Below are 46,501 nucleotides of genomic sequence, written 5' to 3'. Positions count from 1 at the left end.
TCAACTTCAAATGATTGTCAATAATCTTACAAGTTCAATTTTTGAGAACTTTAATAACCCTTCTTTCTATTTTTCCTCTGCCTAGAGTGACAAAAGAGGGTTATCTACAAGATCAGGTTGCACTTTCTGACAATCTCAAACTGCTGGCAGGTTTGCGTTATGACACCGTAAAACAAACACAGAAAACAAGCCAACCGATTTCGATTTAACTCGTTCGGAAACGACTCAAAACGATGATGCAGTCACCCCACGTATCGGCATCGTTTATCAGCCGATTCCAGAAGTTTCGCTTTATGCTAGTTATTCGCGATCGTTTACACCCAATACAGCCACTACTGTTAATGGCGATCCTTTAGAACCCGAACGCGGTGAGGGTTATGAAGTTGGAGTCAAAGCCGAACTACTTAGAGGCAGACTTTCTACAACGTTGGCTTACTTCGACATTACCAAACAAAATGTTGCCTCAACAGACCCTAACTCTCTGTTAGATTCAGTCGCAACGGGTGAGCAACAAAGTCGAGGCATTGAACTCGATGTTAGGGGGCAAATTTTACCAGGATGGAATATTATCGCTGCTTACGCTTACACGGATGCCGAAGTCACCGAAGATAACGTCATCGAGATTGGCAACCGATTACCAGGCACTCCTAAACACAGCGCCAGTTTATGGACAACTTATGAGTTTCAACAAAACAGTTTGCAAGGATTAGGCTTTGGCATTGGCTTCAATTACGTTGGAGAACGCCAAGGCGATTTGGACAACAGCTTTCGGGTAGACAGCTACTTCCTCACTAATACTGCCATATATTATCGGCGCAACAATTGGCGGGCAGCCCTCAATTTCAAAAATCTCTTCGACATCAACTATATCCAAGCTGCTTCCAATAGATTGTTTGAAATCGAACCTGGTGAACCCTTCACGGTGATTGGTTCTGTTTCCGTGCAGTTTTGATTGTGGCTGTACGATTTCGTATCGAGAAAGAAAATCAAAGGTGAAACATGAAATTCCGCAATCTAGTGTTAAAACTGCATGGGTCTATTGGCATTCTGATGGGGTTGCTGCTGGTAGTGATTAGCCTGTCAGGTGCGAGTATTGTTTTTCATGAAGAGCTCGCGCACTCAATCGATCGCTTTTATCAGTCACTCCCCAGGCAGAACAAGTATCCATTGACACTACCCTTGCACCCGTTCAGGCAGCCCATCCAAACTTGCCTGTGCAATATATTCGCGTTCCCCAGAAATCAAAAGAAACTTATCTCGTTGCCATGCAAGCAACTAATGGGCAGCGTCTAGAAACATTTGTCAATCCATATACAGGTGAAGTACTCGGTTCAAGAATTTGGGAGCGATCGCTTATTGGTTTTCTATATACCCTGCATCACGATTTGTTTGCAGGCAAAGTCGGGCAAATTATCGTGGGTATTACAGGCTTTTTACTTTAGAGCGATAAATCGCTCACTACGAACTTATATTTAATTATGTAAATCTACTTAAAAATTGTTTAATTTTTATCGCTTGGGTGCAGCATCGCCAAACTTAATCAAAAGCGCGATCGCAACACTAACAACTAAAATTATCGTCATACTCAAAGCTGAACCAAAGCCCCAATTTTGCGTAGAGCCGAGAAACTGGTTATAAATCAATCTTGCGGCTGTCATACTCGAAGCACCACCAAGTAATTCTGGGTCAACAAAATCACCCAATCCGGTAATGAATACTAACATTGAACCAGCAGCAATTCCTGGCAAAGTTTGCGGTACAGTCACTTGCCAAAAAGCTTGCACTGGATTTGCGCCTAAATCTGCTGCGGCTTCTAACAAGCGCTTGTCTAGTTTTTCTAAAGAGGCGTATAAAATTAAAACCATGTATGGCAGCAATCCATAACTCATGCCAATTAATACTGCTGAATCCTGGTTTAATAAATCTAAAGTAGGCAAGCCGAAATTGCTGAGTAAACTATTAAGTAAACCAGTAGGACGCAAAATTGTAATCCAAGCATAAGAACGAAGTAAAGAAGAAGTCCATAAAGGTAAGACAAAACCCAATAAAAGTAGATTTCGCCAGCGCTTCGGTACTATCTGAGCAATCCAATAAGCGACGGGTAAAGCGAAAATTAAACAAATTATTGTCGTGGCGATCGCCAAAAAAAGCGATCGCTTAATTACTTGCAGATAAAGTGGGTCAAATATCCGAATATAATTATCAAATCCACTCGGATTTACCAAATCTCCCGGTCGAATATCCGGTACTAAACTTAATTCAAAAATTATCAGTGTGGGTAACACCAGCAAAAGTAACAACCAAACGCCAGATGGCGCAAGTAATGCCAACGGTTGCAGCCAGTTAAAATTTGAGCGATGCAGTTTTGGCAATTGAGCGATATCGCTTGACGAATTTAGTTGAGAACGATGAGTTTGATTAGACACAAAATTGAGGAGCGTTGTTAGTTGTTAGTTGTTAGTTGTTAGTTGTTAGTTGTTAGTTGTTAGTTGGTGGTGGTTGGAGCGTTGTTAATTGCTGGTTGTTCCATTAACTCCTAACTACTAACTCCTAACTACTAACTCCTAACTATTCTAGCCGCTGGTTAATTGTGTCCAGTAGCGTTCGTAAACTTCTTCAAATTGTCCCAAAGGAGTTGCGCGTTCGCACTTCTCTAAAACCGACTCTGAGGGAAATAAAGTTGCATTGTTCTGTAAACTTTTTGGTAATTGCTCAAATCCAGCGCGATTGGGGGTGGAAATGCTTAAACGTTCACTGATTTGTGCGGCTACTTTTGGTTGTAAGAGAAAGTTAATCCAAGCATAAGCTCCATCGATATTCGGGGCGGTTTTGGGAATTACAATTGTATCAGTCCATAACGAAGAACCACTGCGGGGAGTTACATATTTAAGTTTAGGATTTTCTTGATTCATTTTTACCCCATCTGCTGAGTAACACATTGCCAATATTAAATCTCCTGCCAAAATTTGATTGCGCCATGCATCAGTATCAAAAGCAGCGATCGCCGATTTGAGAGATTTCAATTTTTCATAAGCTTGTTTGATTTCACTTTCGTTTTTTGAGTTGAAGGAATAACCCAGCATTTTCAAAGCTGATCCCATTACCTCTCGCACATCATTTAGTAATGTCATCCGCTTTGATAATTGCTTTTGATTTTGCCAAAGATAGTCCCAATCTTCTGGTGGGGGGTTGAGTATTTCTGAATTATAAAGTAAGCCGGTTGTCCCCCAATTGAAGGGGATACTGTAACGGTTGTTGGGATCGTAACTGGGATTTTGAAATTGGGGAAATAAATTATCAAAACCAGTCAGGCGATCGCGTTTTATTTCTGCTAACAACCCCAAGTCAACCATCTTCTGCACCATGTAGTCAGATGGGTAAATCGCGCTGTAAGTACCACCTCCACCAGCTTGCAGTTTAGCTAACATCACATCGTTGGAATCATACACATCTGCAAGCACTTTTACACCAAATTGGTTAGTAAAACTTTGTAGCAATTCTGGATCGGTATATTGTGCCCAGGTGTAAATATACAGTTGGTCACGGGAACCTTTGTTGGTAGAATTAGCTCGCACTTTTGCAAGTCTCCAGCCACAACCAGACAAAGACAAACCAGAAAGTGCTGTTACTCCTTTTAAAAATTTTCTTCTTTTAGTCATTTGACTCTTGACTATGGACTAATAGCTAAACAGTCAGTTTCTGCCCACCAAACGTAAATCGGTTTGTCACGGTCTGGTAAGCTGCCAAAGGTATTGGGTTGCAAAACAGTGATAGTAATACCGTTTGTTAATTCGACAACGTAATTAACGTGGGTTCCCAAATACATTACATTACCAAGTCGTCCTTCAAAGCAGTTAGTCGGCAAATTTGGCGGATAAATTGAGAGTTGAATTTTTTCTGGACGCACACTCACCATCACTGCTTGCGATAATTGAGTTGGTGTATCTTCAAAGCGGTTGACAACAATTGAAAGTCCCGATTTTGTGACAATTCGCACAGCAACAGGGTCTACTGCCGCGATTTCACCGCTGAATAAATTAGTATCGCCAATAAAATCAGCGACAAACGGTGTCCGTGGATGTTCGTAAATTTGACTGGGAGTGCCAATTTGTTCAATTTTGCCTTGATTCATCACTGCAATGCGATCGCTCAAAGATAGCGCTTCTTCTTGGTCATGTGTCACCATGATGAAGGTCAACCCCAAATCTTTGTGTAAATTCGACAGTTCAACCTGCATTTCTTTACGCAGTTTTAAATCTAAGGCTCCCAAAGGTTCATCCAGCAACAGCACTGCGGGACGATTGACTAATGCCCGCGCTAATGCTACCCTCTGTTGTTGACCACCTGATAATTGACTGGGAAAGCGCGATCGCAAACTTTCCATTTTCACTAGCTTTAAAGCATCTTTAACTCTACTTTCAATTTCTGAAAAGCGCAATTTCCGCAAACGCAGACCGAAGGCGATGTTATCCCATACATTCAAGTGGTTGAATAGAGCGTAGCTTTGAAATACAGTATTTACAGGTCGGCGGTAAGCAGGGACATTAGTCATATGCTGACCCCGAATCAATAGCTTGCCAGCATCCACCCTTTCAAATCCAGCAATTAAACGGAGTGTAGTTGTTTTGCCGCAACCGGATGGACCGAGAATACTAAAGAATTCTCCCTGTTTCACATCCAAATTTATTCCGTGTACCGCTGCTTCTTTGTTAAAAAACTTATAAACATCATGCAGTTCCACATCAAGCGGCTCAAAAGCCGCCATCCCCCCCTGATTCTGCGTTAAAGTTTGAGCCATAATTATCAGTAGACTACCGTGATAATACTAAATGAGAGTAAATTAATGTAGTCTATTAACCAGACTACACATAACACTTTGGTTTTTGGGGCATAGGGCATAGAAAATGGGGAATGGGTAATGGGTAATGGGAATTGGGCAATGGGAATTGGGCAATGGGCATTGGGAATAAAAAGAAGCGATCGCGTATTTCATGCCTCCCACATAGACCATGCCCAATGCCCGATGCCCCATGCCCAATGCCCAATTACCAATTACCAATTCCCAGTCTTCAAATTTGCACTAAAGTCCTGCTTGGTATTTAGGGCAATTGTATAAAGTTAATACTAATCTCGAAATCCTTATTTGTCTTATGTCTATTTTACAATCCTTTAAACTTGGCGGTAAAAAAGATACACGTACAGTCGGACGAAGTTTTCAGTCGATATTTTTCATCATATTTACCGCCGTCATGATGACGGGTGTTGCCGCTCGTTTGGCATATTTAGAAATTGTTCAAGGACCGCAACTCCGGAAACGAGCAGAGGCGAACCGAATTAGAATTATTTCCAAACAGCCAGAAAGAGGTAACATTTTTGACCGCAATGGGAAACTTTTAGCTAGTACTCGCTATCCTCGCTCTGTCTACTTGTGGCCTATGGCTTACACAAAACCAGAGTGGTCAATTGTTGCCCCGCGTTTATCTCAAATTCTGGAAATTCCTATTGAAGATATGGAAGAGAAACTTATACAGGCAGGTCCCAACTCTTCCTCACTTGTACGGATTGCTCGCGATTTGAACGACGCACAAATTACGGCACTCAAAGAGTATGAAACCGAACTGAAAAACGTAGAAATTCATACAGAAGCAGTGCGTTATTATCCCCACGGTCAAGCCTTGGGTCATGTACTGGGTTATACGCGAGAACTAACCCCCGACCAGTTGAAAGAAAGAAAGAACGATGGCTACCGACTGGGAGATGTCATAGGTCAGATGGGGGTAGAAAAGGCGTATGAAAAAACACTTCGGGGTGAATGGGGCGGTCAGCAGGTAGAAGTAGATGGCAGAGGTCGTCCGTTGCGGGTGTTGGGAGAGAAAGAGGCAAAAGCTGGTAACGATTTGCACTTGACTATAGATTTAAAAGTGCAACAGGCAGCAGAAAAAGCTTTAGGAACTACCAAAGGTGGGATTGTGGCAATCGATCCGAGGAATGGTGCTGTTTTGGCAATGGTGTCTTATCCTACCTTTGACCCAAATATCTTTTCTAAGCAAAAACTTTCTCAGAAAGACTGGCAAAGCGTACAAGGTAAACAGCATCCGTTGGTTAATCGCACCCTTAGTGCCTTTCCACCTGCGAGTACGTACAAAATTATCACTACGACAGCGGGATTGGAATCGGGTAAATTTACTCCGGACACGGTGTTGCAAACTTTCGGTTCGCTAACTGTTGGTGGGGTGACTTTTGGTGAATGGAACCACGCTGGATTTGGTCCATTGGGATTTCCGAGAGCGATCGCTATGAGTAGTGATACCTTTTTCTATCAAGTTGGTAGAAGAGTCGGTGGTCCAACTTTAATTGAATGGAGTCGCAAATATGGCTTTGGTCAAAGAACCGGCATTGAGTTTGCTTCGGAAGAATCAAAAGGCTTGGTTCCAGATGAGTCATGGAAACAGAAAGCTTGGAAGATACCCTGGACTGTCGGTGATACCATAAATATGTCAATTGGTCAAGGTGCTTTGCAAGTCACACCACTGCAATCTGCGATTATGTTTTCTGTTCCTGCTAATGGTGGCTACCGAGTTAAGCCGCATTTGCTTAAAGACCATGAAGAAGCAAAAAACTGGCGCACATCCTTAAACATGAAACCGACAACCATCAAAGTTCTGCGCGATGGTCTGCGAAAGGTGATAACTGAAGGGACAGGTAAGAGTTTGGACGTACCGACAATTGCCCCAACATCTGGAAAAAGTGGCACTGCTGAAGCTGGTGTTGGTCGTCCAAATCACACTTGGTTTGGTGCCTACTCCCCTAGCGATAAGCCGGAAATTGCGGTTGTAGCGTTTGGTGAAAACTCCGGGGGACATGGCGGTACCGATTGCGGTCCAATGGTCTTAAAAGTACTAGAAGCCTATTTTCAATCGAAGTACCCAGGCAAGTATCAAAAACCTGTAGTTGAGGGCGAAGCTAAAACTCAGGGTTCCGGAGGTAGGACTGGAGACTAGTAGTGAGCACTTTAGTGCTCTCCTTAAGCACTAAAGTACTCACTACTGATAGAAAATTCTGATACTTACCCTATTGTTTTTTCAATATATCCTGTGTGCGAGTTTAGCTGACATAGTGACAATTTTGTTGAATTATATACAAAGAATTATCTAAATATTACTCTTTGTTTTATGATCCCATTACAGTTATCGCCCTTGCTGAAAAAAGATACACTTACAGTCGGACGGGGTTTTCAGTCAATATTCTTCATCGTATTTACTTTACTAATGACGGGTGGAATGAGCGCTCGTTTGGCATATTTGCAACTTGTTGAAGGAACGCAGCACCGCAAGCAAGCAGAGTCCAACCGGATTCGCATTATTCCCAAACAACCGGAACGAGGCAACATTTTTGATTGCAATGGCAAACTTTTAGCTAGTACTCGCTATCCTCGGTCTGTGTATTTGTGGCCTATGGCTCACACTAAACAAGAATGGCATAAAGTTGCACCGCGTTTATCGCAAATTCTCGATATTCCGCAAGAGGAAATTGAAAAGAAATTACAAGAGGCTGGTTATAGGTCTTCTTCGCTAGTGCGGATTGCTCGTGATTTGAATGAAGCGCAAGTTACTGCATTGAAGGAATATGAAAATGAACTTCACGATGTAGAAATACATACCGAAGCAGTTCGCTACTACCCGCACGGTAAAGCCTTGGCTCACGTACTCGGTTATACGCGGGAGCTGACCGCCGAACAGTTGCAAGAAAAGCGGAAAGATGGCTACCGATTGGGAGATGCGATCGGTCAGATGGGGGTAGAAAAAGCGTATGAGAAAACGCTACGGGGCGAATGGGGCGGTCAGCAGTTAGAAGTAGATGGTAGAGGTCGTCCGCTGCGGGTTTTGGGCGAGAAAGAGGCAAAAGCTGGGCAAGATTTGCACTTGACTATAGATGTGGATCTGCAAAAAGCAGCAGAAAAAGCTTTAGGAGGTCGCAACGGTACGATTATCGCACTTGACCCAAACAACGGTGCGGTTTTAGCAATGGTGTCTCACCCTACTTTTGACCCAAATATCTTTTCTAAACAAAAAGTAACTAAAAAAGATTGGGAGACGGTACAAGGTGAAGATTATCCTTTGCTAAATCGCGCTTTGCGAGCTTATCCCCCTGCTAGTACTTTTAAAATAGTTACTGCGGCTGCTGGGTTGGAATCGGGTAAATTTTCTCCTAATACAATATTGCAAACTTACGGTTCGCTGACTTTCGGGGGTACGACATTTGGTGAATGGAACCATGCAGGGTTTGGTCCGTTAGGATTTACGGGAGCGATCGCTAACAGTAGTGATACCTTTTTCTACCAAATTGGTCAGAAGGTCGGTGGTCCAACTTTAATTGAATGGACTCGTAAGTTTGGATTTGGTGAAAAAACTAAGTTTGAGTTCGTTTCTGAAGAATCGAAAGGCTTTGTTCCAGACGAGTCTTGGAAACAGAAAACTTGGAAAATGCCTTGGACTGTTGGCGACAGCATTAATATGTCAATTGGTCAAGGAGCATTATTAAGCACACCGTTGCAAGTCGCCGGCATGTTTGCCGTACCTGCTAATGGTGGCTATAGAGTTCAGCCGCATTTGCTTAAAGACAATCAAGAAGCAAAAACCTGGCGCGAACCTGTAAATATGAAACCATCAACCGTGAAAATTCTTCGTTCTGGATTGCGTCAGGTAGTCACAGAAGGTACGGGTAAGGCTTTGAATGTGGCAACACTTCCGCCAATAGCTGGTAAAACTGGCACTGCCGAAGCATGGAAGCGTCAAGGTGTCAAAGCAAATCATGCTTGGTTTGGTGGTTATGCGCCAGCTGATAAGCCGCAAATTTTAATTGTAGCATTTGCCGAACATTCCGGCGGTGGCGGTGGTAGCATTGCTGCACCGATGGCGTTAAAAGTTATGGAAGAGTATTTTCAAAAGAAGTAATCACTAGGGGGAGGAGTGGGAGAGGGGGGAAGGGGGAGATGGGGAGATGGGGGGAGGGGGAGATGGGGAGAGGGGGGGATGGGGAGAAAGAATTATTCTCCTTGTCCCCTTGTCCCCTTGTCCCCTTGTCCCCTTGTCCCCCTGCCCCCCTGTCTCCTTGTCCCCCTGTCCCCTACTGCGGTATTTTCGCGGGTTTGATATTCTTGGCTTTGTAGAAGGTTTCTAAACTATCGCGATCGCCTACAAAACGCCAGTGCCAAGGCTCATAACTCACACCTTGCGGATTATCCTTGGGAAAGGACATTTCAAAGCTGTAACGCGCTGCATTTGCTTCTAACCACTGATAAGCTTTTGTCTTGTCGAAAGTTGTTTGCAGATTAGTTGCTGGTGTTGCCCCGTCGCCAATATCTACAGCGTAACCTGTATGATGTTCGCTATGACCGGGAGGAGCGCTCAAAGCAGCTCGTTGCGCTGGGGTTTGATTGCGCTGGGCACCTACTTCAAAAAATAACTGTTCTTGGTCTTTCACAGAGCGAAAGCCGGAAATTGGCACTAATATTACACCCGCACTCCGCGCTGCTTGTACCATCGCTTGATACTTTTGGGCGGCAGCTTTTCTCATTTTGATGCGTCCATCTCTAGAAATCGATGCTAGTTCTGATTCCGGCGCTTCTGCGTATGGTAGATGGCTTAAAACAGTATCAGCATTATCTTGGGGGTTGACAGAAGTGCCGCTTTGTGCATTACCAGGAGTGGAGCTAGTTGGGGAAGGTTGAATAGCAGCTTTTTTCGGTGCAGTGAGGAAAAATAAAAAACCACTAATAACAGCCAGCATAATAAATCCTACCACGCCGCCAATTACCAAAACCATAGGTTGCAAGTGACGCACCTGGTTAGGTGTTGCTTCCGGAGTATCGCGTAAAGCTGGCGGAATTTCGTCACCAGACTCAGCAGATGAGTTTTGCGGTTTTTCAGAAAACCCAGGATTATTCAAGGGTCAACTCCTGATGATTGTTGAATCGCCATAACAGATTGTAGACTGGATAAAAATAAACGCGATCGCGAAAATTTATACATTTTAATTTCTAGGCGCAATTTTGACAAATATCCTAGAACTATACGTCAAGCTGGTGGGATTAGTCCTGGTAGGATTTCTCTTGGGACGCAAGCTACCTGGCTCAGTTCCCACCCGTTTAGCTCAGTTTCTTTTCTGGGTGGGTGTACCGATAGGGATTGTAGCTTTTTTACGAAAAGCTGATTTATCGGGACAGATTTGGATTGCACCAGCGATCGCCTACCTAGCTATTTTACTTGGAGCATTTTTAGCTTGGATAGGCATCAAAGGTCAAGCCTATTTTACAAATACTATGCCTCAACAACCAACTCAGGGTAGTTTTATTCTGGCATCAATGGTGGGTAACACAGGTTATCTTGGTTATCCCATCGCTTTAGCAATGGTAGGACAAAAATACTTTGCCTGGGCGTTATTTTACGATCTGCTGGGGTCACTTTTCGGTGCTTATGCTTTTGGTGTAGCGATCGCGGTTCGTTTTGGGGGTGGAGTTCAGAATTACTGGCAAATTACTAAAGCAATTTTCATCAACCCAGCGCTGTGGAGTTTCGGGTTTGGTTTGCTGTTTCGACAGGTGACGATTCCCCCAGCAGTTGAATTTTTCTTGGATAAATTTGCTTGGAGTACAGTTGCTTTATCTTTAATGTTAATTGGGATGCGATTGAGCAATCTCAATTCTTGGCGGAGTTTACCACGAGCGGGGATGAGCTTAGGAATCAAAATGTTGATAGTTCCGCTGATTTTGGGTAGTATTTTACCACTTTTTGGTTTAACTGGGGCAACGGCACAAGTGATAGTCTTACAAATGGGGATGCCACCAGCTTTCTCTACATTGGTAATTGCGGAAACCTTCAATCTCGATCGCGATCTGGCAGTTACAGCATTGGCAGCAGGGTCTATGGTATTGTTAATTACTCTGCCAATTTGGTTGTGGCTGTTTTGACAAACCTCTCCCTCCCAACCTCCCTCTCCTAAAAGGCGAGGGAGGAGTAAGAAAGAATGGGTTTTTAAGCCTTTCCCCGCGTCGGGGAGAGGAATGGAAGTGGGGTCAGCCAATTTGGTTGTGGCTGTTTTGATTGATAAGTTACGGGAAATGCACGTTAGAAATGAAGAAGAAAATGAAAAGGCTTTAGCTATTGTCGAAGAACTAATGCATCGCTCAAATCGCACACCTGAAGAAAATGAGCTTTATGAGTTGCTAATTATTTTAATTGAAAAATTTGAACAGAAACATTATTCTCCAGGTGAAGCATCTACACCTCATTCTATGTTACTTTTTCTGATGGAACAAAAAGAGATTAAGCAGTCAGATTTAGTAGGTGTGATTGGTTCTAAAAGAATTGTTTCCGAAATTGTAAATGGTAAACGAGAAATTAGCAAAGTTCAAGCCAAGGCTTTAGGAGATTTTTTTCAGGTTGATTTCAGTTTGTTTACTTGATTGCGAAGGTGATAAGTAACAATACCTTAGCTTCACCAAACGCCCACAGGCTATAAGCCTGGGGCTACAGGAACAAAGCCCACCTGCGTGGGCTAAAATCAAATGCAGGCTGCGGAGGCACACGAGTGTTCGTATAGCCGCACCCTTCTAGGGTGTGGGGATTTTTTGACCTATTTCTTCACCGCACTCCAATCACCAGAAGGAACAAAACTTGCCCAATAATAAGGATGCTCATATCCGGGTGTTTTCAACAACTGCATCTGCGCTTCTCGTAAAGCTTCATGTCTACCCTTACCCGCTTTCAAATTTTGGTAATACTTCACCATTAAATCTTTTGTCCCAGCATCGTCTACAATCCATAAACTCAAGACTTGACTTTGAGAACCTGCAATTACCAAAGCACGACGCAAACCGTAAAGTCCATCTCCCACCTTCACATCACCCAACCCAGTTTCACAAGCGGAAAGTACTACTAACTGCGTTCCCCGTAAATTCAAACCTGCAACTTCCAAAGCTGTGAGAACACCATCATTGTTATTTGATAAAGCTTTGGTGCGATTGTTAATACCAGCTAAAGCTAAACCCGAACGCAACAAGGGATTTTCGAGACGTAGTGACGCGATTAATCGCGTCTCCATATTATCTTCTTGGTCGGGAACAAAGAAACCGTGAGTCGCTAAATGTAATATACTCGGAGCTGGAAGTTGTTTAATAACAGCTTCCGTCGCTTGCTTACCAGAAATGATTTTTGTATTTGGAAAAATCCCTTTTATTTTATTTGCTTCTTCTAAAGTGTTATCAAGTGAAGGAAATTGCAAGGAAGCTAAATCAGCAGAACGTCGATTTTCTGAACCACGTACAGCAGATGCTGTGGCTATTTCCTGTTGGTCGTAGTCGATATTTGCAAATACTACAGGAGTAGAACGGCTATTAGCTGGTAATTGAAAGCGTAATAAATCCCGTCCGCTGGTAAGATAAGAAAAAGCGTAAGGTTGAATTAAATATTTATTTTGCTCGTCTTTCAGCGCTTCAAAAGGAATTAGTGTTAATTGTCCATCTGGTGATAATAACAAATGACGTGCATCGCCTAACAATGGACGAATCGGAGCCATAACTTGCCGATCTAATTTGCGAGCAAGTTGCTCAGGTGATTCGGTAGGCTTGTTTACAATAGTAGGAGCAACATTGACACCTTTGTTAGGATTTTTTGCTAAAACTTTTCGCAAACTCGCAATAGAGTTATCAATAGTTGCAGCATCTCCCAAATCAACCCACTTTGGTTCACCTGATGAACGCAGCACCGCAGCAGCATAACGCGGTTTACCATATCGTTCAGCCAATTTAGCTTTAGGATTAAATGGCTGATACCGCACGATTTCTACTAAAGCTGCATCTTTGGGTATCGTAGTTTGGATCGCTGCTAACTCTACTGGTTGAGTAGCGGTGCGGAATTCTGCGCTTTTGCTGCTGATAGCTTCTTCTAAGCGTTCTTTTTGTGTTTCTAGTTGCTGAAATTGTGCTTTATATTCAGTCGGACTCTGCTTTCCTTGTCCCTTGTATACTAATGTCGATAGCTGTTGATTAACATTCAACCATTCATCAAATAATTTTTTGGTTTCTGGTTGATTTGCTAGTTGACTGCGTAGCGTTTGTATGTTATCAGCAACGGCATCTAGAACAAGTCCTTTACGGCGTAGTACTGTGGTGAGTGCTAATCTTGCGACTGTGGGGTTGTTGGCAGCTTGTTGAAGGGATAGGGAAATGATAGCATCGGTAGTCCCTGTAAAAGTTCTGGTGTAGTCCTGTTTTCTTTGCTCTGATCCTACAGCAAAAATGAGGTCAAGATTACGTTCTTCAACTGCTAGACCACGACGAAAGAAATCAGTGGCACGCGTAATGTCATTTTGTGCATAGTATAATATAGCCAAATTGTTCAGGCTATTTGCAACAGAGGGATGTTCTTTGCCCAGTGCTTTCTCTCTAATTGCTAGCGATCGCACTAATAAAGGTTCAGCTTTTTGATAACTCCCCTGTGCTTGGTACAATATAGCTAAATTGTTCAGGCTAGTAGCGACATCCGGATGTTCTTTGCCGAGTACTTTCTCTGTAATTTCCAGCGATCGCAGATACAGCGGTTCAGCTTTTTGATAGTTCCCCTGTTCTCGGTATAGTTCTGCCAAATTGTTTAGGCTATTTGCAACAGAGGGATGTTCTTTGCCCAGTACTTTCTCTCTAATTGCCAGCGTTCGCAGATACAGAGGTTCAGCTTTTTCATAGCTTCCCTGTGCTTGGTACAATATAGCTAAATTGTTCAGGCTAGTTGCGACAAGAGGATGTTCTTTGCCCAGTACTTTCTCGACAATTGCTAGCGATCGCAGATACAGAGGTTCAGCTTTTTCATAGCTTCCCTGTGCTTGGTACAATAGAGCTAAATTGTTCAGGCTAGTTGCGACAAGAGGATGTTCTTTGCCCAGTATTTTCTCGTAAATTGCTAGCGATCGCAGATACAGAGGTTCAGCTTTTTGATAACTCCCCTGTTCTCGGTATAGTTCTGCCAAATTGTTCAGGCTAGTTGCGACAAGACGATGTTCTTTGCCGAATATTTTCTCGTAAATTGCCAGCGATCGCACAAACAAAGGTTCTGCTTTTTGATAGCTCCCTTGTTCTTGGTACAATACAGCCAAATTGTTTAGGCTTTCTGCGACATCAGGATGTTCTTTGCCGAGTACTTTCTCTGTAATTTCTAGTGCGCGTTCTGCTAAGGGGATGGCTTGAGTGTATTTGCCTTCCTTGTACAACTGCTCGACTTGTTGATTTAGTCGCTTGGCTTCCTCCAACTCTGCTGACTGTTGTACTGACGGCGGCTGAGATTGTCCTGTCACTTCTTTTGGTATACTTACTAGCAGCCCTAATGCCAGTGCTGCTGTAATTGACCAGGATACCAACTTGATGGAACCTTGGGTTTTGGCTTTTTTCCGGGAGAATCTAGACACGTATTTGTGCTTGCTGGCTGGGTTGGGGGTGTGAGACAAATAATACCGAATTTATAAAAAATCTCAGTAAATAATTTAAAAATATTTAGATTTCCCAGATTTCTCCTTTGACTTGATTGTTTTGCAGTATTCTCAATTAGCTTTCTAACCTACCTGGGAATTAATTCCCAGGCTAATAGCTGAAGTCCACTTAAGTGGACTGAAACCAAATCACCCTGTAATACTGATTCAATTAATGATTGCGATACATGAATTTTGATAAATGGCAGGGTTTCCGCACCCCTACAATTGTTTTTTTAAAACAGCATTTCATTAATTCGTAGCAAATTAAATTTGGCAATACCCTGCAATGCCATTGTCACCCGATGCAATGCCATTGTCACCCGATGCAATGCCATTGTCACCCGATGCAATGCCATTGTCACCCGATGCAATGCCATTGTCACCCGATGCAATGCCATTGTTACTCGATGCAATGCCATTGTCACTCGATGCAATGCCATTGTCACTCGATGCAATGCCATTGTCACTCGATGCAATGCCATTGTCACTCGATGCAATGCCATTGCATCCCCTTGCATTTAAAAACGCTACGCTTTTACGCAAAACTGTATTAAGAAGTCGGGGCAAATCGTTTTTCGATTAAGCGATCGCGCTCCATAACACCTAACTCCCGTACAGACGTTCCAGCGGAACGTCTCTACCTTTCACCTTCGCTGCTAAATCCGCCGGCTTGATGTCTTCGTAATGCTCAAAGGGTTGGTGAATCCAAGGGTTATCTGCTAAGTAATCAACGTAGTAATCAGGAACCATCACGGAACACGCTTTATACCAAAGTACAGCGGTGCGGATTTCCTCAATGGGAAACTTATTATTTTCCTTTAACCAAGGAATAGTTTCTTGCAGCGTCACTCCTGAATCTACCAAATCATCTACTAAGAGAATCCGCGAACCTAACTTTTCAGCAGTCATCGTCAGGTGGTGCGAGAAAATTAAATTACCTCTTTCTTGCTTGCCAGAACCACTGTAAGATGATGTGGCTAATATTGCTAATGGCTGCTCGTATATACGGGAAATTATATCTCCTACCCGCAGTCCGCCTCTAGCAAGGCAGACAATTTGGTTAAATTCCCAACCAGATTGATAAATCTGAGCAGCCAGTTGTTCAATTTTCTGGTGATAATCTGACCAAGAAACGTAAAGGTCTGGCATAAGCAATATAATTTATAGCTAAAACACAGATAGCAAACTTTTTATTTTAATATGAGTGCAACATATTATGAAAGATTCTGATTATCAACCAGAAACGGAAAAGCTAGATGTAAGTACGAAACTCGCTTTTGGTGCGGGGGATTTGGGGACAGCGATCGCAGCGATGATTGGCATTTCTTATTTATCGCCTTTTTTAACGGATGTAGCTGGTTTAAACCCCAATTTAGCCGGACAAACTCAGCTAGTCGGTAAAGTGTGGGATGCTGTCAACGATCCGATGGTGGGAGTGTTGAGCGATCGCACTCAAAGCAAGCAGGGAAGACGTTATCCTTGGATGATTTGGGGAGCAATTCCCTTTGGGATTTTCTTCTTTTTGCAGTGGATTGTACCACACTTTAGTAATAACGAAAATGTCAATCAGTGGGGTTTATTTTGGTATTACACTGCGATTTCGATTTTATTTAATGCCTTTTTTACAGTTGTTAATTTACCATATACCGCGCTCACAGCAGAACTAACTCAAGATTATGACGAACGCACCAGTTTGAACAGCTATCGCTTTTCCTTTTCGATTGGCGGTAGTATTCTTGCTTTAATTATCGGTTTAATTATTTCTTTACTAGTTCCAAGCGATCGCCGCCAACAGTATCTTTTACTAGGAGCAATCTGTGCAATTATCTCAGTTTTGCCCGTATACTGGTGTGTTTGGGGAACCAAAAAACGCGCTCAAGCTGTTGCCAAACTACACCCAGAAACTGAGCAAACTGTTTCTATCCCCATATTGCAGCAACTGAAAATTGCTTTTACCAATCGTCCTTTCTTATTCGTAGTCGGTATTTATTTATGTTCTTGGTTAGCAGTACAACTAACTGCCGGCATTATACCCTATTATGTCACCAGTTGGATGCGTCTTCCCCAATGGCACATTAGCTTAGTACTTTTGGCGGTGCAAGGAACCGCTATGGCTATGCTATTCGTTTGGAATGCTGTCAGTCGGCGCTACGGCAAACAAGTTGTATACTTTATGGGAATGAGTTTGTGGCTTATCGCCCAAGTTGGACTATTTTTCGTACAGCCCGGTCAAATTGCCTTGATGTACGTTTTAGCAGTCATGGCAGGTTTTGGAGTATCTACAGCTTATCTTGTTCCTTGGTCGATGTTACCTGATGTAATTGAACTCGATGAATTAAACACAGGACAGCGACGCGAAGGCATTTTTTATAGTTTCATCGTCTTTGTACAAAAAATCTGTTTGGGGATTGCCGTTAACATCGTTTTACAAAGACTGGGGACAGCAGGATATATTAAACCCACAACTCAAATTGCGATACCAATCCAACCAAACTCAGTATTAGACGTTATTCGCTTTTCCATTGGTCCCATACCAGCGATCGCTTTAATTTGTGGCTTGGTTTTAGCTTATTTTTACCCACTTACCCGCGAAGTACACGCAGAAATTTTACTCAAACTCAAACAACGTAAGAATAAATAGAAAAAATGTAGTAAGCGCTGAAGCGCTTATTTCCCAGTTCAAATAAGCGCTGAAGCGCTTATTACTTAAATATCAATGACTAACTCATCCATTACCAATCCAGAATATTGGGAACAACGCTATCAAGAGAAAAGCGATCGCTGGGATATCAAACAAGCTGCACCACCCTTCGCGACTCTATTACAATCGACAACAGCACCTCCTCCCGGTCGAATTGCAGTGTTAGGCTGCGGTCGAGGTTATGATGCATTGCTATTTGCCGCACATAAATTTGAAGTTATCGGATTTGACTTTGCACAATCAGCAATTACCGAAGCGATCGCCTTAGCTAAAACTAGCCAAAGTTCCGCTAAATTCCTACAGCGAAACATCTTTGATTTACCAGCCGAGTATGAAAATTATTTCGATTACGTACTAGAACACACTTGCTTTTGTGCTATAGATCCAGCACAGCGTCAAGCTTACGTGCAACTGACCAAATCAATTTTAAAACCGCAAGGACAACTAATTGGGTTATTTTTCACACATAATCGCCCCGGTGGTCCTCCCTTTGGAATGACTCCAGAGGAAATTCGCCACTACTTTCAGACAGATTTTCAAATTCATTCTTTGATACCAGCAACAAATTCTATACGCGATCGCCAGGGAGAAGAACATTTAGGACGATTTACCGTTGTAAAAAATTAAACATAACTCTAAGATATATTTCCCAACAGGTACGGAAAAACCTACCATCTGACTTATGCATTAATAGAGCCGTAATGTTACTTATAAAGTAAAGATAAGTAAAGAAGCTTAAATTAGATGACAAATCTAAGTTTACAAGAAATTTCCAGTCGGTTAGAAAGTGAGAACTTAGGCGATCGCATGGTAGCGCTTGCCAATTTGCGCCATGTATCTAACGAGGAAGCAGTACCTTTAATTAAAAAGGTTTTAGATGACGAATCTCTGCAACTGCGATCAATGGCAGTATTTGCCTTGGGAGTTAAAGCGACAGAAGAATGTTACCCCATTTTAGTAAAAATTTTAGAATCTGACCCAGATTATGGTATACGTGCTGATGCTGCCGGCGCGTTAGGATACTTAGGTGATGTTAGAGCTTTTGAACCACTATCACGAGCATTTTACGAGGATACCGATTGGCTAGTGCGCTTTAGTGCGGCAGTTTCCTTAGGTAATATTAAAGACCCCCGCGCCCATGATGTACTAATTCAAGCTTTGAAGAGTGAAGAAGTAGTAATACAACAAGCAGCGATCGCCGCATTCGGAGAAATCAAAGACATTAACTCTGTAGATCATATCCTGCGCTTTGCCCAATCAGAAGATTGGTTAGTACGTCAACGTCTCGCAGAAGCCTTAGGTAATCTTCCCAGCCCTAAGACAGTTTCTGCATTGAAATACTTAGAAAAAGACAACCATTCTCATGTCTCCGAAGCCGCGAGAATTTCCCTCAAACGACTTGAACAAGCAGGTTGATATAATCCAGGGCATTGGGAATTGGTAATTGGGCATGGGTAATGGGTAAGAAAGAAGAAATATTTCTCTTTTTGTCCCCCTTGTCCCCCTTGTCCCCCTTGTCTCCTTGTCCCCCTTGTCCCCTTGTCTCCTTGTCCCCCACTCCCCCATTCCCCACTCCCCCACTCCCCTCCTGCTATTTTTTAATAAGTGGGATTTTTCGCATCTCGATCAAAGGTAATTTCATTTATGAATATTCAAGAATTTTTTGAATTGAGTGCTGGTAAATGGTTTTCTCATCGTACCAGTCACCACTTGGCTTTCAAGCAATCAGAAGACGGCAAGTCAGATATTGTGATTGAGATGCTAGCAGCAGATCATCCAGAGGTTGCGAAATTGTGTCAGCAGTACGAAATTGACCCAAAACATGCTTCCTGTGGCGCTAGAGTTACCTGGAATGGGACAATGGAATGGGATGAAGAAAAACACACTGGTTCTACAGTGTTGGTTACTGTCCCCAATGAAGACAATCCCAATGAAGGTAAGTTGCTGCGAGAAATGGGCTATGCGGAGAAAGCTCCAGTCGCCGGCAGCTATAAAATGGGCAGTGATGACGCATTGACACTAATTACAGAATACGAAACCATGTGGTCTGAAGAACGTCTGTGGTTTGCTAGTCCCAATTTACGGATGCGCGTAAGTGTCTTAAAGCGTTTTGGCGGTTTCAGTATGGCTTCGTTCACTTCTGAGATTCGCATGGGTGGTACTCCAGCAGCAGCGAAAGTATCTGAAGCGGCTAATTCAGCGTCAAGTTAATTTTGTTACCTAAAAGCCCCCCTTTTTCGGGGGGTTAGGGAAAAGTAGTAAGCGCTACGAATTACATTATTAATCAATTCCTTGCGTACTCTTTTTAAATCCTTTGCTTTTTGGTTTGTTAGTTTCCTGCGAATTTGTGAAGCGATTTTCCAGATTTGAGGTTACTTGAACTAAATTTTCAAGCTGAGTTTTTACATTTTCAAATCCCTGTAATTTCTCAACTAGGATTTGTAATTTTTCTAGTTGTATATTTGTGTTAGTCTGCACTAACTCAGCGATGCTTGCTTTCAGGTGATTTTCTAGATTTGAAGTTTCTTGAATCAGACTTTCAACTTGATTGTGCATCGTTGCAAATGTATCGAGTTTCTTCTCTAGCGTTTGTAACTTCTCTAGTTGTATATCTTTACCTTGCAGCAAATGAGCAAGGCTTTCTCTAGAATTATTATCGGCTTCTAGTAACTTACTCAAGCGAGTTTCTAGATTTGAGTTGGCTGCAATCAAAGTTTCAACTTGGGTTTGTACAGATGCAAATGTTTCGACTTTATCTTCTAGTGCTTGCAACTTTTGTTGTTGCATCTCTAGATTGCTTTGTAGTAAATTACCAATAATTTCTTTGAAGCGATTTTCTAAACTTAAATTTCCTTGAATTAGACTTTCAACCTGCGATGACACAGGTGTAATTATCTCTAATTGATTAGCTAGCGCTTGCAACTTTGCTAAGTGCGTTTCTGCGTTATTCTGCACCAAATGGCTGAGACTTTCTCTAGAATTATTGTTAACTTCTAGTACCTCAACCAGACGATTTTCCAGATCCGAACTTCCTTCAATTATACTTGCAAACTGATTTTTGACATTTTCAAAAGATTCAATCTGCTTTTTTCGAGCTTCAGCAGTTATCTGATATTGCTCTTTATTTAACTCGTTAGCCGCTTCTACAAATTTTAATAGTTTTTCTTGCTCGGTTATGCTTTGATTTAAGCTTTTTTTAAGTTGCAAAATCAACACGGCAATTACTGCTATTGATATTGTTGATATTGCCGAAACAATTAGGGGCACAATTTCCATAGTCGATCGCTCAGTAAGTATACTCAATATTCATAATCTTTTAAGCATTTTTTGAAATACTAAAAAGACTTATGAATCCTCATATTTTATCTAATATAAGCATCAAATAATTGAATTTAAGCCGGAAAATTATTAAATAAAACTGGGTAAAATATTGAAAATCTGAGGAAAAACTTTATATTTTCGGATAATTTAGATTGGGAGAAAAAAGAAATAATTTTTTCAGCTTTTATTTTTTCTCCCCGTGCTGTTTATATTTGCAACAAGCGGGCGATCGCCTGCGGTAGTGGCAGTATAATCAGCACCAACAAAACCATTGCTGCTAACCCCCAAATGTCACGTTTACTATCGAGTTCTGTCACATCGTTTAAAGCGGGTTCATCAATCAGCGGTATAAATAATAAGATAATCGCCCATAAGAAAAATTCCGACTGTACTAAAGAAAGTAGTAGCAGCAACAAACGAGCAACTTGACCAATTACGATCGCTGTTCTTTGTCCAAACATTGCATGGACAATATGACCTCCATCCAATTGTCCCACCGGCATCAAATTCAACGCTGTGACAATTAGTCCGAGAAAACCTGCGATCGCTACTGGATGTAAATCAATCGCTGATTGTGACGTTAACTGACTCGAAAGCGCTAATTTCGACAGCAACGCCAGTAAAATGGAATATTTAGGATTGAGCGCATCAGTATTTAACAGTCCGTTTTTTTCACTTAAAGGAACTACCTCAGAATGAGCTAAACCCCATATTAATAAAGGTAAAGTCGCTACAAACCCTGCAAGTGGTCCAGCAATGCTAACGTCAAATAAAGCTTTGCGATTGGGTATCGGACTACGCATTTGAATAAATGCACCGAAGGTTCCCAAGAAAAACGGCATCGGGATAAAGTATGGCAGTGTCGAGCGAATTTTATAGAATCTAGCTGTTAAATAATGACCAAGTTCGTGGATGCCTAAAATGGTCATTAGTGCCAAAGCATAAGGCAATCCTTTTAACAGATTAACTGGGTTAGATTGCCATGTCGATAAATCAACACCAGCCATTTTTACTCCCACGAAGGTAGTAGTTACCAAAGTACCAAGCAGTAGTAAAAGCGCTAATCCGGGTCGCGTAAGCTGTTCTGGGTTGCGTGTATCAGCTTTTGCAGCTTGGGTGTTGGGAGCGAGAATAAAGAAAGGTTTGTTATTGAGACCTTCTTGAAAGATTACTAGAAAGCGATCGCCAAATTGTGCTTCAATATTTGCCTTAATTTTTTGATATGCTTCAGTCGGTGAGGATCGCAACTGTCCCCGGCAAATCACAGCTTGGGGGCGATACTCAATATTTTGGATATAGTATACAGACCAGGGAAAACAATTTCGCAACTGGGTTTCTTCTGTTGGCTCAATGGGACGCACTGTCACTGGTTCTGCGGTAGGATGAGTAGCCGATTGTAATTCTGAGGTTTGGGGTTCGGTCTGTGTGTTTTTTGGTGCTTGACGCCCCCATTGAAACAACAGCCAGTATAACAGAAGGCAGATAACTGAGGGCCAAACGATTAGCGATGGTGGGGGAGTTTGTTTCGCTCCATACATCAGCGTCCACCCGGTCAACAGCAATGCTGGTGTCATTAACACCAACCACAACAGCCACACTGGTGTCTTGGTGATATTAGCGACACTGCGTTGCACCATTAGATAAGTAAATAGTCCCAGTAGAAGGAGAAACCAAAATGTCATTTTATCTTCAGATATTTTGAGAACAACGTCCCACCAAAGCGTGTTAGCACCACAGCACTTACTACAAAGCAGACCTCAAACCCCAATTTTTCACTTCTTCAATCTTAAAGTGCTTATCAACTCTTAAGTATCAATTCTTAAGAATTTAAACAGCGTAACCATTTATACAACTGCGATGCGCGGTTTTTTGCTCATGTGCCCGATACCTCAACAGCCAAATCATACAGTTAAGCCACCACAGGCTGTGTTTTCTTGGGAAGTTTCGATAGAAGAAAATCTCAAATCGAACTTCACGCCAAACAACATTTTTGCCTTTCCACCAAATCGGGACACATTAGGGGGAACTTCTTATTTTATTGTAGGAAATGAAAGTAATATCTTGATAGACTGCCCTGCCCTAGACCAAACAAATCAGGATTTTTTGCGATCGCACTCTGGTGTGCAGTACCTGTTCATCACTCATCGGGGTGCGATCGGCAAAACAGCAGAATTTCAGCAAATCTTCAACTGTGAGATTCTCATTCAAGAGCAAGAAGCTTATCTACTACCCGGATTAACCGTCACTACCTTCGCTCAAGAATACACTCTGAATAATATAGCACAAGTGATTTGGACACCAGGACATTCTCCCGGTTCCTCTTGTCTATACTACAGCGAACTTGGAGGCGTACTATTTTCTGGACGCCATTTACTCCCCAACCAGCAAGGCGATCCAGTACCATTACGGACAGCCAAAACCTTTCACTGGAATCGACAAATTAAAAGTGTAAAGTTTTTGTTAGAACGCTTTACACCAGAAACTCTTCAGTATATTTGTCCAGGTGCCAACACAGGGTTTCTGCGAGGCAAGCGCTTCATAGATAAAGCCTACCAGCGCCTCGCCTCCCTAGATTTACAAGCTTTGCTGCGGATACAGCCCCTACTTTAAACTGAAGTTCCACCGTGCCAAAGCCAACTTAGGATTTGTGATGATTCGCTAACAATTGCATGACCCGACAACCACACGACCAATTTGCTAAACAATATCTAGAAGAATTACTTTCTCCGTTTGGAAAGGTAGAAGTAAGTCGGGAAGTCACAGATGAAGTCCGCCAAGTAGATATCTTGTTTTCACCCACATCTTCCCCCAATCCTGACCTTCAATCCCTTGGGTTACTTGGCAGAATTGCTACAACTGCCTCATTATTGGAACCTTTCCGCAATCAACCCAGTAAAACCGAGGTACGTAATTGTCTGCTAAAGCTATTTTCTGTTTACGGAGAATCGCAACGTAAAGCCAAGCGCGAAAATACATCTTTACCAGAGGATAATTTACCGCGTTTATGGATTTTAGCAACTTCAGCTTCAACAAATTTACTAGAGAGTTTTGGCGCTAGATTAGATACAGATAATTGGCTAGCGGGTATTTATTTTCTACCTGATTCATTCAGGACAGCAGTAGTAGCAATTAATCAGTTACCACTGACTCTTGAAACCCTCTGGCTGAGAATTTTAGGCAAAGGAGAAACCCAACGTCAAGCCATTAGTGAATTACTATCGCTTCCTCAAAATAATCCATTACGGCGAAATATCCAAGAACTGATTACAAGTTGGCGGATAACTGTAATAAACCAGACAAATCTTACAGAAGATGACCAAGAGGTGATTATGAACTTATCGCAAGCTTACTTAGAATGGCGGTAAGCTACTTTACAAGAAGGGCAAAAAGATGAACGTCGCCAAGTAGTAGAAAACTTGTTGCGCGTCCGGTTTGGTTCGCTAGATGAAGAATTAGAACGAGTAATTGAGCCTTTATTACAGTTACCACCGCAAGAATATAGTCGCTTATTACTCGAATTATCCCGCAATGAGTTATTGACAAGATTTGGTAGTGGTTGAGTTAAATATAAACAACAGGTAAGGAATTTTTACGAGTTAGTTGATTAGGGAAACTATAACTTTATAGACAAAAGAGAAATGTAACGGCGAAATATCCAATAACTGATTAAAAGTTGGCGGATAACTGTCATCAATTAGACAAACCTTACAGAAGATGACCAAGAGGTGATTATGAACTTATCGCAAGCTTATTTAGAATGGCGGGAAGCTACTTTACAAGAAGGTGTTCAAGTAGGGCAAAAAGAAGGACAACGCCAAGTAGTAGAAAACTTGTTGCGCGTCCGGTTTGGTTCGCTAGATGAAGAATTGGAACGAGTAATTGAGCCTTTATTACAGCTACCACCGCAAGAATATAGTCGCTTATTACTTGAATTATCCCGTGAGGAATTGTTGATAAGATTTGGCGGTGGTTGACTAAAAAATTATTTGATGATGAACTTCAAGTGTATGACTTCCACAATGGGGAGCATCCCAATTTTGCAAAATTGGGATACTCCGCTCATTTATCATTTTCAATAATACTGTTTTGAGTATTTTAACTGATTGACAAATATGCAATTACCTTAACTTATCACGGATGCCAAACCACCGACCGCCACAACTACGGCATAGGCATGAGGTTCTATTAGCGGTGTTTATAAGATGGGTTAGGAATCTTCTGATGTGGTGAGTTTGGTGACAGGTGGTGCGGTTGCCGCACTCACTAGCGCCCATATCCATGTCCCTATTGTCAAGGGAATACCGATAAATTCCAAGATAACAGTCCAGTCAAGAAAAATGGCAATAACGATAAGAATGAGTTGGGCAATTCCCTGACCAATCTTGCCAACGATAAGTGTTCCTACCCCTGGAAAGAATATATTGACGATAATCCCTAAAACTCTCATGGTTTTTTCTCACCAATTATAATTAACACTTTTGTAAACGTTGCGAACCCACGGGTGTAAAAAATGGATTGTGTCGTGTAGAGTTTTATCTGAGACTTTATGGTGTCATTAATCTAGTTTTAGGTCATTTTTTGCTAGGTATAAAAAATAACGTAACACCTACACTTGCTATTATAAAACCAAAGAAAATTAAGGGAATTAAACTAGCGTCGTAGTAACCTGTGCCAGCAGCTCTCCCAAGCACTTGACCAAAAGAATTGTATTTGTTCATTGCATAAAATGAAGATCCGATACCTGCAAGTAAAAGAATTCCACCAATTGGTTTTTTCATTTTTGTGTTTTCCACATTATGTATTGTTCTATAGAAAAAACAGGAATTGATATCCGAGTCTTTTTAAACTTTTCAGAGGTTATGTATTCTGGGATCTTAGCTCTGGCTGCATATGACGCAAGGTATATGTTATTAGATAGTTGACAAAAAGCATCTTATAGTAGCATCATTACATGAACTTAAAGTTTACTGCCATCGGAATAAGTCGGATCAAGTCGGAGATTTTCTGCAATTTTACAGATGCTTAAGTAAGAAAGTCGGAAAAAATCGGGTTAAAATAAGTAAAAACTCGGAAAATCCGGCTAATGGATATTGCACAAGTCATTACGATCGCCGACGGCTTAGTTTATTCCCATACTGGAAAGCACTTAGACGATTTGCAAGAGTCTATAGTAAGGGGTGTATATCAGGGTAAAAAATACCAAGCGATCGCAAACGACTTTGGCTGTAGTGAAGGTCATGTTAGAGATATTGCATCTGAATTATGGAAGCTTTTATCAGATTTACTAGGTGAAGATATTAGTAAATTTAACTTTCGTTCTGCAATGGAGAGACAGCATCTTTCTGTTGTTTCATCTAATATTTTTGGTGATTTTGTCCAAAATGGTCATGTAAAGGTATGTGCAGATACATCAAAGCCTCCAGAGGTTGAAACCATCCCACGTCAACAGCAAACTTCTGAAGAGAAAAATACTGATACTCAGCGTCAAGATTTAGATGATGCACCCGATATTACTCCTTTGCATGGACGCACTGAAGAATTGAACAACTTAAAAACATCGATTATTAAAAAAAGCTTTCGTTTAATTGGAATTTTAGGTATTAATGGTATAGGAAAAAGTACTCTTGCTAGACATTTATTAGAAGAAATTCGGGATAATTTTGATTATGTAGTTTGGCGGAGTTTAGGTTGTAAACCACATCTTTTAGAAATTCAGACAGACTTAATTCAATTATTTTCAAACCAAACAGAAGCAGATTTATCGACAAATTCAAATCCTAGACTGTCTCAACTGATGAAATATTTGCGACAAAATCGCTGTTTGATAATACTTGATGATGTGCATTCCATTTTTAGAAGCGGACAACTAGTTGGTAGTTATCAATCTGGATATGAAGATTATGGAGAACTATTTCGACGAGTGGGAGAGTCACAGCATAAAAGTTGTTTGTTGCTATTAAGTTGGGAGAAACCTAGAGAAATAGTTGAATTAGAAGGAGAAAATAGGGCAGTTGGGACATTACAATTAAGTGGTTTAGGTGAAGCAGCAAGAGAGATACTTAGAAATCAAGGTTTATTAGAAGAGGAACATTGGTCAAATTTAATAGAATACTATGGAGGAAACCCCTTATACTTAAAAATTACCGCTACAATGATTAAAGATTTGTTTGGTAGCATTTCGGAATTATTTAAGTATGACTATCTGGTTTTAAATGAAGATTTAAAATATAAACTAAATTGGATATTTAATAGATTGTCTCATTTAGAAAAACAGGTTATTTCTGTAATAGCAGCAGATATTGAAGCAGTTTCTCTGTCGAAATTAATAGAGAAGACGCAACTAATACACACAGATTTATTTAGTGCTATCCAGTCTTTAAAAAGACGCTTTCTAATTGAACAGCATCAAAATGATAAGAATCAAATACTTTTTACTATTCAACCTTTGATGAAGCAGTATGTTAATTTGCAAATGAAGTCTACTAATAATTTGAGCAGTGGTGAATTTAGAGAATGACTAAAAAGAGTAGTTGTGTCAGGACAAATTTACTTAACTTTCTCTCCATTCCAAATCACCTCTGCTAAAATTACGCCACAATTGGCAAAGTATGGAACATGTCATCAACGATTGATGTCAGTTCAACCTGGTGTCAAAATGTAGATGTTATTACTCTCCCAATCAAATCAGAAGTCTATTGAATGCGAGATTACTGGCGAATTTTTCGCCAATAGTTCCAGCGCTGCTTGATACTGCAAATCGTCTTGCGTACCAATTTGCTCGCGAGTAATAGGATGTTGGGAAATCTCTTTATCCGGTTTAATACCGAGTTTATTTATATCTCGGTGATTAGGAGTTTCATACTTAGCAATTGTTACCGCCAAGCCAGAACCGTCCGACAATTCAAATAAGGACTGGATTAAGCCTTTACCAAAGGTAGTTTCTCCGACTAGTTGGGCACGATTGTTATCTTGCAGTGCGCCGGCGAGAATCTCACTAGCACTAGCAGTTCCCTGATTAACCAAAATTACTAGCGGATCTGGCGTCAGCGCTGAACCAGAGGCTTCAAAGCTGCCTTGAATGCCTTGTCGGTTAACTGTGTAAACGATAGTGCCTGAATCGAGCCACATGCGGGCAATTTCAATTCCTGATTGCAGCAATCCCCCAGGATTATTTCGCAGGTCGAGAATGTAGGCAGCAGCGCCTTTTTTTTCTAGACTAGTAATAGCGTGTGCCAATTCCATTGAGGCGTTGGCATTAAATTGAGTTAGGCGAAGGTAGCCGATGGGCGTACCTTGTTCTGAAGAATGTAATTCTGCTATTACAGGGTTAAGAGCGATGCGCGATCGCATAAGTCTAAATTCCTTTTCGCCCTCTCCGTCTCGTTCTATCAGCAAAGTGACGAGACTGCCAGACGGTCCGCGCATCTTCGTAGCAGCTTCGTCAAGGGTGAGATTTTCTGTGGAGATGCCTTCAATTTTGACAATGCGATCGTGCGGTTTAATTCCTGCTTTGTCTGCTGGTGAACCAGCGATCGGTGCTACTACTTCCAACTTCCCCGATTGGGCATTAAGCGCTATTTGTAATCCCACTCCCGTCAGTTCACCAGATGTATTAACCTGTAAGCTGCGGTACTGCTCAGGATCTAAAAAGCGCGTAAAGGGGTCGTCGAGGCTCTTGAGCATCTTCTGAATTGCCCCATAAGCTGCTTCACTGTTCTTCAGCGGCTTCTTCAAAACTTCTTGCCGCACCGTCGCCCAGTTTTGATGATTAAACGTCTCATCCAAATAAGTGCGATTGACAATTCGCCATACTTCTGATATCAGCTTTTGTTCATCCGTCAAAGCCGCCGCCGGTTGAGCGAGTAGCCCCAGCGCCAAGCAAAATGCCACTAGCAGTGACAATCCAACCCGAAAAACCTTTTTGTGCATGAACCGCATTTTCAACTTCACTCGTGACCCAAAGAAAGCAAAAATAGCTTAGTTGCCTTGTTGATTGATGAAATCTATCTCTCGACTATGTTACTTTTTTTATAGAAGTGGAGTGTTGCTCTCATCAATTTATTTAGGCAAATGATGACAGTAAATCCCACTCTGAAAACGATAAGATCTACTTTGTGTCCATCATCCCTGGTGTTGAGGTACAAAGAGAACGCAATATATTCCCTCTTTGTAAAGTGTCTAAGTTTCTTAACAATTCTTAACACTCTGACAGATAACAAGCAGTAAAATGCACTTTGCTAAAATCCCAAAATCCTTAATTGGGACAGAAGTGTGAGCAGCCATTAGCCGCTTATGACTTCGCAAAATTTATCAACCGCAACCGACTTCGAGGAACTTGAGATTGTATGGCTAACGTTTACGACTGGTTTGAGGAACGCTTAGAGATTCAAGCGCTGGCTGAAGACGTCACCAGCAAGTACGTCCCTCCCCACGTCAACATCTTCTACTGCTTGGGTGGCATTACCTTAATGTGCTTTCTCATCCAGTTTGCCACTGGATTTGCGATGACGTTTTACTACAAGCCAACAGTAACTGAAGCTTACTCTTCCGTACAGTACCTAATGACCGAAGTGAACTTCGGCTGGCTCATTCGCTCCGTTCACCGCTGGTCTGCCAGCATGATGGTGCTAATGATGATTTTACATACCTTCCGGGTTTACCTCACCGGTGGATTCAAAAAGCCCCGCGAATTAACCTGGGTAAGTGGTGTCATCCTAGCTGTAATTACCGTTTCCTTTGGTGTAACGGGCTACTCCCTACCTTGGGACCAAGTAGGCTACTGGGCTGTAAAAATCGTTAGCGGTGTACCAGAAGCGATTCCTGTAGTTGGCGTTTTGATTTCCGACTTGCTGCGTGGTGGTTCTAGCGTCGGTCAAGCAACTCTAACTCGCTACTATAGCGCCCACACCTTTGTATTACCTTGGTTAATTGCGGTCTTCATGCTGTTTCACTTCTTGATGATCCGCAAGCAAGGCATTTCCGGTCCTTTGTAAACTGAAGTTATTAGCGAAAAAGGTAACAGTTGTCAGTTTTCAGATAGGGATGTTTGTTTTAAACTTATGAGAAATAAGAAACGAACATTCGCATCTGTAAGCTGAAAGCTAATACCTAATAGCTGATAGCTTTTACAAATGCTTTAACTTAACTTAAGCACGAGAGCACACAAAAAATGGGAACACAGAAAAAACCCGATCTGAGCGATCCTCAGTTAAGAGCCAAACTTGCCAAAGGCATGGGTCATAATTACTATGGCGAACCTGCTTGGCCCAACGACTTACTGTATGTCTTCCCCATCGTCATGATGGGAACCTTCGCCTCTATTGTGGCGCTAGCTGTGCTAGATCCTGCCATGACAGGTGAACCAGCGAATCCTTTCGCCACACCCTTGGAAATTCTGCCAGAGTGGTACTTGTATCCGGTATTCCAAATTTTGCGGACGGTTCCTAGCAAACTCTTAGGAGTATTTGCGATGGCATCTGTCCCCTTAGGGATGATTCTCGTTCCTTTTATTGAGAACATTAACAAGTTCCAAAATCCATTCCGCCGTCCAGTTGCAACCACAGTGTTCTTGATTGGCACTGCCGTTACCCTTTGGTTGGGTATTGGCGCTACCTTCCCAATTGATAAATCTTTGACCTTGGGATTGTTCTAAATCAGCCGCCAAGAAGCGCTTTGACGCCTGTGAGTTTCAAGAGCAAGTGCAGATGGATGTATTGCCTCTTGAAAAATCAACAGGCGTCAATTTTAGTAATCCAGATCGCATCTGGAATTTTAAATTTTGGAATAGATGAAAATACTATTCCAAAATCTAAAATGTTTAAGCTACAACAGATACAAACATTTTCACTCATTTATATTTAAGTCACGGTCAATGCTTAGTATAATGAAGCAAGACCATCTGAGGGTTAAGAGCGATCTGAAGCTTCTGAACCAAGTACAACAATGGTTTGAGAATTTTTGTCTGCAACACTTGTCTCAACTTGGCTGGTCAGAAAGCCAACTTTATCGCCTCAACTTAGCATTGGCAGAAGGCTTTACAAACGCGGTTCGTCACGCTCATCATGCTTTGCCGCCGGAAACAACCATTGAGATTGATGTTTCTCTATGGATTGATCGGCTGGAAATTAGAATCTGGGATCATGGAAAACCTTTTAATCCCGATGCGATAGTAGAGCCAGAACCGGGCACTTTGCAAGTAGGGGGATACGGATGGTTTCTCCTGCGACGCTTGGCAGACAGCGTTGTTTACGAACGTGGTGCAGATGGAAGAAATTGTCTGCTCATCGTCAAATATGGTCAAAAAGGGCAGCAGTAGGCGCGAAAAATCTTAGAACAAGCAAGAAGCGGGGAGCGCACCTGGTTTAAGAGGAGAATGCATTCCCTGCTGCCCCTAATATCAAAATTGATAATCTTTATATATCCTGCGCCACTATAAAAATACTGAATTTTGCTGAATTATTATAAAGATTTAAAACATACGTCTGTATCAAAAAAAATACTGAATACCGTAAAGACAGCATTCGAGTTGTAGTCACTCGTTTGCTAGGATTTGGCTGCGAGAGACTCTTTTGGGTCGAAAACTGCCTGAGTTACTGTAATTTCCGGCAGTTTTGAAACCTTTATAAAGAAGCTTCATAATGACTTTCGTCGAGTTGTAAAAACAGGCACGAAGCGCTTTGTGCTTGATTACTCCAAGTCAATAAGAGTATTTTCATGCCATTTAGTGCCCAAAGAGATAGAAAGGATAAAAAACAAGATATGACTAAAACAGCCTTAATCACAGGAATTACCGGTCAAGATGGCTACTATCTCAGCCACTTGCTGCTTAATCGAGGTTATCGAGTTGTGGGATTAGTACCCCCGCATCGACAAGCAAATTTGGCGAAACTGGGAACCTTGGCACACCAGGTAGAAATTTACACTGTTGATTTAAGAGACACTCTGGCACTGTTGACAGCAGTAGAACAACTGCGTCCCCAAGAAATTTACAATTTAGCGGCTCCCAGCTTTGTACCCGATTCTTGGAACGATCCTCTGGGAACTTTGGATTTGATTACTGGTACCGCTACCAGGCTATTAGAAGCAGTGCGGCAGGTTGGTTTGTCTACGCGATTTTATCAGGCAAGCAGTTCGGAAATGTTTGGGGATGTAGACAGATCGCCTCAAGATGAAGAAACACCCTTTCGTCCGAAAAATCCCTATGCGGCAGCAAAATTGCACGCCCACTGGACAATGGTACACCATCGACAGCGCTATGGTCTATTCGCTTGTAGTGGAATTTTATATAATCATGAGTCGCCTTTACGCGCACCTCAATTTGTGCCACGCAAAATATCCTTAGCGGCTGCATCTATTAAATTGGGTTTAACCGACACCTTGGAAATGGGCAACTTAGATGCTAAACGCGATTGGGGCTTTGCAGGCGATCACGTCGAAGCCATGTGGCGGATGTTACAAGTTGACGAACCAGAAGAATACGTGATTGGCACAGGTAAGCTACATAGTGTTCGCGAGTTAGTTAGCGCAGCTTTTGAGTGTGTCGATCTGGATTGGACGCGCCATGTAGTCATTAACACCGATTTGCTGCGACCGGATGAGCATTTTCAACTAGTTGCCAACCCAACTAAAGCTAAAAACAAACTCGGCTGGCAACCCCAAGTCAGCTTTGAAGAACTTGTACAGAAAATGGTACAAACAGATTTAGAGCGTTTGCAAAGTGGTGCGATCGCAAAGCGTGCGCCTTAGCGCATTCGCGCCTGCTACATCGTCACCGTCAGTATGAAGCAAATGGGTAATGGGGAATGGGCATGGGGCATGGGACAAGGAGACAAGGAGACAAGGAAGAATTTATCCGATTCTCAATGCCCAATGCCCAATGCCCAATGCCCAATGCCCAATGCCCAATGCCCAATGCCCTAATAATTTATATTTTGTAAATAAAAATGCTAATCAATAAAGTGGACGAAACATCACACTTAAGTGATAAATTTGGCAAAAAGACTCAGCATGTTTTCGTATTCTTAGAAATTTTTGAACGCGAAGGCGGAATTCAATCGTATGTAAAAGATATTTTTCGAGCTTATAACAAGTTAAAAGAACCCTCACAGGCAGAAGTATTTTTACTGCGAGATGGTTGTGAGTGTGAAAATCCTTTTGAATCTGAGCATTTAAAATTTCATTACTTTAAGAATCAGTCGCCGAAGTTGGGCAGAGTCAAAATGGCAGCAGCATTACTTAAGTGTCTGCTGCAACAGCGCCCCCAGCAAGTTTTCTGCGGTCATATCAATTTGGCGGTACTGATACAAACCCTGTGCCAGCCGTTGGGCATTCCCTACACTGTATTAACTTACGGTAAAGAAGTTTGGGAGCCTCTTAAAAGTGTAGAACGTCGCGCCCTAACATCAGCATCCGGGATTTGGACAATAAGTCGCTACAGCCGCGATCGCGCTTGTGCCGCTAATAATATAAACCCTAACATCGTGCAGATGCTACCTTGCGCTATTGATGGAGATAAATTTACACCAGGAGACAAACAGCCAGAATTAATTGAAAAGTATGGTTTAACTGGTGCCAAGGTCTTAATGACTGTAGCGCGATTGTGGTCAGGAGATATTTACAAAGGCGTAGATGTAACTATTCGGGCTTTACCGCAAATAGCCCGGGTCTTTCCTGAAGTAAAATACTTGGTAATTGGACGAGGCGACGATCAACCACGATTAGCCCAGCTAGCATTAGATTTAGGTGTGAGTTCACAAGTTGTTTTTGCTGGTTTCGTCCCTACTTCCCAGCTAATCGAACACTACCGTCTCGCTGATGCTTACATTATGCCCTCCCAAGAAGGCTTTGGCATTGTCTATTTAGAGGCGATGGCTTGTGGAGTGCCGGTGCTATCAGGTGATGATGATGGCTCTGCTGACCCCTTACAAGATGGTAAACTAGGATGGCGAGTACCGCACCGTAATAGTGATGCAGTGGCGGCGGCTTGTTTAGAAATTCTCAAAGGTGATGACCAACGTTGTGATGGCGAGTGGTTGCGAGAACAAGCGATCGCTATATTCGGTATGGAAGCCTTCCAACAGCGGTTGCAACAACTTTCATCAAGAGTTAAGAGTTAAGACCATTGACCATTGACTCTGAACTATTGACTATGTTGCAAACTCGCTATCCTAGAAGGAGAGCAGGACAACATTTAAAAAATGAGCCTTAAATCCTTACAGTTAAATCTTTTAAATCTCCGCCCTTGGCTGACTGTAGTAGCAGTTATCTGGTTGCTGGGGTCATTGGGCTTGGGCTGGTTGGTAAATTCGCTGCTAATTATTTTTGGGCTGCTATTCTTGGCACCCGTTTTAGCTTTCTTTGGGTTTCGCTGGTGGCTACAACGCAACTTGGTTAATGACCAGTGTCCCGTCTGTACGTATCAATTTAGCGGGTTAAATAATACTCCGTTGCAGTGTCCTAACTGTGGAGAGCAATTATTGGTGCAACAAAAACATTTTCGGCGTTTCACACCAGAAGGGACAATTGATGTTACCGCAGTGGAAGTGCCAGCCCAATCGATTGAAGATTAGTCAATGGTCAAGGAAGAGGCAGGGGAGCTTTCTAGCGGGGAGCAGGGGGGCAACCCCATCCATGAATGGAGGGGCTTGGACGGTTCGGAGGGGAGAGGGGGAGGTTCCACGAATAAATACGTTCGCATGCAACCAGATTGCTTTCTATACAGGGGACAATTAATTTTCGCATCGCCTTCTTTTCCCCCTTGCTCCCAGCAAGAACTGTACTCCTGCATGATTTGGTTAAGAGTCAACAGTTATGCATCGGCTTCAGTAGACTTTTGACTTTTGACTACTTCTTTTGTTGCGAAAATGAAAGGCTATAGTTATACTGTCGTTGGGATAGCTCACCGACATATATTGAGTAATTCCCTTTTTGCCAGTAACCTGAAATTTCTGGCTTGCCTCCAGAGTAACTATCCGCTAAAACACAGAAGCGCCCTCCAGGACCGTCAATCAGCAGTGTCGGCTTTCCAGGGCTTTCAACTGTTAATCGCAAGTAAGGTAGTGGATCTGTAATCTGGATAACTTGATTAGGTGCAGTGGCAATGTTACCGCAATTGCTTTTTTTTTCTCCCCCTGACTTGCCATTGACAATCAGTGGCTCGGGTTGGGAATTGGGTTTGATTACTACAAGTGGTGCTTCAGCCAAAGTAACATTGGTGAAAACCAAACTCATCGCCAATACTGCGGGAACAACCGTAAATAGCTTAAGCGTCTTCATCTGCTAATGCCCCCAATTTAGATAGCGATATTGATATACATAGCTTGAGTTGGTAGACACTGGCAATTGATTTTTTGTTTCTAAGTGTGGCGTATAATTTTTTCTTTGCCAAATAAATCACTACATGACTAAAGATTCAAGAAGGTAAATGCGATCGGTGATGGCGATCGCCTAAAAACCAACAACAAAAAAACATAATTTTTCCCTGAAGAGAAAGGTATTTTATACACAGATGAGAAAATCACAAGTGATTTTCAAAAATCTGTGATTTCACAAGTATCCTAGCTAAGGTAAAAAATTTATGAATCCTCAAGGAAACAGAGAAGATGATTTGCAGCATCGCCTTCAACAGTTAGAGGAAGAAATGAACTCTTCGTCTCCAAAAGTAGTGGTTGAGCAGCCAGAAGCACAAAAACAGACATCTCAGTTGAATTTTCTTGCCTGGAAGCCGCAGTTAGAGAGATTTAAAATCTGGTTCAAAAGCCTTTCGGTAACGGGAAAACTTGCTGTAGGGAGCGTAAGTGTTTTATTGGGTTTGGCGATGCTGCAAGCGGTTTTCAAACTCGTTGCGTCTGCTGTCAGTCTGGCAGTGTTGGCAGGGTTAGTGTATCTTGGATACAAATTTTTTGTGTCCGGTAGCTTTCAACGCAAGCAATAGTATTGTTGTCATCCATAATCGATAGTGGTGTGGAAATAAACTTAAAGGGAATTATGTAATGGCGATTCCAAGTGTGAGGAGAAGTAATCATCAAACCAGCAACTCAAAAGAACCGGAAAAATCGAATTTTCTACCCTTGGGAACTAAGCGTATTGCTGCTTGGGTAGCTGAAATTACATTGGTAGTTACCAGTGGGTTGATTCCCTTCGGTATGGGTGTATACGCGAATTCTCGAAGCGATCTAGACCGAGTACCACTCAACCCGGTGCTTGTAGTCACTGAAAGAGCGATCGCTCAACCTTTGGCTCTACCTGTAAGTTACGGTACGCGAAATGTAGCATGGCCCACTAACTTTTTGTGGACAGTAGCTTTGTTAGCTCCCCTGACAGTCTCTGGCTGGCAATTATATTTACTGGCTAAAACTGGTAGCACCATTCCCAAGCGTTGGTTTGGGGTTCGGGTTGTTAACGACAAAGGCGCACCTCCCGGTTTCGCGGCTGTTTTGGTGCGAGAAGGAATTGGTCGTTGGACTGTGCCCATGTCCATCGCTTATCTGGTATGGAGATACAGCTTATTCTTTCCTAATTTAAGTGCTTTTACGGGATTAATTGCTTTGCTTTGGTTGGCAGAAGGGATGGGTTTACCGTCGAAGCACGAGCCTAGGCGGGCACTACACGATCGCTTGGCGGGTACTTACACCATAGATGCTAATCGCCCCTTTACACCCCCGGTGTTAGCTAGTAGTAATCAGCCTAGCTTGACACAAGATGAGGAACAAGCGATCGCCTTAGAATATGTCGATCGGCTTAACCTCTGGGGACGGATGCGGCAAAACCCCAGTCTGCCTTTGTTTGGGGTAGCACTTCTGAGTATGGTTGCCGTGTTAGGAACTTTAGTAGCTACTCAAGTTTACATCCAAACTCAGGAAACTAAGCGCGAAGCCGATCGAGGTAAAAGACAACAGTTTCTCGCACTCGAAAAACAGTTAACTCCCAACTCCACCGCTAGCGATGAGGAACGCCGAAGTGCAATTTTGGCAATGGGTACTCTGAATAACCCGCAGGCGATGGAATTTTTGGTGAGTCTGTTAGCTAAAGAAACCAACCCCATTTTACTTGATACGATTCAACAAGCGTTGGTAAATATCGGTCCGGAAGCCATTCCCGATTTAAAACGCATGAATCAGTTTCTTGCTGGTGAGATAAATGCTAACAGCAACTCGCCCCAAGATAGAGAAATGCGACAAACAAAGTTACATATCAATCAGCGAGCGATTAACAAGATTTTAGCTGTCTACAGCAGTCGAATCAACAGCCTCGATCTGAGTCGCACTCAATTGGGACAAAGCGGCACTGGGAATAGTTCCAACTTCAACTTGGTATTAAACAATGTTGATTTATCGGGAATTAATTTCAAATTCGCAAATTTGAATTCTGCGAGTTTTAAAAGTAGTCGTTTCCGGGGTGCAGGTGAAGATGGACGCTGGGATACTTACGACGATTCAATTGCTGATTTAAGTGGCGCTCAAATCAAACAAGCCAATCTCACCGATGCTAACCTCAGCCGCGTTTTGATGATCGGTACCGATTTGAGACGTGCTACTCTCAACAGAGCTAATTTATCCAATGCGCGTTTGGTTGGTGCTAAACTTGGCAGCGCTCAGTTAGTGGGAGCGGATCTGCGGGGTGCAGTTTTGGAAAATGCGAGCTTGACTGGGGCTGATTTGGGCGAAGCGAAATTAAACGAAGCGAATTTGTATGCTGCTAGTTTAAGTCGGGTGATTGCGATCGGTACGCAATTATCTTTTGCTAACTTAATTAAAACTAATTGGCAAGGATCGGATTTATCAGGAGCTTATTTGGATCGCGCCAATCTAAGCGATGCTAACTTAAGTGCGACTCGCCTGACTGGTGCTATATTGCGATCGGCTCAGATGTCTAATACTAATTTGCGGAATGCCGACTTGAGCCTTGCAGATTTACGGGGAGCAAATTTGACTGGCGCTGATTTTCAGGGAACAATTCTTGCTCCTAGCAAACAAGATCCGGCAGATCAATTTGTGCAAACGCCAGCACTCGGCGCACAATCTGCTGTAGTACAGGGAGTTGATTTTACTCAAGTCAAAAATTTAGATCCCAAGCAACTGGCTTACATTTGCACTCAAGGTGGCATTCATCCTCGTTGCCCTTAGGGGGAGATGGGGGAGAGGGGGGGATGGGGGGAGTGGGGGATGGGGCGAGTGGGGGGAAAAAGAATTATTCTTTTTGTCTCCTTGTCCCCCTGTCCCCCTGCCCCAGTGTCCTCCTTGTCCTCCTTGTCCCCCTGTCCCCCTGTCCCCCCTCCCCCTTCCCCTCTTTGTCGGCAAATTTGCTACATTTTGCCAAATACTACAAACAAACGTGCCGATTTTTGCCAAGATAATATTATTTCCCAAAAAGTCACTGGGCAATAATCGGCATGAGTGAAAAATCCATAGAAAGCGGCGGGAAGGGTTTTCTCGCTCTACTTTTGCCAATCTCTTTTTTAATTATTTTTCTGGTTTCCACCTGGCGAGTTTTGCTGGGTGTTATTTTGCTGACAGCTGGTTTTAATCTTTGGCAGCGCTATAAATGGCAAAAGTGGTGCCAAGAAGTTAACCCGATTTTCAATAAAATGATTCGGGAAAGCCAGGGCAGAATTACGCCAATGGATTTGGCAATGAAGGGCAATTTTTCTGGGCAAACGGCGAAACGTTATCTAGATACTAAAGCCACGGAATTTGGCGCTAGCATTTTGAATGAAGACAGCAGTCCGGTCTATCATTTCATCACTGGTAGCATTCTCGGCAGCATACTTGACAGTAGCGAGCCAATTAAAGAACTTGCTTCTAAACCTGTTGCCATTAATGCACAATTACTGGCAGCACCGTTACCTGAGGTACAAAAGGAAAAAGCAGAAGCTGAATCATTAACACAAGCAACTACAGAGGAAGTAAAAAAACCTCTGGAAAAACAGTTAGTTTTTGGCTCTCTTATCCAATCGGAACTGGCTAAACGGCTAAATGTTTATTCCAGTACGGTATATAAGCGACGAAACGATCCAGATTTTTCTGAGTGGAGTCGCAGCAGAGATCCTGATGGGATTGCTTGGAGTTTTTCCCGGACAAATAAGGAGTTTTTTCCTTTGGAGGAAGAAGGGAGTAGGGAGTAGGGAGTAGGGAGTAGGGGCTGGGGGCTGAGGGCTAGTAAGAAGTTACAATTTAATAATTTAAAGACAAAAGTAATTTTGACTTTCTAGCTTCTAGACTCTAGCCCCTAACCCCTCTTTTCCTACGGCTTCGGAGATGGAATTTAGTCCGTTTTGTTCTAATTTGGAAAGCAAGCCTTGAAGAATACGGCGTACCATAAAGGGACCTTCGTAAATCCAGCCTGTGTAAACTTGGATGAGACTAGCGCCAGCAATAATTTTTTCCCAAGCGTCTTCTGGGGAAAAGATGCCGCCAACGCCGATTATCGGCATTTTACCTTGGGTTTGCGCGGCAATAAACCGAATTATTTCTGTGGAGCGATCGCCTAATGGCACACCACTAATTCCACCCGCTTCTTCTTTTACAGGTTTGCCGGTTTGGTCAATAACCTGCGTTTTCAGTTGATCGCGCCGGATGGTCGTATTAGTAGCAATAATCCCCGCCAGCTGGTATGTCTGAGCCAGGGAAATTATGTCAGCGATCGCTTCCCATTCTAAATCTGGTGCTATCTTGACAAAAATAGGTTTTTGTGCAGTGTTTTCTTTTTGCAAGAGATCCAAGATAGAACTAAGCATAGCGGCATCTTGAAGCGATCGCAACCCTGGCGTATTCGGCGAAGACACATTAACCACAAAATAATCTCCACAATTCTTAAGTAAGCGAAAACTGTTGAGATAATCTATTGCGGCTTCTTCTAAGGGTGTTACCTTAGATTTACCCAAATTTACACCTATTGGTATTGAGATTAAATTCTGCTGGCTTTCTGCCAAAAGTTTTGCGATCGCTGCCGCACCATTATTATTAAAACCCATGCGGTTAAGAGCGGCTTTATCCAACGGCAAGCGAAACAAACGAGGACGGGGATTTCCTGGCTGTGGGTGGTAAGTGACAGTTCCTAATTCGGCAAAGCCAAAACCCAAACTCGACCAAATAGCAGATGCAACTCCATCCTTATCAAATCCAGCAGCTAACCCAAGAGGATTTGGGAAGTTTAGCCCAAATAAAGTTTGTTCTAAACGTGTATCCTCAAGACACAAAGACTGCTGCAAGCGGTGATGTATCCAACTAGCGGGTGGATTATTGCTTGTTTGCGACAGCCATTTTAAACTGCGAATCGTTGTGGAGTGCAACCACTCTGGATCTGCTTTTACCAGATTAAATAAAAGAGGACGAATAGCAACTTGATAAATATCCATTTCAATCCCTGATAGGGATTAACATACAACAGCCTGCTTTTTTATCTGTTAAACCCGGATATTTTGAGTTTATCAAAATTTTACCACTTTATAATAACGAGAATTACTTTAATTTCCCATAACTGGAGTGCAAGCACTAGTTGCAATATTAGTCTGAGTGCTTTTCTGGGCATCCTATATATTACAAGCTATATTGACTCATAATTTAGATGGCGCAGAACCAAAAACCTATAGTCGCCGAATCACAAATTTTTTCCTTGGGTCGCGTCCTGCAAAGCCTTAGGGAAGAAGATAATGTTGATATTCTGATTGAAACTACTATTTCTTATCTAAAAGAGCAGTTTGACTTTAAATTGATTTGGATTGCTCTTTACGACAGACTTAATCATATATTGTTTGGTAAAGGAGGCTTTACGCCAGGTAATGACACCACTGTTTTACAACAGCGCGTGGTTCTCAGTCCCGGAGATTTATCAGAGCAAATAGTAATTGAACAGCGTCCGTTGGCTGTAGCCGATTTGCGAGCCGAAAATAGAGCGGAGGAATGGCAGGAATTAGCAAGAAAATACAACATTCAAGGAACTATTTTTTTGCCAATTCGTTATAAAGACCGTTGTTTGGGTGTGGTGTTGCTGGGTTCAGAACGTTGGGGTTACTTGCTGGGGGGGGAAGACAAAGCAAAGCTATCAATAGTTTTAGGCGAACTGGGAGCGGAACTGTATCAAAGTGAGATTAATTTGCAGCATCAGCAAATCAAGCGTCTTGACGAGCCTTTGATTAAATTATTGGAGCGAGTGCAAACCCTAAATAATTTAGAACCAAAGTTAGAAGCAGTAGTACAGGCAACTCATGAATTTATCTCTCCTAGCCGCACCAGTATTTACTGGTTTGCGCGGTCAGGGCGTTACTTTTGGCGACGGGTGAGCAATCAATCAAAGAGTATTAGCGATACCAGCAATCAGCAACCTTCGGGAATTACGGTACAGGAGTTTAGCGATTTTTACTACGCTTTGTCGGTCAATCAAATTGTCTCGATTGGTGAGGCGCGTAGTTCTCTCAAAAGTAATTTTACCGGAAAGTTGCTGCAACGGCTGCAAGTGCGATCGCTTTTGGCAGCCCCCATCATCTGGCAAAAAGATTTGCTTGGCTTTTTGGCAGTGGAAGCGAATGAAGCGCGAATTTGGACGGAAGCTGAGACAAGTTTCCTCAAAAGTGCTGCTGGGTTAATTTCTCTAGTTGCTCCCACCCAAAGTATGGAAAGTACTATCAATCAAGTTCAACTTGATTCTCAGTTAACTAGTCAAGTTGCCCAAGCTATTTATAGCGATCGCGATCTGGAAGAAATTTTACGCAACTGTGCGGCAAAAGTTTTGCAGCGCTTAGAGGCAACTTGGTTTTTACTCTTACAGTACAACCCAGACCAAAATAATTATCAATTTATTTACCAAAGCCAGCTTGTTAATCGCCGATGTTTGACATTTACTCTCGATGCTCTCAAAGAAGTTGATTCACAGCTTTTGCAACGTGCTACGGTAGCAGTGGGGATAGAAAACTTTGAGGAAGATTTGCGCTTTTTTAACTGGCGTTCCCCGTTGCTGGAAAATAACGTCCGATCGCTTTTAATTAGTAATTGTACTGCCAAACATGCACCAGAAACGCTTTTAATAATTGCTCACGAAACTAACCGCGCTTGGACAACTTTAGAAAAAGAGCTTTTGCAAATTGTCGCTCAACAAATTGGTGTGATTGTCCGTCAGTGGCAGTTACAAGCAAATACCCAGCAGCAGCAACAAATTTTACAAATTTTTCAGCAATGTTTTCGGATTACGGAACAGGCATACGCCACAGCCGAAGAAGAAAAGCATCTAGAACGTACAGCACTACAACAAATCGCATCTCTTCTCGGTTGTCCTTTGGCGATATTATTATCTTGGTCGCCCGATCAGCGTGTTGCAGAAATTATACCGGGACTAATTGCCAATAATCGGTTTGCGATCGCTTTGGATGCACTTGTCCCGATTCAAACAGAAGTTTTGATTCAGTGGGCGCTTGCTACTGATGGTGTATTAACTCTGAGCGTGAATGATTTACCACCTGATACCAAGAAATGGTTGAATGGTATCGACATCGGTCAAATTTTGGTGATGGCATTACGTACCAGTCCTGATTATCAACCTACAGGTGTAGTGTTGATGGCAGACAATTCAGAACGTCGCTGGTCAGAACAAAGTATTTATACCACAGAAAGTTTAGTTTGTCAACTAGCTTGGTCGCGGCGATGGTTGCAAATCACTCAAAGTCTTGAATCGACAACCGAGAAATTACAACAACTCAATTGGTACAAACATCGTCGTTTAGAAGACATTCAAAGAACGACAACGTTGTTACTCGGTCAAATTCATGATTTAGGCGTTCCGGCTACTGAACTGGCTCAAATGCGTTGTCAGCAACTGCTGCGGCAATTAGATCATACAACCGCTTCGATGACAGGACTGTTAAAACTGGAGCAGTGGCAGTTGGTTTTTAGCTGTGAAACAATGCCAATAGCTAGTTTGTTTAAGCGATCGCTCGAACGAATTGATAATTTAATTAAACAGCAAAGGCTGTGGGTAAGCGTGCATGGTTTAGGGCAATCAATTGGCATTCAAGAGTCAGAACAAAGCGGTTTAGTTCAGCCTACAGGAAAAACTACAATAGCGATCGCTGGCGATATCGTGAAAATAGAATTAATTCTACATGAATTGTTGCTGGGAGCATGTCATCGTTCTCCAAGCGGTGGCAGAATTGATATCTGGTGTCGCCGTTTAGATCAGCGCTTCTTAGAAGTATCAATTACAGATAATGGCATCATTGACCCACAGCTACTTCAAGAACTACACCCAGATACACCCAAAGATTTGCTTGCTTTCTCAAACCTCAATCAACCACCAGCTTTGCACCTGCTGATTTGCCAAAACCTCATGCACAAACTAGGCGGAGAATTGCAAATTTATCAATTACCAGATAATCGAGTAGTCAGCCGCTTATTGTTGCCTTTAACTTGTGGCAATGATTCATCATACTAAATTGCACATTTAAACATGAAACTGCTTCAATTCTCAGCAACTGACGACAAATAAGAGCGTTATTTGACATGAGATAATGCTGAAAGCTATATACAAATAAAATTATACATAAGTTAATAAAAATCATTTATTTTTAAGAATTATTAAGTTATTCATAAATTTAAAATTCGGTATAATTAGTATTGTGATTTGTTAAAAGCAAAAAAATGTTCAGTAAAATTGCTAACAATGAAAAGCAATATTATTTGAAAATATCCTGAATATATAAGCACTTTTCAGGGAAAAGTTTTAAAATTTCAAGAGTAATCAAATATAGATGCAAAGATAATTAAAGATATTTTGTTAGTTGAGTATGTCGTAAGTAGTAAAAAGGAAAGTTAGTTGTGAGTAAAGAAGAGTTTACCTATAGTTTTAAAAAAAATTTGCAGCAGATACAGGAACTGGAAAAATACATAATGCAGTTGCCAGGACAACAAGCAATCGCTGCATTAAAAGCTGTTACTGCTTCTATAGAGAATCTAGAAGTATTCAAAGAAGAAATGCAGACTACTTTAGAAGTAATGAAAGACGTTCAAGAAAAACTGCTGCAACAAAATGAGACGATAATAGCAGAATGTAAGATTTATCATGATTTATTTGAATTTGCACCTAATGCGTATTTGTTTACAGATGCTAAAGGAATAGTTATAAAAATAAATAACGCTGCTGCTGCATTGTTAAATGTGTTGCCCAATTTATTAATTGGCAAATCATTAATAAGTTTTGTATCGAAAAAAGATCGTCTATTGTTTCTTACCAAACTAAAGCAGTCGTTGAATGTAAACTCTGTGCAAGAGTGGGAAATATCTATCTGTCCCCTTGAGGGTCAAGCTTTTGATGCAATACTTTTGGTGAAGCCTGGGCGAGAAACTTCTAGAGGATTGGATGTATTACAAATATGTGTACATGATATTACTAAGTACAAGCAATTAGCAGCAAGTCAGCAGATACCTGCCTTGAGCGCACCTATGGAAAAACCCAATGGGCTGGATGGCTTACGCGTATTGTTTGTAGATGACGAAGCCGATAGCCGTGAGTTGATTGCAGCAGTGCTAATGCAACATGGAGTTGTAGTAACAACAGTTACTACAGTAACAGAGGCGCTCTTGGAAGTAGAGCGATCGCGCCCCGATGTGATACTCAGTGATATCAGAATGCCCGATGAAGATGGCTATGCTTTGATTAAGAAAATACGCGCACTAGAAGCTCAGAAAGGATGGCAAATTCCTGCCGGTGCTATAACAGCTTATCTTGCAGAAGACCGAGCAAAGGCAATAAAAGCGGGTTTTCAGTCGCATTTGCATAAACTTGCTGAACCAAAGGAGTTAATTGCAATGGTTGCACAGCTTGCAGGACGAAGTGAAAAGTGAGCAAGGGAAGCAATCTTATCGCAGGGGAGGCTGTTCAAAGAGCAGGGAAGGAAGGAATTTTAGTTTTTTACAAAGCTGGAATTTGATATCAATTCAGTAACAGTTTAGAATTTTCTTAGCTGAAAGATTTCAGACTTAAGTAGATATCTTTTCCCCAGGAAACATGGACAGCTTAACCGAAAACAAGAAAGCTGCTCTCGCTTTGGATGTATTTGCGGGTGGTGGCGAGATGGGTGAGTTGATGCGATCGCTCGACTGGTCACAAACGCCGTTGGGCCCGGTCGAGTCTTGGTCGCAAAGTTTGCGAACAGCCGTGAGTATCTGCTTATCTTCTAATTTCCCCCTTTGCCTGCTGTGGGGACAAGAGATAATCCAACTCTACAATGACAGCTATCGCCCGATTTGTGGTGCCAAACATCCTCAAACATTGGGTAGTCCGGGACAGGAGCATTGGTCAGAAATTTGGCACATTCTCGATCCGCTCTTTGAAGGTGTTTTCCAGACGGGACAACCTGCCTATGTTGAAGATATGCAAATGTTTATCAATCGCAATGGCTACCTTGAAGAAGTTTACTTGACCTTTTCATTTAGTCCCATTCGTGATGAAAGCGGTGAGGTTGCGGGCATTTTCCATCCCATAATGGAAACAACTGCACAAGTGATTAGCTCTCGACGGCTACGAACACTCAGCGATTTAGGAACAAAGCTTGGAGCAGCAAAGACGTTGGAGGAGTGTTGCCAAATTGCGATCGCAACGCTTTCGCACAATGCGGCTGACATTCCTTTTGTGGTACTCTATCTGCTTGCTGATGATGGAAAGCGTCTTCAGCTTTGTGGAACGACCGGATGGGACAAAGACTGGTATGCCCTTCCCCGCGTCATTGATATAAGCGCATCAGAAAAACTGGAATTTCCGTTTGCACAAGCAATTCATACCAGACAGGTTGAGCTGGTGGAGATTGCAAGTCACAAGGATTGCAACAGCGTCCCTCTCAACACAGAACTACCTAAGACAAAACCCGTTTCTGCTCTGGCTTTGCCCTTGATCCAACCAGGGCAAGATCGTCTTACTGGCTTGCTGATTGCAGGTATCAGCCCTCACCTTTGGCTTGACTCTGACTATCGGCGATTCTTTGAATTGGTTGCCGGACAGCTGACAACCGCTATGACGAATGTTCGTGCTTACGAAGAAGAACGCCTGCGAGCCGAGGCATTGGCAGAATTAGACCGCGCCAAGACAGCCTTCTTCAGCAACGTCAGCCATGAATTTCGCACGCCTTTAACGTTGATGCTCAATCCACTTGAGCAAGTCATCGCCGAAACACACGGTCTACTACAGCCCGAACAGCGCGAACAACTTAATATTGTGCAACGAAACGCGATGAGACTGCACAAACTAGTCAATACCTTACTTGACTTCTCCCGAATTGAAGCAGACAGAATACAAGCAGTTTATGAGCCAACCGATTTAGCCCAATTCACAGCCGAGTTAGCCTCAGTATTCCGTTCAACTATTGAAACAGCAGGACTGCAATTAATCGTGGATTGTCCGCCCCTGAGCAACTCCGTGTATGTAGACCGCGAAATGTGGGAGAAAATTGTTCTTAACTTAATCTCCAATGCGTTCAAGTTTACCTTTGTTGGTGAAATTGTTGTTTCATTACACCCAATTGGTGACAAAGTAGAGCTAAAAATCCGAGATACAGGCACAGGCATTGCTCCCCAAGAGTTACCCCGAATTTTTGAGCGCTTTCACCGTATACGAAGCGTACAGGCAAGGAGTCATGAAGGGTCAGGCATTGGGCTGGCTTTGGTGGCTGAACTCGTTCACTTACATGGCGGTACTGTAAACGTGGAAAGTGTCTTGGGTAGAGGAACGACATTTACAGTAACGCTACCCACAGGCTCATCGCACTTGCCAAGTAATCAAATTAGTACCAGTACACCAGCATCAACATCAGTAGGTGCTGCCCCCTATGTGCAGGAAGCACAGCAATGGCAAAAAGAAGAAAATTTGTGGTTTTGGGGGCAGCAAGCTTTGGGGGCAACAAAAACACCCCAACACACACCACCCCACGCCTCCCCCCTACGGATTTTGTTATTGATGTATCATCGCCACCTCTAGCGACCT

43 protein-coding genes and 2 pseudogenes are annotated in these 46,501 nt (G+C 42.4%); 29 read left to right on the top strand and 16 right to left on the bottom strand.

The features are described 5' to 3' along the window. Positions 1–86 precede the first annotated feature (86 nt). The 3 genes and pseudogenes from AABK37_RS17695 to AABK37_RS17685 all read left to right on the top strand — a co-directional run. Positions 87–209, top strand: a complete 123-nt coding sequence (locus AABK37_RS17695) for a TonB-dependent receptor domain-containing protein (RefSeq protein ID WP_432552863.1) — start codon at positions 87–89, stop codon at positions 207–209. Between the two features lie 44 nt (positions 210–253). Further along, a complete protein-coding gene (locus AABK37_RS17690; RefSeq protein WP_432552862.1) occupies positions 254–952 on the top strand; it encodes a TonB-dependent siderophore receptor in 699 nt (232 codons plus the stop codon). A 172-nt stretch (positions 953–1,124) separates the two neighbouring features. Further along, positions 1,125–1,442, top strand: a pseudogene (locus AABK37_RS17685) (PepSY domain-containing protein); the annotation flags it as partial. Between the two features lie 66 nt (positions 1,443–1,508). Here the strand turns inward: AABK37_RS17685 and AABK37_RS17680 are convergent. The 3 genes from AABK37_RS17680 to AABK37_RS17670 form a co-directional block, all read right to left on the bottom strand. Beyond that, positions 1,509–2,372: an ABC transporter permease gene (locus AABK37_RS17680; RefSeq protein ID WP_432552861.1), complete on the bottom strand. Its 864-nt coding sequence runs from the start codon at positions 2,370–2,372 to the stop codon at positions 1,509–1,511. A 201-nt stretch (positions 2,373–2,573) separates the two neighbouring features. Continuing rightward, positions 2,574–3,659, bottom strand: coding sequence for a polyamine ABC transporter substrate-binding protein (locus AABK37_RS17675; protein ID WP_432552858.1), 1,086 nt, complete (start codon positions 3,657–3,659; stop codon positions 2,574–2,576). Positions 3,660–3,670: 11 nt separating this feature from the next. Further along, on the bottom strand, positions 3,671–4,804 hold the full coding sequence (locus tag AABK37_RS17670) for an ABC transporter ATP-binding protein (protein WP_432552860.1): 1,134 nt from the start codon (positions 4,802–4,804) through the stop codon (positions 3,671–3,673). A 114-nt stretch (positions 4,805–4,918) separates the two neighbouring features. On the opposite strand from AABK37_RS17670, the gene AABK37_RS17665 reads away from it, so the two are divergent. The 3 genes from AABK37_RS17665 to mrdA (AABK37_RS17655) all read left to right on the top strand — a co-directional run bounded on the left by AABK37_RS17665 (position 4,919) and on the right by mrdA (AABK37_RS17655) (position 8,954). Then, a complete protein-coding gene (locus AABK37_RS17665) occupies positions 4,919–5,116 on the top strand; it encodes a hypothetical protein (protein ID WP_432552857.1) in 198 nt (65 codons plus the stop codon). Between the two features lie 34 nt (positions 5,117–5,150). Next, entirely contained in the window at positions 5,151–7,001 is a 1,851-nt protein-coding gene (gene mrdA / locus AABK37_RS17660) for a penicillin-binding protein 2 (protein ID WP_432552856.1), read from the top strand. Positions 7,002–7,172: 171 nt separating this feature from the next. Continuing rightward, positions 7,173–8,954 (top strand): penicillin-binding protein 2, encoded by a 1,782-nt coding sequence (gene mrdA, locus AABK37_RS17655; protein WP_432552855.1) that lies wholly within the window; start codon positions 7,173–7,175, stop codon positions 8,952–8,954. A 172-nt stretch (positions 8,955–9,126) separates the two neighbouring features. On the opposite strand, the gene AABK37_RS17650 is transcribed toward mrdA (AABK37_RS17655), so the two are convergent. Further along, positions 9,127–9,948, bottom strand: a complete 822-nt coding sequence (locus AABK37_RS17650; RefSeq protein ID WP_432552854.1) for a M15 family metallopeptidase — start codon at positions 9,946–9,948, stop codon at positions 9,127–9,129. A gap of 103 nt (positions 9,949–10,051) precedes the next feature. Here AABK37_RS17650 and AABK37_RS17645 point away from each other — a divergent pair, with 103 nt between their 5' ends. After that, positions 10,052–10,969, top strand: coding sequence for an AEC family transporter (locus AABK37_RS17645; protein ID WP_432552853.1), 918 nt, complete (start codon positions 10,052–10,054; stop codon positions 10,967–10,969). Between the two features lie 93 nt (positions 10,970–11,062). Then, positions 11,063–11,464 (top strand): helix-turn-helix domain-containing protein, encoded by a 402-nt coding sequence (locus AABK37_RS17640; protein WP_432552852.1) that lies wholly within the window; start codon positions 11,063–11,065, stop codon positions 11,462–11,464. Between the two features lie 170 nt (positions 11,465–11,634). On the opposite strand, the gene AABK37_RS17635 is transcribed toward AABK37_RS17640, so the two are convergent. The 3 genes from AABK37_RS17635 to AABK37_RS17625 all read right to left on the bottom strand — a co-directional run bounded on the left by AABK37_RS17635 (position 11,635) and on the right by AABK37_RS17625 (position 15,669). Continuing rightward, entirely contained in the window at positions 11,635–14,457 is a 2,823-nt protein-coding gene (locus tag AABK37_RS17635) for a tetratricopeptide repeat protein (protein WP_432552851.1), read from the bottom strand. 296 nt (positions 14,458–14,753) lie between these two features. Next, complete coding sequence (locus tag AABK37_RS17630) at positions 14,754–15,038, bottom strand: hypothetical protein (RefSeq protein WP_432552850.1); 285 nt, start codon at positions 15,036–15,038, stop codon at positions 14,754–14,756. Positions 15,039–15,123: 85 nt separating this feature from the next. Next, on the bottom strand, positions 15,124–15,669 hold the full coding sequence (locus AABK37_RS17625) for a phosphoribosyltransferase (RefSeq protein ID WP_432552849.1): 546 nt from the start codon (positions 15,667–15,669) through the stop codon (positions 15,124–15,126). A 67-nt stretch (positions 15,670–15,736) separates the two neighbouring features. Here AABK37_RS17625 and AABK37_RS17620 point away from each other — a divergent pair, with 67 nt between their 5' ends. The 3 genes from AABK37_RS17620 to AABK37_RS17610 all read left to right on the top strand — a co-directional run bounded on the left by AABK37_RS17620 (position 15,737) and on the right by AABK37_RS17610 (position 18,637). Next, complete coding sequence (locus AABK37_RS17620) at positions 15,737–17,161, top strand: MFS transporter (RefSeq protein ID WP_432552848.1); 1,425 nt, start codon at positions 15,737–15,739, stop codon at positions 17,159–17,161. Positions 17,162–17,236: 75 nt separating this feature from the next. Next, entirely contained in the window at positions 17,237–17,848 is a 612-nt protein-coding gene (locus AABK37_RS17615; protein ID WP_432552847.1) for a methyltransferase domain-containing protein, read from the top strand. 117 nt (positions 17,849–17,965) lie between these two features. Beyond that, positions 17,966–18,637: a HEAT repeat domain-containing protein gene (locus tag AABK37_RS17610; RefSeq protein ID WP_432552846.1), complete on the top strand. Its 672-nt coding sequence runs from the start codon at positions 17,966–17,968 to the stop codon at positions 18,635–18,637. Here the strand turns inward: AABK37_RS17610 and AABK37_RS17605 are convergent. Next, complete coding sequence (locus AABK37_RS17605; protein ID WP_432552845.1) at positions 18,612–18,794, bottom strand: hypothetical protein; 183 nt, start codon at positions 18,792–18,794, stop codon at positions 18,612–18,614. The genes AABK37_RS17610 and AABK37_RS17605 overlap by 26 nt on opposite strands. 71 nt (positions 18,795–18,865) lie before the next feature. Here AABK37_RS17605 and AABK37_RS17600 point away from each other — a divergent pair, with 71 nt between their 5' ends. Continuing rightward, positions 18,866–19,432 (top strand): phycobiliprotein lyase, encoded by a 567-nt coding sequence (locus AABK37_RS17600; RefSeq protein WP_039737511.1) that lies wholly within the window; start codon positions 18,866–18,868, stop codon positions 19,430–19,432. Between the two features lie 69 nt (positions 19,433–19,501). On the opposite strand, the gene AABK37_RS17595 is transcribed toward AABK37_RS17600, so the two are convergent. Together AABK37_RS17595 and AABK37_RS17590 are read right to left on the bottom strand one after the other, a co-directional pair. Further along, positions 19,502–20,488 (bottom strand): hypothetical protein, encoded by a 987-nt coding sequence (locus AABK37_RS17595; protein ID WP_432552844.1) that lies wholly within the window; start codon positions 20,486–20,488, stop codon positions 19,502–19,504. Positions 20,489–20,748: 260 nt separating this feature from the next. Continuing rightward, complete coding sequence (locus tag AABK37_RS17590; RefSeq protein WP_432552843.1) at positions 20,749–22,224, bottom strand: site-2 protease family protein; 1,476 nt, start codon at positions 22,222–22,224, stop codon at positions 20,749–20,751. A gap of 193 nt (positions 22,225–22,417) precedes the next feature. On the opposite strand from AABK37_RS17590, the gene AABK37_RS17585 reads away from it, so the two are divergent. The 3 genes and pseudogenes from AABK37_RS17585 to AABK37_RS17575 all read left to right on the top strand — a co-directional run bounded on the left by AABK37_RS17585 (position 22,418) and on the right by AABK37_RS17575 (position 24,516). Beyond that, positions 22,418–23,152, top strand: a complete 735-nt coding sequence (locus AABK37_RS17585; RefSeq protein ID WP_432552842.1) for an MBL fold metallo-hydrolase — start codon at positions 22,418–22,420, stop codon at positions 23,150–23,152. Between the two features lie 59 nt (positions 23,153–23,211). Further along, a pseudogene (locus AABK37_RS17580) lies at positions 23,212–24,102 on the top strand (hypothetical protein). A 171-nt stretch (positions 24,103–24,273) separates the two neighbouring features. Next, entirely contained in the window at positions 24,274–24,516 is a 243-nt protein-coding gene (locus AABK37_RS17575; RefSeq protein WP_432552841.1) for a hypothetical protein, read from the top strand. Positions 24,517–24,749: 233 nt separating this feature from the next. On the opposite strand, the gene AABK37_RS17570 is transcribed toward AABK37_RS17575, so the two are convergent. Both AABK37_RS17570 and AABK37_RS17565 read right to left on the bottom strand, forming a co-directional pair. Then, a complete protein-coding gene (locus AABK37_RS17570; protein WP_432552840.1) occupies positions 24,750–24,989 on the bottom strand; it encodes a hypothetical protein in 240 nt (79 codons plus the stop codon). Positions 24,990–25,113: 124 nt separating this feature from the next. After that, on the bottom strand, positions 25,114–25,320 hold the full coding sequence (locus tag AABK37_RS17565) for a hypothetical protein (protein WP_432552839.1): 207 nt from the start codon (positions 25,318–25,320) through the stop codon (positions 25,114–25,116). Between the two features lie 305 nt (positions 25,321–25,625). Here AABK37_RS17565 and AABK37_RS17560 point away from each other — a divergent pair, with 305 nt between their 5' ends. Beyond that, a complete protein-coding gene (locus tag AABK37_RS17560; protein WP_432552838.1) occupies positions 25,626–27,059 on the top strand; it encodes an NB-ARC domain-containing protein in 1,434 nt (477 codons plus the stop codon). Between the two features lie 167 nt (positions 27,060–27,226). Here the strand turns inward: AABK37_RS17560 and ctpA are convergent, their stop codons facing one another. Continuing rightward, positions 27,227–28,480, bottom strand: a complete 1,254-nt coding sequence (gene ctpA, locus AABK37_RS17555) for a carboxyl-terminal processing protease CtpA (protein WP_432552837.1) — start codon at positions 28,478–28,480, stop codon at positions 27,227–27,229. 407 nt (positions 28,481–28,887) lie between these two features. Between ctpA and petB the strand changes: the two genes are divergently transcribed. From petB to AABK37_RS17520, 7 genes are all read left to right on the top strand, one after another. Continuing rightward, positions 28,888–29,535, top strand: coding sequence for a cytochrome b6 (petB, locus tag AABK37_RS17550; protein ID WP_432552836.1), 648 nt, complete (start codon positions 28,888–28,890; stop codon positions 29,533–29,535). A 176-nt stretch (positions 29,536–29,711) separates the two neighbouring features. Further along, positions 29,712–30,194, top strand: a complete 483-nt coding sequence (gene petD, locus AABK37_RS17545) for a cytochrome b6-f complex subunit IV (RefSeq protein WP_039737518.1) — start codon at positions 29,712–29,714, stop codon at positions 30,192–30,194. 219 nt (positions 30,195–30,413) lie between these two features. Then, the gene (locus AABK37_RS17540; RefSeq protein WP_432552835.1) at positions 30,414–30,857 is read left to right on the top strand and encodes an ATP-binding protein; all 444 of its coding nucleotides are present in this window, start codon (positions 30,414–30,416) and stop codon (positions 30,855–30,857) included. 443 nt (positions 30,858–31,300) lie between these two features. After that, positions 31,301–32,287: a GDP-mannose 4,6-dehydratase gene (locus tag AABK37_RS17535; protein WP_432552859.1), complete on the top strand. Its 987-nt coding sequence runs from the start codon at positions 31,301–31,303 to the stop codon at positions 32,285–32,287. 49 nt (positions 32,288–32,336) lie between these two features. Further along, positions 32,337–32,498 carry a hypothetical protein gene (locus AABK37_RS17530; protein ID WP_432552834.1) on the top strand — a complete coding sequence of 54 codons (162 nt, stop codon included), beginning with the start codon at positions 32,337–32,339 and terminating at the stop codon, positions 32,496–32,498. After that, entirely contained in the window at positions 32,485–33,657 is a 1,173-nt protein-coding gene (locus AABK37_RS17525) for a glycosyltransferase (protein WP_432552833.1), read from the top strand. Before AABK37_RS17530 ends, AABK37_RS17525 begins: the two co-directional genes overlap by 14 nt. A gap of 81 nt (positions 33,658–33,738) precedes the next feature. Further along, the gene (locus tag AABK37_RS17520) at positions 33,739–34,110 is read left to right on the top strand and encodes a hypothetical protein (RefSeq protein ID WP_039737525.1); all 372 of its coding nucleotides are present in this window, start codon (positions 33,739–33,741) and stop codon (positions 34,108–34,110) included. A 274-nt stretch (positions 34,111–34,384) separates the two neighbouring features. Here the strand turns inward: AABK37_RS17520 and AABK37_RS17515 are convergent, their stop codons facing one another. Next, on the bottom strand, positions 34,385–34,816 hold the full coding sequence (locus AABK37_RS17515) for a hypothetical protein (protein ID WP_432552832.1): 432 nt from the start codon (positions 34,814–34,816) through the stop codon (positions 34,385–34,387). Positions 34,817–35,117: 301 nt separating this feature from the next. Here AABK37_RS17515 and AABK37_RS17510 point away from each other — a divergent pair, with 301 nt between their 5' ends. Then, positions 35,118–35,474, top strand: coding sequence for a hypothetical protein (locus AABK37_RS17510; protein WP_432552831.1), 357 nt, complete (start codon positions 35,118–35,120; stop codon positions 35,472–35,474). A gap of 58 nt (positions 35,475–35,532) precedes the next feature. Beyond that, positions 35,533–37,665 (top strand): pentapeptide repeat-containing protein, encoded by a 2,133-nt coding sequence (locus tag AABK37_RS17505; protein ID WP_432552830.1) that lies wholly within the window; start codon positions 35,533–35,535, stop codon positions 37,663–37,665. Here AABK37_RS17505 and AABK37_RS17500 read toward each other — a convergent pair. Next, positions 37,603–37,908 carry a hypothetical protein gene (locus AABK37_RS17500; protein WP_432552829.1) on the bottom strand — a complete coding sequence of 102 codons (306 nt, stop codon included), beginning with the start codon at positions 37,906–37,908 and terminating at the stop codon, positions 37,603–37,605. The genes AABK37_RS17505 and AABK37_RS17500 overlap by 63 nt on opposite strands. A 23-nt stretch (positions 37,909–37,931) precedes the next feature. On the opposite strand from AABK37_RS17500, the gene AABK37_RS17495 reads away from it, so the two are divergent. Then, a complete protein-coding gene (locus tag AABK37_RS17495) occupies positions 37,932–38,663 on the top strand; it encodes a hypothetical protein (RefSeq protein WP_432552828.1) in 732 nt (243 codons plus the stop codon). Between the two features lie 90 nt (positions 38,664–38,753). Here the strand turns inward: AABK37_RS17495 and AABK37_RS17490 are convergent, their stop codons facing one another. Next, entirely contained in the window at positions 38,754–39,896 is a 1,143-nt protein-coding gene (locus tag AABK37_RS17490; RefSeq protein ID WP_432552827.1) for a quinone-dependent dihydroorotate dehydrogenase, read from the bottom strand. A gap of 209 nt (positions 39,897–40,105) precedes the next feature. Here AABK37_RS17490 and AABK37_RS17485 point away from each other — a divergent pair, with 209 nt between their 5' ends. The 3 genes from AABK37_RS17485 to AABK37_RS17475 all read left to right on the top strand — a co-directional run bounded on the left by AABK37_RS17485 (position 40,106) and on the right by AABK37_RS17475 (position 46,495). Then, positions 40,106–42,961 (top strand): GAF domain-containing protein, encoded by a 2,856-nt coding sequence (locus AABK37_RS17485; RefSeq protein WP_432552826.1) that lies wholly within the window; start codon positions 40,106–40,108, stop codon positions 42,959–42,961. A gap of 383 nt (positions 42,962–43,344) precedes the next feature. Then, on the top strand, positions 43,345–44,370 hold the full coding sequence (locus AABK37_RS17480; RefSeq protein ID WP_432552825.1) for a response regulator: 1,026 nt from the start codon (positions 43,345–43,347) through the stop codon (positions 44,368–44,370). A 163-nt stretch (positions 44,371–44,533) separates the two neighbouring features. After that, positions 44,534–46,495, top strand: a complete 1,962-nt coding sequence (locus AABK37_RS17475) for a GAF domain-containing sensor histidine kinase (RefSeq protein ID WP_432552824.1) — start codon at positions 44,534–44,536, stop codon at positions 46,493–46,495. Positions 46,496–46,501: the final 6 nt, after the last annotated feature.

Origin of the sequence: Tolypothrix sp. VBCCA 56010, assembly GCF_050875635.1 — a bacterium.
Lineage (GTDB): Bacteria > Cyanobacteriota > Cyanobacteriia > Cyanobacteriales > Nostocaceae > Hassallia.
The sequence above is the reverse complement of the archived record's forward strand: the minus strand, read 5'-3'. Positions and strand labels throughout refer to the sequence as shown.

Excerpts from the sequence above, each read along its gene's own strand:
- AABK37_RS17675 (WP_432552858.1), bottom strand. The coding sequence starts at position 3,659 with ATGACTAAAAGAAGAAAATTTTTAAAAGGAGTAACAGCACTTTCTGGT.
- AABK37_RS17665 (WP_432552857.1), top strand. The coding sequence starts at position 4,919 with ATGGGTAATGGGAATTGGGCAATGGGAATTGGGCAATGGGCATTGGGA.
- mrdA (WP_432552856.1), top strand. The coding sequence starts at position 5,151 with ATGTCTATTTTACAATCCTTTAAACTTGGCGGTAAAAAAGATACACGT.
- mrdA (WP_432552855.1), top strand. The coding sequence starts at position 7,173 with ATGATCCCATTACAGTTATCGCCCTTGCTGAAAAAAGATACACTTACA.
- AABK37_RS17640 (WP_432552852.1), top strand. The coding sequence starts at position 11,063 with ATGGAAGTGGGGTCAGCCAATTTGGTTGTGGCTGTTTTGATTGATAAG.
- AABK37_RS17630 (WP_432552850.1), bottom strand. The coding sequence starts at position 15,038 with ATGCAAGGGGATGCAATGGCATTGCATCGAGTGACAATGGCATTGCAT.
- AABK37_RS17625 (WP_432552849.1), bottom strand. The coding sequence starts at position 15,669 with ATGCCAGACCTTTACGTTTCTTGGTCAGATTATCACCAGAAAATTGAA.
- AABK37_RS17620 (WP_432552848.1), top strand. The coding sequence starts at position 15,737 with ATGAAAGATTCTGATTATCAACCAGAAACGGAAAAGCTAGATGTAAGT.
- AABK37_RS17615 (WP_432552847.1), top strand. The coding sequence starts at position 17,237 with ATGACTAACTCATCCATTACCAATCCAGAATATTGGGAACAACGCTAT.
- AABK37_RS17610 (WP_432552846.1), top strand. The coding sequence starts at position 17,966 with ATGACAAATCTAAGTTTACAAGAAATTTCCAGTCGGTTAGAAAGTGAG.
- AABK37_RS17600 (WP_039737511.1), top strand. The coding sequence starts at position 18,866 with ATGAATATTCAAGAATTTTTTGAATTGAGTGCTGGTAAATGGTTTTCT.
- AABK37_RS17590 (WP_432552843.1), bottom strand. The coding sequence starts at position 22,224 with ATGACATTTTGGTTTCTCCTTCTACTGGGACTATTTACTTATCTAATG.
- AABK37_RS17585 (WP_432552842.1), top strand. The coding sequence starts at position 22,418 with ATGTGCCCGATACCTCAACAGCCAAATCATACAGTTAAGCCACCACAG.
- AABK37_RS17575 (WP_432552841.1), top strand. The coding sequence starts at position 24,274 with ATGAACTTATCGCAAGCTTATTTAGAATGGCGGGAAGCTACTTTACAA.
- AABK37_RS17570 (WP_432552840.1), bottom strand. The coding sequence starts at position 24,989 with ATGAGAGTTTTAGGGATTATCGTCAATATATTCTTTCCAGGGGTAGGA.
- AABK37_RS17565 (WP_432552839.1), bottom strand. The coding sequence starts at position 25,320 with ATGAAAAAACCAATTGGTGGAATTCTTTTACTTGCAGGTATCGGATCT.
- AABK37_RS17560 (WP_432552838.1), top strand. The coding sequence starts at position 25,626 with ATGGATATTGCACAAGTCATTACGATCGCCGACGGCTTAGTTTATTCC.
- ctpA (WP_432552837.1), bottom strand. The coding sequence starts at position 28,480 with ATGCGGTTCATGCACAAAAAGGTTTTTCGGGTTGGATTGTCACTGCTA.
- petB (WP_432552836.1), top strand. The coding sequence starts at position 28,888 with ATGGCTAACGTTTACGACTGGTTTGAGGAACGCTTAGAGATTCAAGCG.
- petD (WP_039737518.1), top strand. The coding sequence starts at position 29,712 with ATGGGAACACAGAAAAAACCCGATCTGAGCGATCCTCAGTTAAGAGCC.
- AABK37_RS17540 (WP_432552835.1), top strand. The coding sequence starts at position 30,414 with ATGCTTAGTATAATGAAGCAAGACCATCTGAGGGTTAAGAGCGATCTG.
- AABK37_RS17535 (WP_432552859.1), top strand. The coding sequence starts at position 31,301 with ATGACTAAAACAGCCTTAATCACAGGAATTACCGGTCAAGATGGCTAC.
- AABK37_RS17530 (WP_432552834.1), top strand. The coding sequence starts at position 32,337 with ATGGGGAATGGGCATGGGGCATGGGACAAGGAGACAAGGAGACAAGGA.
- AABK37_RS17525 (WP_432552833.1), top strand. The coding sequence starts at position 32,485 with ATGCTAATCAATAAAGTGGACGAAACATCACACTTAAGTGATAAATTT.
- AABK37_RS17520 (WP_039737525.1), top strand. The coding sequence starts at position 33,739 with ATGAGCCTTAAATCCTTACAGTTAAATCTTTTAAATCTCCGCCCTTGG.
- AABK37_RS17515 (WP_432552832.1), bottom strand. The coding sequence starts at position 34,816 with ATGAAGACGCTTAAGCTATTTACGGTTGTTCCCGCAGTATTGGCGATG.
- AABK37_RS17510 (WP_432552831.1), top strand. The coding sequence starts at position 35,118 with ATGAATCCTCAAGGAAACAGAGAAGATGATTTGCAGCATCGCCTTCAA.
- AABK37_RS17505 (WP_432552830.1), top strand. The coding sequence starts at position 35,533 with ATGGCGATTCCAAGTGTGAGGAGAAGTAATCATCAAACCAGCAACTCA.
- AABK37_RS17495 (WP_432552828.1), top strand. The coding sequence starts at position 37,932 with ATGAGTGAAAAATCCATAGAAAGCGGCGGGAAGGGTTTTCTCGCTCTA.
- AABK37_RS17490 (WP_432552827.1), bottom strand. The coding sequence starts at position 39,896 with ATGGATATTTATCAAGTTGCTATTCGTCCTCTTTTATTTAATCTGGTA.
- AABK37_RS17485 (WP_432552826.1), top strand. The coding sequence starts at position 40,106 with ATGGCGCAGAACCAAAAACCTATAGTCGCCGAATCACAAATTTTTTCC.
- AABK37_RS17475 (WP_432552824.1), top strand. The coding sequence starts at position 44,534 with ATGGACAGCTTAACCGAAAACAAGAAAGCTGCTCTCGCTTTGGATGTA.